This window comes from Candidatus Ancaeobacter aquaticus (genome assembly GCA_030765405.1).
In the GTDB taxonomy this organism is placed as follows: Bacteria; Auribacterota; Ancaeobacteria; order Ancaeobacterales; family Ancaeobacteraceae; genus Ancaeobacter; species Ancaeobacter aquaticus.
Genome location: JAVCCP010000028.1, coordinates 1 through 57,671, shown reverse-complemented (window position 1 = coordinate 57,671; position 57,671 = coordinate 1). Strand labels below are relative to the sequence as shown.

At 38.4% G+C, this 57,671-nt stretch carries 51 protein-coding genes and 1 tRNA gene (1 of these 52 running past the window's edge); 13 read left to right on the top strand and 39 right to left on the bottom strand.

From position 1 onward, the window contains the following. Positions 1-884, bottom strand: the 5' portion of a protein-coding gene (locus tag P9M13_03190; protein ID MDP8262291.1) for a CPBP family intramembrane metalloprotease. The gene continues 58 nt to the left of window position 1, outside the view; 884 of the gene's 942 nt are visible here — the first part of the coding sequence; it begins with the start codon at positions 882-884; its stop codon lies beyond the left edge, outside the window. Between the two features lie 215 nt (positions 885-1,099). Here P9M13_03190 and P9M13_03185 point away from each other — a divergent pair, with 215 nt between their 5' ends. From P9M13_03185 to P9M13_03165, 5 genes are all read left to right on the top strand, one after another. Then, positions 1,100-2,224, top strand: a complete 1,125-nt coding sequence (locus tag P9M13_03185) for an LptF/LptG family permease (GenBank protein ID MDP8262290.1) — start codon at positions 1,100-1,102, stop codon at positions 2,222-2,224. Positions 2,225-2,392: 168 nt separating this feature from the next. After that, positions 2,393-3,466, top strand: coding sequence for an LptF/LptG family permease (locus P9M13_03180; protein ID MDP8262289.1), 1,074 nt, complete (start codon positions 2,393-2,395; stop codon positions 3,464-3,466). 1 nt (position 3,467) lies between these two features. Then, positions 3,468-4,175: a glycosyltransferase family 2 protein gene (locus P9M13_03175; protein MDP8262288.1), complete on the top strand. Its 708-nt coding sequence runs from the start codon at positions 3,468-3,470 to the stop codon at positions 4,173-4,175. Between the two features lie 87 nt (positions 4,176-4,262). Next, positions 4,263-4,547, top strand: a complete 285-nt coding sequence (locus P9M13_03170) for a lipid-A-disaccharide synthase N-terminal domain-containing protein (protein ID MDP8262287.1) — start codon at positions 4,263-4,265, stop codon at positions 4,545-4,547. Next, the gene (locus P9M13_03165) at positions 4,531-6,129 is read left to right on the top strand and encodes a glycosyltransferase family 39 protein (protein MDP8262286.1); all 1,599 of its coding nucleotides are present in this window, start codon (positions 4,531-4,533) and stop codon (positions 6,127-6,129) included. The genes P9M13_03170 and P9M13_03165 overlap by 17 nt, the downstream gene beginning before the upstream one ends. Positions 6,130-6,189: 60 nt before the next feature. On the opposite strand, the gene ahcY is transcribed toward P9M13_03165, so the two are convergent. The 25 genes from ahcY to P9M13_03040 form a co-directional block, all read right to left on the bottom strand. Continuing rightward, positions 6,190-7,464 (bottom strand): adenosylhomocysteinase, encoded by a 1,275-nt coding sequence (gene ahcY, locus P9M13_03160; protein MDP8262285.1) that lies wholly within the window; start codon positions 7,462-7,464, stop codon positions 6,190-6,192. A gap of 48 nt (positions 7,465-7,512) precedes the next feature. Further along, a complete protein-coding gene (gene metK / locus P9M13_03155) occupies positions 7,513-8,688 on the bottom strand; it encodes a methionine adenosyltransferase (protein MDP8262284.1) in 1,176 nt (391 codons plus the stop codon). 38 nt (positions 8,689-8,726) lie between these two features. Then, complete coding sequence (locus P9M13_03150; GenBank protein MDP8262283.1) at positions 8,727-9,467, bottom strand: nucleotidyltransferase family protein; 741 nt, start codon at positions 9,465-9,467, stop codon at positions 8,727-8,729. 2 nt (positions 9,468-9,469) lie between these two features. Continuing rightward, entirely contained in the window at positions 9,470-11,227 is a 1,758-nt protein-coding gene (gene ptsP / locus P9M13_03145) for a phosphoenolpyruvate--protein phosphotransferase (protein ID MDP8262282.1), read from the bottom strand. A 2-nt stretch (positions 11,228-11,229) separates the two neighbouring features. Next, the gene (locus tag P9M13_03140; protein MDP8262281.1) at positions 11,230-11,517 is read right to left on the bottom strand and encodes an HPr family phosphocarrier protein; all 288 of its coding nucleotides are present in this window, start codon (positions 11,515-11,517) and stop codon (positions 11,230-11,232) included. A gap of 274 nt (positions 11,518-11,791) precedes the next feature. Then, positions 11,792-12,727 (bottom strand): HPr(Ser) kinase/phosphatase, encoded by a 936-nt coding sequence (gene hprK, locus P9M13_03135; GenBank protein MDP8262280.1) that lies wholly within the window; start codon positions 12,725-12,727, stop codon positions 11,792-11,794. A 40-nt stretch (positions 12,728-12,767) separates the two neighbouring features. After that, entirely contained in the window at positions 12,768-13,121 is a 354-nt protein-coding gene (raiA, locus tag P9M13_03130; protein ID MDP8262279.1) for a ribosome-associated translation inhibitor RaiA, read from the bottom strand. 19 nt (positions 13,122-13,140) lie between these two features. Then, on the bottom strand, positions 13,141-13,863 hold the full coding sequence (gene lptB / locus P9M13_03125) for an LPS export ABC transporter ATP-binding protein (GenBank protein MDP8262278.1): 723 nt from the start codon (positions 13,861-13,863) through the stop codon (positions 13,141-13,143). A gap of 36 nt (positions 13,864-13,899) precedes the next feature. Then, positions 13,900-14,397: an LptA/OstA family protein gene (locus P9M13_03120; protein MDP8262277.1), complete on the bottom strand. Its 498-nt coding sequence runs from the start codon at positions 14,395-14,397 to the stop codon at positions 13,900-13,902. Next, the gene (gene lptC / locus P9M13_03115; protein MDP8262276.1) at positions 14,388-14,825 is read right to left on the bottom strand and encodes an LPS export ABC transporter periplasmic protein LptC; all 438 of its coding nucleotides are present in this window, start codon (positions 14,823-14,825) and stop codon (positions 14,388-14,390) included. The genes P9M13_03120 and lptC overlap by 10 nt, the downstream gene beginning before the upstream one ends. A gap of 233 nt (positions 14,826-15,058) precedes the next feature. Beyond that, the gene (locus P9M13_03110) at positions 15,059-15,952 is read right to left on the bottom strand and encodes a lysophospholipid acyltransferase family protein (GenBank protein MDP8262275.1); all 894 of its coding nucleotides are present in this window, start codon (positions 15,950-15,952) and stop codon (positions 15,059-15,061) included. Between the two features lie 60 nt (positions 15,953-16,012). Next, positions 16,013-16,906 carry a hypothetical protein gene (locus tag P9M13_03105; GenBank protein ID MDP8262274.1) on the bottom strand — a complete coding sequence of 298 codons (894 nt, stop codon included), beginning with the start codon at positions 16,904-16,906 and terminating at the stop codon, positions 16,013-16,015. Between the two features lie 4 nt (positions 16,907-16,910). Continuing rightward, positions 16,911-17,426, bottom strand: coding sequence for an HAD hydrolase family protein (locus P9M13_03100; GenBank protein MDP8262273.1), 516 nt, complete (start codon positions 17,424-17,426; stop codon positions 16,911-16,913). A 150-nt stretch (positions 17,427-17,576) separates the two neighbouring features. Continuing rightward, on the bottom strand, positions 17,577-18,554 hold the full coding sequence (locus tag P9M13_03095) for a KpsF/GutQ family sugar-phosphate isomerase (GenBank protein MDP8262272.1): 978 nt from the start codon (positions 18,552-18,554) through the stop codon (positions 17,577-17,579). A gap of 152 nt (positions 18,555-18,706) precedes the next feature. After that, positions 18,707-19,537, bottom strand: a complete 831-nt coding sequence (gene kdsA / locus P9M13_03090) for a 3-deoxy-8-phosphooctulonate synthase (protein MDP8262271.1) — start codon at positions 19,535-19,537, stop codon at positions 18,707-18,709. Between the two features lie 20 nt (positions 19,538-19,557). After that, positions 19,558-21,207, bottom strand: a complete 1,650-nt coding sequence (locus P9M13_03085; GenBank protein ID MDP8262270.1) for a CTP synthase — start codon at positions 21,205-21,207, stop codon at positions 19,558-19,560. A gap of 48 nt (positions 21,208-21,255) precedes the next feature. Continuing rightward, positions 21,256-22,038, bottom strand: coding sequence for a 3-deoxy-manno-octulosonate cytidylyltransferase (gene kdsB, locus P9M13_03080; protein MDP8262269.1), 783 nt, complete (start codon positions 22,036-22,038; stop codon positions 21,256-21,258). After that, complete coding sequence (locus P9M13_03075) at positions 22,028-22,558, bottom strand: HAD family hydrolase (GenBank protein ID MDP8262268.1); 531 nt, start codon at positions 22,556-22,558, stop codon at positions 22,028-22,030. Before P9M13_03075 ends, kdsB begins: the two co-directional genes overlap by 11 nt. Positions 22,559-22,597: 39 nt before the next feature. Further along, positions 22,598-23,593 carry a D-glycero-beta-D-manno-heptose-7-phosphate kinase gene (gene rfaE1, locus P9M13_03070; protein MDP8262267.1) on the bottom strand — a complete coding sequence of 332 codons (996 nt, stop codon included), beginning with the start codon at positions 23,591-23,593 and terminating at the stop codon, positions 22,598-22,600. A 49-nt stretch (positions 23,594-23,642) separates the two neighbouring features. Then, the gene (locus tag P9M13_03065) at positions 23,643-24,590 is read right to left on the bottom strand and encodes a hypothetical protein (protein MDP8262266.1); all 948 of its coding nucleotides are present in this window, start codon (positions 24,588-24,590) and stop codon (positions 23,643-23,645) included. A gap of 205 nt (positions 24,591-24,795) precedes the next feature. Then, entirely contained in the window at positions 24,796-26,199 is a 1,404-nt protein-coding gene (locus tag P9M13_03060; protein MDP8262265.1) for an undecaprenyl-phosphate glucose phosphotransferase, read from the bottom strand. Between the two features lie 26 nt (positions 26,200-26,225). Continuing rightward, entirely contained in the window at positions 26,226-27,749 is a 1,524-nt protein-coding gene (locus tag P9M13_03055) for a glycosyltransferase family 39 protein (GenBank protein ID MDP8262264.1), read from the bottom strand. A 14-nt stretch (positions 27,750-27,763) separates the two neighbouring features. Further along, positions 27,764-29,191, bottom strand: a complete 1,428-nt coding sequence (locus P9M13_03050; protein MDP8262263.1) for a flippase — start codon at positions 29,189-29,191, stop codon at positions 27,764-27,766. A 27-nt stretch (positions 29,192-29,218) separates the two neighbouring features. Further along, the gene (locus tag P9M13_03045; GenBank protein MDP8262262.1) at positions 29,219-31,033 is read right to left on the bottom strand and encodes a hypothetical protein; all 1,815 of its coding nucleotides are present in this window, start codon (positions 31,031-31,033) and stop codon (positions 29,219-29,221) included. Then, positions 31,020-31,970: a hypothetical protein gene (locus P9M13_03040; GenBank protein MDP8262261.1), complete on the bottom strand. Its 951-nt coding sequence runs from the start codon at positions 31,968-31,970 to the stop codon at positions 31,020-31,022. The genes P9M13_03045 and P9M13_03040 overlap by 14 nt, the downstream gene beginning before the upstream one ends. A 292-nt stretch (positions 31,971-32,262) precedes the next feature. On the opposite strand from P9M13_03040, the gene rpoN reads away from it, so the two are divergent. Beyond that, positions 32,263-33,684, top strand: a complete 1,422-nt coding sequence (gene rpoN / locus P9M13_03035) for an RNA polymerase factor sigma-54 (GenBank protein ID MDP8262260.1) — start codon at positions 32,263-32,265, stop codon at positions 33,682-33,684. 78 nt (positions 33,685-33,762) lie between these two features. On the opposite strand, the gene P9M13_03030 is transcribed toward rpoN, so the two are convergent. From P9M13_03030 to eno, 9 genes are all read right to left on the bottom strand, one after another. Continuing rightward, a tRNA-Thr gene (locus tag P9M13_03030) sits at positions 33,763-33,835 on the bottom strand. 124 nt (positions 33,836-33,959) lie between these two features. Then, the gene (locus tag P9M13_03025; protein MDP8262259.1) at positions 33,960-35,402 is read right to left on the bottom strand and encodes an alkaline phosphatase; all 1,443 of its coding nucleotides are present in this window, start codon (positions 35,400-35,402) and stop codon (positions 33,960-33,962) included. A gap of 37 nt (positions 35,403-35,439) precedes the next feature. Beyond that, positions 35,440-38,790: a tetratricopeptide repeat protein gene (locus P9M13_03020; protein MDP8262258.1), complete on the bottom strand. Its 3,351-nt coding sequence runs from the start codon at positions 38,788-38,790 to the stop codon at positions 35,440-35,442. A 162-nt stretch (positions 38,791-38,952) separates the two neighbouring features. Beyond that, positions 38,953-40,050, bottom strand: a complete 1,098-nt coding sequence (locus tag P9M13_03015) for a 6-phosphofructokinase (protein MDP8262257.1) — start codon at positions 40,048-40,050, stop codon at positions 38,953-38,955. A 108-nt stretch (positions 40,051-40,158) separates the two neighbouring features. After that, positions 40,159-41,988, bottom strand: a complete 1,830-nt coding sequence (locus P9M13_03010) for a DUF3352 domain-containing protein (GenBank protein MDP8262256.1) — start codon at positions 41,986-41,988, stop codon at positions 40,159-40,161. Positions 41,989-42,082: 94 nt separating this feature from the next. Continuing rightward, positions 42,083-43,201 (bottom strand): carbohydrate ABC transporter permease, encoded by a 1,119-nt coding sequence (locus P9M13_03005; GenBank protein MDP8262255.1) that lies wholly within the window; start codon positions 43,199-43,201, stop codon positions 42,083-42,085. 104 nt (positions 43,202-43,305) lie between these two features. Beyond that, positions 43,306-44,235 (bottom strand): sugar ABC transporter permease, encoded by a 930-nt coding sequence (locus P9M13_03000; GenBank protein MDP8262254.1) that lies wholly within the window; start codon positions 44,233-44,235, stop codon positions 43,306-43,308. 9 nt (positions 44,236-44,244) lie between these two features. Continuing rightward, on the bottom strand, positions 44,245-44,547 hold the full coding sequence (locus P9M13_02995; GenBank protein MDP8262253.1) for a septum formation initiator family protein: 303 nt from the start codon (positions 44,545-44,547) through the stop codon (positions 44,245-44,247). A 208-nt stretch (positions 44,548-44,755) separates the two neighbouring features. Beyond that, positions 44,756-46,030, bottom strand: a complete 1,275-nt coding sequence (gene eno, locus P9M13_02990) for a phosphopyruvate hydratase (protein ID MDP8262252.1) — start codon at positions 46,028-46,030, stop codon at positions 44,756-44,758. Positions 46,031-46,307: 277 nt separating this feature from the next. Between eno and P9M13_02985 the strand changes: the two genes are divergently transcribed. The 7 genes from P9M13_02985 (at position 46,308) to corA (ending at position 52,137) form a co-directional block, all read left to right on the top strand. After that, positions 46,308-46,658 carry a hypothetical protein gene (locus P9M13_02985; protein MDP8262251.1) on the top strand — a complete coding sequence of 117 codons (351 nt, stop codon included), beginning with the start codon at positions 46,308-46,310 and terminating at the stop codon, positions 46,656-46,658. Positions 46,659-46,929: 271 nt separating this feature from the next. Continuing rightward, on the top strand, positions 46,930-47,370 hold the full coding sequence (locus tag P9M13_02980) for a hypothetical protein (GenBank protein MDP8262250.1): 441 nt from the start codon (positions 46,930-46,932) through the stop codon (positions 47,368-47,370). Positions 47,371-47,415: 45 nt separating this feature from the next. Then, positions 47,416-48,471, top strand: coding sequence for an ATP-grasp domain-containing protein (locus P9M13_02975; protein ID MDP8262249.1), 1,056 nt, complete (start codon positions 47,416-47,418; stop codon positions 48,469-48,471). A gap of 94 nt (positions 48,472-48,565) precedes the next feature. After that, complete coding sequence (locus P9M13_02970; GenBank protein MDP8262248.1) at positions 48,566-49,048, top strand: GNAT family N-acetyltransferase; 483 nt, start codon at positions 48,566-48,568, stop codon at positions 49,046-49,048. 33 nt (positions 49,049-49,081) lie between these two features. Then, positions 49,082-50,257 carry a KamA family radical SAM protein gene (locus P9M13_02965; protein ID MDP8262247.1) on the top strand — a complete coding sequence of 392 codons (1,176 nt, stop codon included), beginning with the start codon at positions 49,082-49,084 and terminating at the stop codon, positions 50,255-50,257. Beyond that, positions 50,254-51,153 carry a hypothetical protein gene (locus P9M13_02960; GenBank protein ID MDP8262246.1) on the top strand — a complete coding sequence of 300 codons (900 nt, stop codon included), beginning with the start codon at positions 50,254-50,256 and terminating at the stop codon, positions 51,151-51,153. Before P9M13_02965 ends, P9M13_02960 begins: the two co-directional genes overlap by 4 nt. Positions 51,154-51,168: 15 nt before the next feature. Further along, on the top strand, positions 51,169-52,137 hold the full coding sequence (corA, locus tag P9M13_02955; GenBank protein MDP8262245.1) for a magnesium/cobalt transporter CorA: 969 nt from the start codon (positions 51,169-51,171) through the stop codon (positions 52,135-52,137). A 239-nt stretch (positions 52,138-52,376) separates the two neighbouring features. Here the strand turns inward: corA and folE are convergent, their stop codons facing one another. From folE to P9M13_02935, 4 genes are all read right to left on the bottom strand, one after another. Continuing rightward, positions 52,377-52,919 (bottom strand): GTP cyclohydrolase I FolE, encoded by a 543-nt coding sequence (folE, locus tag P9M13_02950; GenBank protein ID MDP8262244.1) that lies wholly within the window; start codon positions 52,917-52,919, stop codon positions 52,377-52,379. Positions 52,920-53,019: 100 nt separating this feature from the next. Continuing rightward, complete coding sequence (locus P9M13_02945; GenBank protein MDP8262243.1) at positions 53,020-53,235, bottom strand: DUF2180 family protein; 216 nt, start codon at positions 53,233-53,235, stop codon at positions 53,020-53,022. A gap of 61 nt (positions 53,236-53,296) precedes the next feature. Further along, positions 53,297-56,524 (bottom strand): cyclic nucleotide-binding domain-containing protein, encoded by a 3,228-nt coding sequence (locus tag P9M13_02940; GenBank protein ID MDP8262242.1) that lies wholly within the window; start codon positions 56,522-56,524, stop codon positions 53,297-53,299. A gap of 19 nt (positions 56,525-56,543) precedes the next feature. Beyond that, positions 56,544-57,671, bottom strand: a 1,128-nt coding sequence (locus P9M13_02935; protein ID MDP8262241.1) for a pitrilysin family protein, incomplete at its 5' end; no start/stop codon positions are given.

The window sequence follows — 57,671 nt, the reverse complement described above, 5'->3', positions numbered from 1 at the left end:
ATATACACTAGTGTGACAACAATAAATACGACACCCAGAATAATCCAGCTTAAATACCCATCAACCATTTTATCAGTGCCATAAAACTTATAATTCCATCCTTGATTGACAGTGACAAATAACCCATCTATTTTCAGGATAAATATCCAGCCTACATGAAGTCCGATTGAAAGGTACAGGCTTCTTGTCCAAAGCGCGCAATACGCTAATATAATGCCCACAAAAAAGAGACCGATACATTCAGGAACAAACTGTGCCGGATGACTTAACGGCTCAACCATAAGTAAAAGGGATTTGAATCCCGAGAGCATATCCATAAACTCAAAATGGGGATGATCCTCAATCTTTGTAAAATGGACAATTGCGTAGAAAAAACTTGTTACTAATACAGCAAAAAATTTCTTCATATCATTTAATAGTGTTTGCAGGACAAACCCCCTAAAAAACACTTCCTCAATTAATGAAACCACTAATGCGCTCATTATAGCCTGCACAAAAACCTTTATACATTTAATATAAGTAAAACTGGAAATATCAATCTTTCGAAATCCGATAGCTAGGGTAAGGGCAATAAGAACAATCAGTGAGAGGGCAGCGATTACTACTCCCACAAAGAAATCCCGCTTCCCGTGAACATTTTTTGGAAACCAACGGCTCCATATATCCGGAGAAAATAGCCGTTTTCTATACACAACAAAGAGTATCACCGCAATAACAAGCATAATACGGCTCATCACTCTATCGTAATCAAATTCTGAGAGCGAATATAATGAGGGAAACAGATCTAAGATAAGTTCAATACCTGCATGGATAAACGGAGTGATGATAGCACTTATAAAAAGGACTGCGCCAAGTATAAATACTATTAATAAAGATGGTCTCATTTTTTTAAATTATCCTTTTAGATACTTTATGTCAATATACTTTTAAAGATTAGCTGATAGTTTTTGATTTTCTTTTAACTATACGCTACCCGCTAAACGCTAAACGCTGAATAAACAATGGATTAATCTCATTTATCGTATATAATAGAAGCCTGACAACAATACTCGAATACAAAAATGGTAGATTTTAAAACTGACATAGGTATTATATATCAATGAGAATACTTCATAATTATGTCACAAAAGAAATACTTACTTCATTTTTCTTTGCGCTCATTGTTTTTACTTTAGTGCTTTTTCTCGGCAATATTCTCCGTTTAGTCGAATTTATTGTTCGTGGTGTCGGCCTCATCGTCATTTTTAAGTTCATGCTATATATTATTCCCTCAATTCTCACACATTCGATTGCCATGGCACTTTTGACATCTGTTCTCATTACCTTTGGTAAACTATCCGTTGATAACGAACTTACCGCAATGCGTTCAAGCGGCATCAGAATGGCAAGAATCGTTTTTCCTGTCATATCAATCGCAATACTCTTGAGTATCGCCTGTATATACCTTAATAATTATGCGCAGCCATACTGTCACTTTAACCTCAAAAAGCTCAAAGCACAGATTGGGGTAAAAAACCCCGCTAATTTAATAAAATCAGGTACATTTATCGATGAGTTTCCTCCATACCTCATTTATATCGGAGAAAAAGAGAGAAATAAGTTCACCGACATAGTTATCCACGAAATCAAACCAAATAACACCATTAATTTTATTAAAGCAAACAGCGGTGAACTCGTAACAGATCTGGAAACCCACGAACTTACGCTGAAACTCTATAATGGCGCTCTTGAAGAACCGGACTCGTCATCCGGACACACTATCCATGGAAATTTCTCCGCATATATCGTTTCCCTTGGCAATTCTGAGATGACAGACATATCCCGGCTTAAAAAATCAACGAAAGATAAAACCACTAAAGAGCTCGTCGGAGAGAAAATGCTGTTTAAAGAAAAACTCAAGAAGGCAACACCAGATGAAAAAAAAATCATACGTAAAAGAATATCATTTCTTGAAACAAGAATACAAGAGCGGTTATCCTTTGCACTTGCATGTCTTGCCTTTACCTTAATAGGAATACCGCTGGGAATAAAATCTCATCGTAAAGAAAAGTCTATTGGTGTGGCTATCGCACTTTTACTTGTATTAGTTCACTATGGGTTCACTCTTCTTGCAAATGCGTTAGAAGAACTCCCTCAGTTTTATCCAGCCGTTATCATGCAATCACCGAATATTATTCTGTCTATTGTCGGCATCTATCTCATATACAGAGTGTCACGGACATAGTCTCCTAGCATATAGCGTTTAGCACGTAGCGTATAGTAAAAAAATAAAGCAAAAACTAAGCGCTAAATTCTAAACGCTATGCGCTATACGCTAGAAATAATGCTTTCATTGTCCTCATAAACTCACTATAATGAATTTTTTTACGCATATTAATATCGGAACATATTTATGAAAATAATTGATAAATACCTTATTAAAAATTTCTTATTACCTTTTATATACTGCTTAGTAACATTCTTTATATTAAGCGTTATTTATGATCTTTCTATAAACCTCGAAACATTTATCCAAAAAGAAATAAGTTTTTCTACCCTTTTTGCTTATTATGGACATTTATTTCCTATTATGGTAGTCAACACCATGCCTATAGCTACATTAATGGCTATATTGTATGAACTGGGAAACCTTCAGCGCTCAAACGAAATAACAGGAATGCGTGCATGCGGCATCAGCAACCTGAGGCTCATAACTCCCTTTATCATATGTGCACTGTTTATATCTCTTACTTCATTTGTTATTGGTGAAATGTTTGTACCTCAATCAATGTACAAAATATATCGTATTGAAACTGAGAAGTTCAAAAAGACATCCGAAGAGGATGCCCCTAAAATTGTTGCATTTTACAACGTAAAGACGAAACGATCATGGGTAGGAACTATCGATCTTAACACTGATAAAATGACAGATTTTGAGATCAGGTTATTTGACGATAACGGTACCGTAACAACAAAAATTACAGTAAAAGAACTTTTTTATGATAATGGATGGCAATTTATTGGCCCACGTGTTGAGCACTACAGACCGCTTCTGGATGGTCCCCGAGAAAAAGAGAAACCCGAAGATATTTCCTTTGAATTTTCTGAGATGCCCGAAGACCTGAAAAACAGTCTCAAGGAAACGATGTTTATGAATATACTCGAATTATACAACCACTTGCAAGTCGTCCCGAAAGATTCAAAAATATACATAGAAGAAGAGGTAGATTTCTATCATAAACTGGCCGTACCGTTTGTTAGTCTGATAGTCATGGTAATTGGCCTTGCATTCGGGTTAAGAACAGTCAAGGGCGGCCTTTTAATCGGCGTGGGTACATGCATGGTAATATTTGTCTCATATTATGGGCTCTCGATCGTAAGCCTCGCCCTAGGAAAACAAGATCTTCTACCAACATGGCTTGGCGCATGGCTCCCGAACCTGTTTTTTCTTTCTTTAGGATTAGTGTTTATGAGGAAATTAAATTAATATGGATATCTCTGTTGTTATCCCTATATATAATGAAGAAGAAAGCATTCCGGTTTTGTATCATGACCTCACACACGTACTCACTGCAATGCATTCTGATTATGAACTTATTTTTATTGATGACGGCTCGACTGACAACTCACAAAAAATCATCTGTGAACTGAAAAAAAAAGACCCTAAAGCACGCATCATAACCCTGAAAGAAAATTGCGGGCAAAGTGCCGCATTTGATTGCGGCATTAAAAATGCGCACGGATCACTCATTATCACTATTGATGGAGACAATCAAAATGATCCACAGGACATCCCGCGTATGCTCAATGCCTTAGAAGATAATGACGCGGTAATAGGGTGGCGCACTCAAAGAAAAGATCCTCTGTCGAAAAGAATATCATCACGTATCGCTAACTATGTCCGAAACAAAATCAGCTGTGAAAATGTCCACGATACGGGATGCTCGCTTAAGCTCTTTCGCAAGGAAGCGCTTGAAAACATAACGCTTTATCATGGCATGCACCGCTTTCTTCCCACTCTAGTAAAAATTGAGGGGAAAAAAGTTGTAGAGATTCCGGTCAATCACCGGCCCCGTACGCGCGGCCAGTCAAAATACAATACAAGAAAAAGAGCGATAAAACCTTTCATTGATCTTTTGGCTGTAACATGGATGAAAAAGTATTCGTTGCATTATACTGCAAAAGAGATACAATAACCTGACATAAATGCCTCCGGCAAGCCTATAAAGGCACCCATAACATTTCGCGGAAGTCATTTTTGCACTCACACAAAATGGAGAACTATGACAATAAACTATTGGATTATACTTGGATTTTTTGCACAATTTTGCTTTTTTATGCGTTTCTTTACCCAATGGATCTATTCCGAGAAAAAAAAGCAAAGCGTTATACCGATTTATTTCTGGTATCTCAGCCTTATTGGCGGCACATTGCTTCTTGTTTATGCTATACATAGAAAAGATCCGGTATTCATTATCGGGCAAGGCATGGGACTTATAGTCTACACAAGAAACCTTGTTCTTATACACCAACACAAAAGATCTGCTAACGATGACGAAACTCAATAAAAAAGATATTCTTTTTCTCGTTCTTCTCGTTGCAATAACCGGTTTTCTGTTTTTTTATAAGCTCGGATCAAGCAACCTGATAGACATGGATGAATCACGGTACGCTGAATCCGCACGCGAAATGATCGAAAGAAACGACTACATTGTCCCTCATCTTAACGATACCGTACGCCTCAACAAGCCCATTTTATTTTACTGGTTTATCGTGTTATCATATAAAAGCATGGGAATTAATGAGTTCGGGGCTCGTTTTCCTTCAGCGCTGTGTGCTCTACTCGGCATTCTTTTTGTCTACTTTTTTGCCCGACACATATATAACCGCACTGTTGGTTTTCTTGCAGGATTGATTCTTGCTTCAGCCCCCCAATACCTTATTCTTTCACGACTGGCCATCATAGATATGAGCTTTGCATTCTTTGTTACTTTAGCACTTGGAACTTTTTGGCTGGGATATTCATCAACAACACGAAAAATGTTCTTTTACTATATTGCTTACTTTGCAGCATCATGTGCATTTCTCCTAAAAGGTCCTGTGGGGATAATTCTCTTTATCGCACCCCCCACTCTCTACCTTATATTGATTAAAAACACGTCTGAGCTAAAAAAATTACTCTCTTGGAAATTTCTACTTGTATTTGTTCTTATCAATATTCCCTGGTATTATGCCGCATATGCTCGCTTTGGTTTTGACAATTCTCTAGATCTTCTCTACCGGGAAACTATCGGACGTTATATGGGAGGAGGAATACATGTGCATAAGGAACCCTGGTATTTCTTTTTTCTCGTTATTGCAACCGGCTTTGCTCCCTGGGCACTCTATCTTCCATTTGCATTAATGACATACATAAAAAAAGAACATACTGCACATAAAAAGTTTCTTATTGTATGGGTATCGACTGTATTTGTTTTCTTTTCCTTATGCTCAGCTAAAGTCGCTACCTATGTCCTCCCGTTATACCCGATCCTTGCTATCATCATGGCATATTTTTGGTGGGACATATTTGGCAACAAACAAAAAAGGCAGCATATTGCACTCGGTATCCCTGCCGCATTGTTAGTCATAAGCACTGTTGTCTCTTTATTTTTATTACCATCACTCTTACAAAAATATCCTAATTATCATATACAGCTGATTTTTTATAATTGTTCAGCTATTATTTTATCATTAGCGGCGACCCTATTGTATATCATAAAGAAACCGCGGGTATTGTTTCTCTCAGTATGTGCTATTACGTGCATCATTGTACTGTCACTGCAACATCTTGTTCTTCCCATTATCGAGAAGCGAAGAAGCGCAAAACCTCTTGCCATGAAATTGGCACAGAAATTAGACGAGAAAGATACCGTTATCAGTTATGGCCCTAAACGATACAGCACCGTTTTCTATACGAAACACCCTATCGTCTTAATGCACGAGGCTAACAAGCTGATAGAGCACCTCAACACCCGTAAGAATTGCTACCTATTGATAGACATTGATCACTTTAAGGATCTGCCAAAAGAAACACGGAAAACACTTTCTCTAATCGATCAATACGGAGATACACTGCTTGTTACAAACAAAAAGAAACCGGAAAGATAAATTCTTTCCGGTTTCTTTTTGTTTTCTATCCGCTAAACGCTACACGCTATGCGCTATAAACTATGTTCCCATATCCCAAGAAGCGAGATATTTGACTTGTTCCGGAGTAAGCTTCTCAATAGTAATACCCATGGTCTTTAACTTTAATGAAGCGACCCACTCATCGATTTCACGAGGAACATAGTACACTTTTGGTGATAGTTTTCCTTTATTCTGCACAACATATTCTGAAGCAAGGGCCTGTGTTGCAAAACTCATGTCCATCACACATGCAGGATGCCCTTCTGCCGCCGCAAGATTGATCAATCTTCCTTCAGCAAGAACAAAGATTGAATTACCATTTTTTAACACATATTCATCAACAAAGTTACGTACATCCTTTTTCACTTCGACTGCTATTTGGGCTAACCCTTCCAGATCAATTTCAACATTAAAATGTCCGGAATTTGCTACCATTGCACCGTTTTTCATAAGTTCAAAATGCTCTTTACGGATAACATGCATATTACCAGTTATTGTACAAACAAGATCAGCTTCTTTAGATGCTTCTTTCATATCCATAACCCTAAAACCATCCATTACCGCTTCTAAGCATTTGATAGGATCTATTTCAGTAACAATAACATTTGCACCCATACCACGGGCCCTCATTGCAAAACCTTTACCGCACCATCCGTATCCAGCGACAACAACAGCTTTACCGGCAATAAGCATATCAGTTGCACGAATAATGCCGTCAAGTGTAGACTGTCCTGTTCCGTAACGATTATCAAAAAGATGTTTTGTGTCAGCGTCATTTACCGCAATCACAGGAATTTTTAGCGCATTATCCTTTTCCATTGCTTTAAGACGAATAATACCAGTCGTTGTTTCTTCCATACTTCCCATAACTTCTGATACAAGATCCTTATATTTTTCTCCATGAAGAGCAGAAACAAGATCAGCACCGTCATCCATTGTAATATTCGGTCTGCGATCAAGCACCGCTTTAAGATGACTGTAATATACATCATTATCTTCACCCTTAATCGCAAATACAGAGATACCGTAATCTTTCACTAATGACGCTGCTACATCATCCTGTGTAGAAAGAGGATTTGATGCGCATAACGCTAAATCAGCACCACCTGCTGTTAATGTTCTGGCAAGATTAGCCGTTTCAGCAGTAACATGAAGACATGCACTCATCTTTAAACCTTTAAAAGGTTGTTCGGCTGAGAATCTTTTTCTGGTTTCACGCAAAACAGGCATATCCCTATCAGCCCATTCAATCCTTTTCTTGCCCCCAGCTGCTAAATCAATGTTTTTAATATCATACTTCGTTGTCGTTTCCATTATTTCCCTTTCTTTATAAAACGATACATGCTCTCGCTGTGTACTCCACTAACATTTTACTGCTAATGCCTTTTTAAGGATGTCAGCTTTATCTGTTTTTTCCCATTTATATTTACTGTCATCTTTTTTACCAAAATGACCAGAACGAGCGGTATCCGTATAAATTGGTCTTCTTAAATCCAACCCATCAATAATTCCCTTAGGCGTTAAGTCAAAATTCTTTTCTATGAGTTCAACAATTTCACTTTCAGTAATTTTTGCTGTACCAAACGTATCAACCTCAATTGATGTTGGTTTTGCTACGCCAATTGCATATGAAAGCTGTACCTCACATCTGTCTGCGAGTCCCGCGGCAACAATATTTTTTGCTACATATCGGCCGGCATATGACGCGCTTCTGTCAACTTTCGATGGATCCTTACCTGAAAATGCTCCGCCACCGTGACGCCCCATACCCCCATAGGTATCAACAATAATTTTTCTTCCCGTTACCCCTGTATCTCCTTTAGGCCCGCCAACAACAAATCGACCGGTAGGATTAATATGATATATTGTGTTATCGTCAAGATATTCGGAAGGAATAATTTCTTTAATAACCAGTTCAAGAATATCTTTTTGTAACGTCTCATGACTTACATTCTCAGCATGCTGAGTAGAAACAACAACGGTGTTTACATGCACCGGTTTCCCATCTTCATACTCAACGGTTACCTGAGTCTTTGCATCTGGGCAAAGATACGGCAACGTTTTACTTTCTCTTAATTCCACAAGCCTTTCAAGCAGATGTCGGCTCATCATTAGAGGAAACGGCATAAGTTCCGGAGTTTCATTACACGCATACCCGAACATCATTCCCTGATCTCCTGCACCTTGTTCTGCATGCAATCCGCTGCCTTCTGTCACACCTTGCGATATATCAGGAGATTGCTTATTCAAACTCACCATGACCCCGCACGTTTCATAATCAAAACCTTTTTCACAACTGTCGTATCCAATTTCTTTTACTGTTTGTCTTGCGACATCACTATAGTCCACAATAGCATTTGTTGTAATTTCTCCTGCAATAACTATTAATCCTGTGCAAATAAGCGTTTCACATGCAACACGTGCATATGGATCTTTAGCAAGAATCGCATCTAATATTGCATCAGATATTTGATCGCACATTTTATCAGGATGCCCCATTGAAACACATTCTGATGTGAACATTTTTCGTTTACTCATTTAATCCTCCTCTTATAGATTTTTTATCTGTTTGTCTTTTAACTGTTACGTTTTTGCCAATATGCATTCGCTTCCTGATAGCTCTCAAAAGATCCTATATCAAACCATATCCCGCTATAGGTGTACGCATACACTGACTCACTTTTCGTCAACCATGCGATATATTTCCCCGGCTGATCTGGGCTATTTCCCTCTTTAATATATGTAAAAATAGACTGCAATTTATCTTTTGGAATAAAATACAAACACATTGCCGCTAAAGTAGAACCGGGATTATATGGTTTTTCCTCAAAATTATCAATTATATTTTCATTATTTATTGTGACAATGCCAAACTTTCGTGCAGCCTCAATGCTTCCTACATCGTACACAGAAATAGTGATTCCTCGGGGACAGGCAAACGAAAGAAAATCTCCGAGATCAAGATCAAACAGGTTATCCCCACCTATAATTAAAAGGTCATCATCAAGTTTTTCTTCCTGCAAGAGAAAGTTAATATCTCCCACGGCACCCTTTTTATTACTATCATCGGTTGTGCCGTCATTTATTATGCGAATATCCTTTTGTGAAGAATATTCACTTTTCCACTCAACAAAATCATTATGGAATTTTTCGTTGGTAATAACATATATTGCATCAATCGCGGCAATATCCTGCATTCTGTCCGTAATATACTCTATCATCTTCTTTTCAGCGATCGGTAGTAGCGGTTTTGCGGTATTATCGGTTAATGGTTTTAGCCGTGTAGCGAAACCCGCTGCAAGTATAACTGCTTTCATTATCAAGTCCCCATGGCCACAAGCTCTGGTGCTACCTTATACAGCAACTTTGTTGCTTCTTCCAGAACCTCTTCAGCCGTCCTGTATTTCTGTACTTTTCGAATAAGTTGTTTTGTCTGCTCTAAAGTAACAGACCTGATTACTTTCTTGATTTCTGGAACCATCACCGCACTCGTTGAAAATTCTTGGAGCCCTAAACCTAAAAGGAGCAAAACCGTCGCGGGATCACCTGCCATTTCTCCGCATATGCCAACCCAAATGTCATTTTTTTTCGACGCTTGCACAACAGTATCAATTAATCGCAATACTGCCGGATGTGTCGGCTCATACAGATAGGCAATTCTTTCGTTTACACGATCTACGGCTAAAGAATACTGTATAAGGTCATTGGTGCCAATGCTGAAAAAATCAACTTCTTCTGCGAGAATATCCGAAATAACGGCAGCTGAAGGGATCTCAATCATAGCGCCAATTTCCAAGTTTTCATCAAATGCTTTTTTTTCTTTTCGCAGCTCTTTTTTCGCTTCTTCTACCGCTGCATTTGCATCCTTAAGTTCATTTACTCCTGATATCATTGGATACATCATCTTAATCTTACCGAAAGCACTTGCCCTTAATATTGCACGGAGCTGTACTTTAAAAATATCTAAACGGGCCAAACAAAAACGAATAGCACGCCATCCCAAAAACGGATTCATTTCTCGAGGAATCTGTAGATGGCTTAAAAATTTATCTCCTCCTAGATCCATTGTTCGTATAATCACGGTGTGCGGGGAAACTTTTTCGGCGACCTGTTTGTATGATTGGAACTGTTCCTCTTCCTTCGGTAAATCTGAACGGTTCATGTATAAGAATTCTGTGCGATACAGCCCTACCCCCTGAGCACCATGAGCAATTACGCTGGGAACATCTTCAGGGAGCTCTATGTTTGCCGCAAGGGTAATTTTAAAACCATCTTTTGTCTCAGCAGGTAAGTTTTTGAGGCTTGCAAGTTTTTCTTCGAATATTTCAAATTTTGTTTGTTGCTCAGCATAGCGTTCCAGCGTCGTTTTTGAAGGGTTAACTATCACAATGCCACGATTACCATCAATGATCAGCATTGCATCAGGCTTAATCTTCCTGCTAACATCCCTAAGCCCAACAACAGCAGGGATACCAAGAGATCGAGCCATAATCGCCGTATGAGAGGTTTTTCCGCCAATGTCTGTGACAAATCCAATGACTTTTTCTTTATGCATAAGTGCTGTATCAGAGGGGGAAAGATCATACGCTGCAATAATCACTTCTTCTTTTAAGACTGCAAGGTCCTGTCGTTTCTTTCCTATAAGCTTATGGAGAACTCTTCTGGCAACATCACGTATGTCACTTGCTCTTTCTTTTAGATAATCATCCTCCATCCGGGAAAATATTTTCGAGTATTTTTTCGCAACCTGAATAAATATATATTCAACGTTATACCGTTGTTTTTCTAAATTCTTGATAACTTCTTCAATGAGCGCTCTGTCTTCAACAACGAGAAGATGAGCATTAAAAATCTCTGCATGTTCAGTGCCCATCGCCTTAGCGATTTTCTTCTGAATATCAAGTATTTCCCTTCGTGCCTGAATAAGGGCGCCCTCAAAACGGGTAATTTCATTGGGAATATCCTTGGGAGATAGCTTCCTTTTTACAATAACATCTTCTTCGCTATCAAAAAGAAACACCTTTCCTATTGCGACACCAGGAGATACAGGTATTCCCTTAAATTCTCTCTCGCCCATTGCTATTCCTCTCCAAATTTATCCGTTATGAGCTTTTCAATAGCATCTACAGCACTATCCGCATCTTCGCCTTCCGCACGAATAATAATCTTGGTGCCTTTTCCTGCAGCAAGCATCATAATACCCATAATACTTTTTCCATTAACCTGTTCCTTATCTTTTTCAATAAAGATCTCAGATGTGAATGTATTCGCTAACTTAACAAACATAGCGGCAGGCCGGGCATGTATCCCAAGCTCATTAACTATGCTCACTTCTTTTTCGCATTTCACTGCAACACTCTTTTTCATCACTATGCACACTCTTTTTTTGTCGTTTTACTCGTTTTTATTTCGCGCTTAAGAACACTTGTTCTCGATCATAAAGACCACAACCCTTAGTACTTATAACATCTTCTTTAATAAAAATCAAATCCTTAGTTGTCTTAGTAGCGTAGGAATAGCATTCACACAAAGGTCATATTTATTCTAAAGGCATGGTATTAGCACATTTAAATACGTCAATAGCTTTAACGACCGACTGATAGCAGAAGGAGGTAAAAATATATGCAATAATACAGAACGGTTAATTTCCTTTTTTAATCTGATCAAGCAATTTCTTATTCAAATCCTGTGCAGAATGATACCCCATCCACTTTAATCTCTGGTTAAGTGATGCTGTTTCAATCAAAAGAGCAATATCTCTTCCTGGCCTGACAGGAATAACCACATGGGGCAGTGAAACACTGAGAATATTGACCACTTTATCAATAAGACCTAATCGTTCATACTCTTTTTTACTGTCCCATTCCTCAAGTGTAATCATAAGATCTATTCTCTTTTCATCTCGCACACATCCTACACCGAAAAGGGTTTGCACATTTATAATACCCAATCCTCTGATTTCCATATGATGACGCGTAAGCTCAGCACCCTTGCCAATAAGTTGTTTCCCATCTTCAATTCTGATTCTTACCACATCATCAGTAATAAGACGATGCCCCCTCTTTATTAATGCAAGAGCGCATTCACTCTTCCCGACACCGCTTTTCCCTCGCAAAAGCACACCCACACCGTATACTTCCATTAGATCACCGCTAATAGTAGTGCTTTCGGCAAATTCATCATCTAAAAACGCCGTTGCTTTATTTATGAGATTCATTGTAACAAGTCTACTCCTGAATATTGGAGTATTTGTTTCTTCAGCTAATTGGAATAACTCCGGCAAGGGAATAAAATTTCTCGCAATGATAATACAGGGAATATTCTGATCAAACAGTTTTACTATTCTTTTCTTACGTTCCTTCACACTCAACGATTTGAGATAGGTCATTTCGACTTTTCCCATAACTTGTACTCTCTTAGACGCAAAATAATCAAAATACCCTGCAAGCGCAAGGCCAGGGCGATTAAGTTCGGGGACTTTTATGACGCGATTAAGCCCGTTTTTACCGGAAACAAGATTAATCCGCAATTTGTCTTTAAAATCGCGATAGAAAGCACTTACTTTTATTCCCTGCATAGTATTTCCTCTCTCTCTATGCAAAATCAAATACATCTACCTACATATCTTCTTCTTCAACCTCTTGGGAAATCTGTATTTCTTCATCCTTGATAGAGTTCATGCCCTTATGATCCCGGGTAATATCTTTATGTTTTTTCAATTGATGATCAATCTTATCCATGACACTATCAATCGCCGCAAACATGTCCTTGTCTTCAGCTTTTGCATTGAACGTATGGTTTTTCCCCAATACAGCCACATCAACAAAATGCAAATAGCCATGAATGCTCATGGTAATGCGCACATCAATAATTTTAATAGGAACCCTCTCTATCTTTGTAATCTTTTCTTCCATGTACTGCTTCATCTCAGGGGTCACATCATCTGTTCTTTTTATAAAATGTACTTCCATAATAACCTCCATTCTCCATTTACATAGTAAACTTCTCGCCTAAATATATCTCTCGAGCTTTTGGATTGTTCACTAATTCATCAGCCGTTCCCGATATAAGTATCCTACTGTCATTCATAATATATGCCCTATCAGTTATTGATAGAGTTTCTCTCACACTATGATCCGTAAGTAAGATGCCGAGCCCTTTATCCCTTAATTCAAGAATCATTTGCTGCACATCAAACACCGCAATAGGATCAACCCCTGAGAAGGGTTCATCTAACAGTATAAATGTCGGACGAGTAACCATAGCACGTGTAATTTCAAGCCTGCGTCGTTCACCTCCGGATAGGGTATATGCGATACTTTTTGCAAGATGCGCAATTTTAAGCTCTTCTAAAAGTTGCTTGAGACGCTTTCTCCTCTCCACAGGCGTGATATTGAGCGTCTCCAAGATAGCCATAATGTTCTCTTCAACGGTAAGCTTTCTAAATATTGAGGGCTCTTGCGACAAATAACCAATCCCAAGCTGTGCCCTACGGCTCATCGGCAACTTCGTAATGTCCACCTTCTTAAAAAACACATTACCTTTATTAGGCTTTACCAAGCCCACAATCATATAAAACGTTGTCGTTTTGCCTGCGCCATTAGGCCCTAAAAGCCCAACAATCTCACCTTTATTTACAGTAATTTCTACCCCGTTAACCACCTTGCGGGATTTATACTGTTTTATCAAATTTTCCGTTCTTAACAATTCCATTGCTTGTATTATACCACTCTATCTATTTTTTATCAATTAAAATATTTGATCTTTCTTCTGCTGAAATATCATCAGCTTAGCTTTCGGCTCAAAAATTATTCTGTTTGATTTTTTTAGAATGGTGATCTTTTGGGCGCTATAGGTGTCTACCCCCTGTTTGATTCGTGGATTCCCAGTGAGAATAATTTTTCCTGAGGGAACCAACATAAGCAATTTTTGGCTTTCTGCTTGCCTTCCACCCTGATCAATAAAGACATGACCAAATGCTTCAATCCTTTTCATTGACGATCCTTTTGCATCGAAGAACACCTTCATTTTGTCAGCCTTCAAAACGCCCTGATCATCTTTCACAACAACATTATCGGTAAAGATTGCAATGTTTTTTGTATAATCAAACACAACACCGCCATCAGAGGTAATTACCGTAGGATTTTCAAAACGCTCGTGCGGCAATTCCTCCCCAAAAACAGAATGCACACCTATACTCATACATATCAGACATAAACAACCGAAAAGTATTCTTTTTATTCCCACAGTTGACCATCCTTTTTATCAAACACACATTCAACTTTTACATTTTCTTTTATTTCAATCAATTGCTTATTAGATCTCCAAAGCATTCCAGTCCCTGTTATAACAACCCCTTCGGACACGATTTTCACCGGCACTTCTGTCGAAACCTCTCCATTGTTCTTATCAAAAAGAGCCGTGTCAGATGTAACAAATACCTCTCTGCCATCTTCACAAAATATACGGGTAAAAACCTTGTCTATCTCAATAAAACCACCCGGTAAAACAGTCGCCGTTTCTCCTTTTACGAGCGCTGCACGCGCACCTTCCTGATTAGGTAATTCAAATACAAAACCCTTTAACACACCTTTTAGGTCGCTTGCCTCGGAAAAACAATGCATCGCAGAGATTATAAGGCAAAACACAATAAATATCGATCGATATTTACTCATTGTCCTATTTTTGCTTTTTCTGCTATTTTTATACATTATGTTATGCTTTCTTGCGCCGATCGTAAGTAACGCCCACACCTGGAAGAGATATTACTATACCTTTTCCAGATATACCCTTCTACTCATGTGCTATAAAACTCATCTGTCATTATATAGACTGATTTTCTTTAACAATTGTTCCCTATGCCCTTATCATCTTTCCATCAGGCCAATATACGCTTTGCTTCATTTTATTACACATTTTTCCATCTATCGTGCATCCATACCCATTGATCGGGATATTTTAAAATATATTCTTCAAATATGCTGTTCCATTTGATCGTATTTTCACGTATATCATTCTTTTTATCGTCTGTACAAACAAGATCTATTTCATCCTCTATATAAATAGTATATTTATTATCTTTTTGCCTGATCAAAAATGCCGGAACAACACCCGCTCCACTTGCCCGTGCCAAAGCAACAGGTCCAACAAGCGTATGAGACTTTCTTCCAAAGAAATCTATTGAAACACCATTAAGATGGCGCACATTCTGATCCGGCAACATTCCAACCACACGGTTGTTTTTTAATGCCCGAAGAATATTCTTTGGAGAATCAGTAGTATAGATAGTCTCTACTTTATTGTTTTTACGCAACCCAACGATCAGATCATCATATTTTTTATAATATATCTCCCTTGCAACTATATCTACTCCGGCATGCTGGATGAACTGAGCAAAATACAACGCAAGATACTCCCAATTACCAATATGCGCCGTAATAGCAACAACGCCCTTACCCCGCGCAAGCACACGCTCTATTTTCTCTCTCCCTTCAATACTGATAAGACTGCCGAATTTTTCCTTGCTCATTCGTTCTATCAGTATCCAATCAACCAAGTTTTTTGCAAGGTTAACAAATACATGGCGCGCAATTGTCCTAATCTCTTTGGAAGATTTCTTCCCTAAATAGACGTACTGCAAGTGGTGTACAGTTTTGGCACTCTCTTTTCTCAAAAGAACAAACAATCCATTTCCACATACTGTTGCAAAACCTAACAGCAAAGTGCGCGGGACGACTTGTGCGCACTTCATGAGTGCACGCAAACAATAATAAAGTATATGCCTATGAAATCTATTTTTCATATTACAGACTGATCCTCTTTAACAATTTTTCGATCAGCCAAGGCACTCTGCTTCATTTTTTCACGCTTTCTTCCATCTATCGTGCATCCACACCCATTGGTCTGGATATCTCAAAATATATTTTTCAAACACGCTGTTCCACCTGATCGTATTTTCCCGCATATCACTTTTTTTATCGGCTGTACGAACAAGATCTATTTCGTCTTCCACATAAATAGTATAACTATTATCTTTTTGCCTGATCAAAAATGCCGGAACGATCCCTGCCCCGCATGTCCGTGCAAGAGCTACAGGCCCAACCGGCGTATAAGACTTTTTTCCAAAGAAATCTATTGAAACACCGTTCAGATACCGCACATTCTGATCTGGCAGCATTCCGATCGCATAGTTGTTTTTTAGTGCACGAAGAATAGTTCTCGGAGAATCAGTACTATACATGGTTTCCACTTTATTTTTTTTTCTGACACCAACAATCAGATCGTTATATTTCTCATAATATATTTTCCGGGCAACAACACCTACACCACCGTGAGAAATATACTGAGCAACATACCACGCGAGGTACTCCCAATTACCGATATGCGCTGTAATAACAATGGCTCCCTTACCGCGTGCGAGTACACGCTCCATCTTATGGCGCCCTTCAATACTAACAAGCTTCCCAAGTTCTTCCTTACTCATTCGTTCCATCAGTATCCAATCAACCAAGTTTTTTGCAAGATTGACAAATACATGACGTGCAATGGTATTAATTTCTTTCGGCGATTTCTTCTCTGAATAGACATACTGCAAATGACGTTTAGTTTTGGAGCGTTCTTTTTTCAAAAGAACATACAATACATTTCCGCATACTGTTGCAAAACCTAACAGCAAAGTGCGCGGGACGACTTGTGCGCATTTTATAAGTATACGCAAACAATAGTAAAGTATATGTCTATGAAATTTGTGGTTCATGCTATCAACTTATTTTCTTTAGCAATTCTTTCCAATGTCCCTGTGATTTTAAAACAAGTTCAACCACTTCTCTAAACGCCCCGTCTCCGCCGCTTTTTTCAGTAACATAGTCAGCAACTTCTTTTACCTCGCTCACCGCATTCTTCACCGCAACAGAAAAACCAACTCTTTTTAAAACCGCTATATCCGGCAAATCATCCCCAATAAAACACATTTGGTCAGCCGTAACACTCTCATCTGTAATAATCTTTTCTAACACGGCGGCCTTATCACTGATACCTTGATACGCCTTATATATCCCAATCTCTTTGGCGCGTTTCGTCACCGCTCCAGAATCTCTTCCTGATATCATAATCGTTCTAAACCCGACAAGTGCGGCATACTTTACTGCAGCACCATCATGCACATTGAATTTCTTTAGTTCTTTTCCCTCGGCATCAAGAATTATTTTTCCATCGGTAAAAACCCCGTCAACATCTGTAACAAATAGCTTAATATTCTTAAGAGCATCTGTATTCATATTTCACCATTTCATTAAAAAACTGAAAAACATAAGAGTTCTTCAGGCTATCGCGCAATAGACCACTGTCAGATATTCTAATGTCTTTCAGTCCACAGTAATGTGTTGTTATACTATAACTATCCTCTAAATCCACACCCTCTACGGGTGTTACCCAAGGCCTAATAAGTCTTTTTCGTCAACGATACCGATTGGATGTCCGTCCTTATCGACAACAATAAGCTCATCTATACGTCGTTCCTTAATAATGCGCAGTGCTTCCATTGCAAGCTTATCCTGTGTTATGGTAATAGGACGTTTGGTCATAAACGATGACACCTTCATTGCAGTAACATTCGGCTCTTTTTCAATCGAACGGCGCAAATCTCCATCAGTAAAAATACCCACCAACTGTTTGTTTGCATCAATTACAATTGCAGCACCTGCGCGCGCGTCCGTTATAGCGAAAAGCACCTCTTTTATTCGCATCTCATCAGAGACTAGTGGGATGGCTGTTCCCGTTCTCATAATATCTTCAACTTTTAAAAGCATTCTCTTCCCTAGTGTTCCGCCCGGATGGTAGAACGCATATTCTTCAACCCTAAACCCGCGTTTTTGCATCAAAACGATTGCTATTGCATCACCAAGCGCTAATGCCACAACCGTTGAGGCTGTTGGAACAAGATCGTACGGACAGGCTTCTTTCTCTACACCTGCATAAATCGCAACATCACTGTATTCAGCAAGCGTCGATTTCAGATTGCCGGTAAAAGAAATCAGACGGGTGCCAATCTTTTTAATTGTCGGCAACAGCTTTCTAATTTCTTCGGTTTCTCCACTATTTGAAATAGCGATTATGATATCATCCTTCATCACCATTCCAAGATCACCATGTATTGCTTCTGCTGGATGCAGCCATAATGACGGCGTACCGGTACTGGCTAATGTCGCAGATATTTTCCTCCCGATAATACCCGGCTTTCCCATTCCTGTGACAATAACACGACCCCGGCAACTCAGCAAAAGCTCAATCGCTTTTTCAAAATCACCATTGATGTGTTTCATCAAAGATTCTATTGCTTGGGCTTCAACTTCTAGAACATTTAGTGCAATATCTATTGATGCATGTGTTTGCATTGCTTTTGACATATATCCCTCCGACGTTAAGCTATAAGCTGTAAGCTTTAAGCTATAAAACAATATTATATATTTATAATCATTTTGCTAGCGTACAGCGTTTAGCGGATAGTAAAAGAAGAAAAAGAGCCCGTCCTTAAATTCTATACGCTAAACGCTATACGCTATATTTGACCTCTAACTATTCCATCTATATTAACGACATCTTTCAAAAGTTTTTTAACCATATTTAATGGGAGTGAATTCGGCCCATCACATAATGCTTTTTCTGGTTTATCATGCACTTCTAAAAACAATCCGTCACACCCTACTGCGATAGCAGCTCTACTAAGATATGGCACGAAGCGTCTATCACCACCTGAACAGTTTCCGTTGCCGCCGGGCTGCTGAACACTGTGCGTTGCATCAAAAATAACCGGATACCCAAAATCACGCATTATAACAAGTGATCGCATATCCGTAACAAGTGTATTATAACCAAAACTCACACCTCTTTCAGTAAGAGTAATATTCTTGTTGCCGGTCGTTTCAGCTTTTTCTATAACATTTTTCATATCCCAAGGGGCAAGAAACTGTCCTTTTTTAATATTGATCGGCTTACCGGTAGCTGCAGCCGCAATAATAAGATCTGTTTGACGAGATAAAAAAGCTGGTATTTGAATAATATCAGCAACGCGAGCAACCTGAGACAGCTCTTCCTTACAATGAATATCTGTGAGAACCGGCACATCTACTTTTTCTTTTATTTTAGATAAAATAGCAAGTCCCTTTGTCATTCCCGGGCCGCGATACGAAGAAACAGAAGATCTATTGGCCTTGTCATAAGACGCCTTAAAAACATATGATATATTGAGCTCTCGCGTAATATCTTTTAAGGCTTGTGCTATTTTTAGACAATGTGACTGACTCTCAATAACACACGGCCCTGCTATCAGTGTGAGAGGCGCGCCCTGACCAATAACAACGTTTCCTATTTTTACTCTTTTGGGTTTCATCATTATCTCTTTTACTGTTATTAAATGTTATGCCTGTTTTTTTTGTATTTCATTGCAGCTTCTATAAATCCTTTAAATAAAGGATGTACTTGTATCGGCCGGGACTTAAATTCCGGGTGAAACTGTGTCGCAATAAAGTAAGGATGTGAAGCAAGCTCAATAATCTCCGCAAGAGTGTCCTTCGAATATACACCGCTTAACCTACATCCAGCCGATTTTAATTTTTCTTTATAATGATTATTAAATTCATATCGGTGCCTATGTCGTTCATGAACAATCTTTTTCCTATATATTTTATATGCAAGCGTACCTTTTTCAATCATGCACGGAGTAGCACCCAGCCTCATGGTCCCTCCCATATTCTTAATATTCTTTTGTTCCGAAAGCAAAGAAATTACGGGATATGGCGTACCTTTGTCAAATTCCGTAGAATTTGCTTTCTTCATCCCGCATACATTTCTAGCAATTTCAACAATAGCACATTGCATCCCAAGACAAATGCCAAAAAACGGTATATTGTTCGTGCGAGCATAAGTGATTGCGGCTATTTTACCTTCAACGCCTCTTTGTCCAAAACCGCCCGGAATAAGTATTCCTGAAACTTTGCTCAGGTATTTTTCCGCACCATGTTTTTCTATTTTTTCAGCATCAACTCTTTTAATATCCACCTTACAATCATTTGCTATCCCTCCGTGAAGAATAGCTTCATATAAACTCTTATATGCATCATTTAATTCAATATATTTCCCGATGACCGCTATAGATACTTCACTTTTGGGTGATTTAAGACGTGAACACATGTCTATCCACAGCTTAATGTTTTTGCCATTGTTCTTTTTCTGTTTTTTTCTTAATTGTATTTTTTCTTTCAAACCAAGCATTCCGATTATTAATTTATCCAGGCCTTCTTCCTGAAACTTCATCGGCACTTCATATATGTTGTCGACATCTTGGGCCGGTATGACCGCATCTTTCGAGCAATTGCAAAATAACGCGATTTTCTCTTTGATATCTTTAGAAAGTGTTTTCATTGTTCTGCAAAGCAAGATATCCGGCTGAATACCAATTTCGCGCAATTTCCCGACACTATGTTGCGTCGGCTTTGTCTTTAACTCTCCTGCCGCAGCCATATAAGGCACCAGCGTCAAATGAATAAAAAGCACATTCGACTTCCCGACATCTTGAGCAAACTGACGTATCGATTCAAGAAAGGGCAAACTTTCAATATCCCCGACAGTCCCGCCAATTTCTGTAATAACGACATCTACTTTTGTTTTGCGTGCAACTTCTTTAATCCTGCCTTTTATTTCATCAGTAATGTGGGGGACAACCTGCACCGTCCTACCCAAATAATCTCCCCTTCTTTCTTTCGTGATCACATTATTATATATTTTTCCCGTCGTTACATTATTGAGTTGAGACATCTGCGCTGATGTAAACCGCTCATAGTGCCCAAGATCAAGATCAGTTTCAGCTCCATCTTCGGTCACATAGACCTCGCCGTGCTGAAACGGACTCATTGTCCCCGGATCAACATTGATATACGGATCAAATTTCTGCAGCGTTATCTTCAACCCATCATTTTCAAGAAGCATACCAATAGATGCAGATGCTATTCCTTTACCTAAAGAAGAAACCACTCCGCCTGTTACAAAAATATATTTTGTCACGCCCCCCCCTATTAAGACCAGAAACTAAAGGCTAAAAACTTTTCATTTTTAGTCTGTGGTCTGTTGTCTGTTGTCTCTGGTCTGTGATGACCTTTTATCTAAATTTTTATGATGCTCTCTTGCCTTCTCTAAATCTGAAGGCGTATCAATACCAATTGACTCGTGATCAACAACAATCACTTTAATCCGCTCTCCCGCCTCTAAAAACCGTAACTGCTCTAGTTTCTCTACATCTTCCAGCATTGAATACGGTAACGTTGCGAGTTTTTCAAGAAAACTCCTTCTGTAACAATAAATACCTATATGCTTATAGTAGTGCGCTTTTTCTTTATCGGCTACATCTCTCACAAAAGGTATCGGGCTCCGTGAAAAATAGAGAGCATACCTTTGGCTATCTAACACTACTTTAACATTGTTACTGTTTGCAATATCTTCGGGATTAGAGATTCTCACCGCAGCGGTAGCTATATTTACCGTATCGGTCTTTACCAGCGGGGCAACAACTGCATCAACAATATACGGATCAATAAACGGCTCGTCACCCTGCACATTAACAATGATATCACTTTTTGTTTTACTGAGAGTCTCAATTATTCTGTCTGTTCCGCTCTTATGTTCAGAGCGGGTCATCACTGCGACACCCCCACAATTTTTTACAACATCATATATCCTCTGGTCGTCAGTAGCAACAATAACCTCATTTACAGACTGGGCACATTTTACCGCTTCATAGACATGCTGGATAATACTTTTTTCTCCTATTTTTTCTAAGAGCTTTCCTTCAAATCGAGAAGATTTATACCGTGCCGGTATTATTGCGCTAATCATCATGTTCCTGGCCTATCCATTGAGCGGCATCATACAAGTGTTTTGCTCTGTAATCAGTTTTAACGGAACATTTTTCACCCATAATAAATATTGTTTTTGTCCCTGCGTTTTTTCCTGTCAATACATCCGTTTCTTTATCACCTATAAAATATGACTGTGACAGATCAACATTATACCGCGTGGCCATATCAAAGACAGTTTTTGGTAAAGGTTTTCTGCAATCGCATTGTTCTTGAGGTGTATGTGGACAATAATAACAATCTGTAATGGCAATATCATGCGCGCCAATAAGAGACATCATTTTCTCATGGACCTTCCCAACATCAATCTCCGTATAATAGCCTCTGTTTACACCGGATTGATTACTTATAATAAACAACAAAAAACCCTGCTCTTCAAGCAATTTTAATGCGTCAATTACGTATGGAAGCAGTACAAATTCATCAACATTACCAACATATCCAGAATCAATATTGATAGTACCATCCCGATCTAAAAATATTGCTTTTTGTTTTTCTCCCATATTTGAAATCCAATATATACATAGTCGCCATGCAGACTATTATGAACGCCACGTCTTCATTGCTGCGGTAATTTCTTCACGGTTTGTCGTAGCGGTACCCAATTTACCGACGACAATACCCGCGGCATAATTTGATATAATTGCTGATTCCCTTATAGTTGCGCCGCTTGCAAGACTTGTTGTAAGTGCCGCAATCACTGTATCACCCGCTCCGGAAACGTCAAACACTTCACGCGCTACAGTCTGTATCTTAAAAGGTTCCTTTTCTCCCTCAAATATTATCATGCCATCTTCACCGCACGTTATAAGAATATTGCCGCAATTCCACTTACGCAGGAGCTGTCTACCGACTTCATCTAAACCATTTTGCTCCGTCACATTACGGCGAATACATGAAAGCGCTTCATGATGATTTGGTGTCACTACGGTTGCCCCGCTATAATCTAAAAAATGACCATCTTTCGGATCAACAGACGTGACTTTACCGTGTTTCTTAGCCAGTAATACGATTGCATCTATGCATTCCTGAGTAATAACACCTTTGCCGTAATCTTCAATTATAATTGCATCAATTTTTTTAATGATACTTCCTACGTACTTAATAATCCTTTCCATGTACTCATTATCAAGGAATAATTTTCCATCCCTATCAACGCGTACAACCTGCTGATGTGACGCTATAATACGAGTTTTTAAAATTGTCGGCCGATCTTTATCTACAATTAAGCCATCAGTATTTACCCCTTCGGTGCGTAACCCCTCCTTAAGAGTAACTCCTGCCGCATCATTACCTATCGCACCGGCAACATATACTGATGCCCCCAAAGCCGATACATTGTTCACTACGTTTGCGGAACCACCCGGCATAAATGACTCTCGGACAACATTTACCACAGGAACAGGAGCCTCGGGAGATATCTTAGTTACCTTCCCCCATATATACTGATCAAGCATAACATCACCAACGACAAGAACCTTTACTTTTGAAAATGCATCAAATATTTTCTTCATTCGTTTGATTGGAACAGCTTTCATGTTTTTATCTCACCTTTTCACAATGTAACATTTCACTTGCTGTTTGAAGTTACAATTCGTATTTTTCAAGAAGAGCTTGGGCAAACAATGGAATCATAATCTCATGTTTTCCAATAATTGAAAACCCTTGTCCTTCTTCCCCATGAGGCCTCTTTACAACGTTCTCTCTGCTTCGATAAGGAAGCGACATATCAAAATTTGCAGTTACAAAATTCTTTACCGGATATCCAAGATTTCTCGCAATTGAAAGTGCTTTCAAAAACACTTCCGGCATAATCACCGCTGAACCAATATTAATATAGACACCCCCACCACCGAGCTCGCTTACAGCAGAGGTAAACATCTGAAAGTCTTTATACGTCGCCTCTCCAGTAACCGCACCATCCGCAGATGGATGCTGATGAATAATATCTGTCCCAATTGCAATATGAACCGTCGAGGAAATGCCCATTTCAATAGCTTTTGACAGTACACTCAAATCATTATATTGAAAATCACCTTTTATTATTCTTTCACCAAATGATTGCCCGGCACCCAATCCTTGTTTGACCCCTTGGCGCAATGATTCATTCATTAACTTACCAGTTTCCTCCGCCATACCAAAGGTCCCGTCTTGAATGCTTACCGATACATCTTCTGATGTTTGTCCGATCATCGCAATTTCAAAATCATGGATAGCTGCAGAACCATTCATTGCAAGGTGCGTAATAATGCCACGGGACATAAGATTTATTAATATCGGATTCAAACCGCACTTAATCACGTGCCCGCCAAGCGCAACAATAACCGGCTTATTGTATTTTCGCGCATTTAAAACCGCAGTTACAACTGACCTTAAGTTATTTGCGTCAAGAACGTTAGGTAAGGAATCAAAAAAATCAATAAAACTGCATCCTTTATCGAGAGGGGTGGCAAAATCTTCTTTGCGCACCTTGTTTTCTCTCTCACGAATAGGATATGTCCTAATCTTGCTAAAATCTAATTTCTTTTTGTCCATAATAGCATCCACCCCCAAAGGCTATAACTGTATCAAAACAGGGCACTTTTGTCAAATACGTTGATTAGCGCATAGCGGGTGGCGTTTAGCGTTTAGATTTTGCTTTTTATACGCTATACGCTAAATGCTAAACGCTAGATAAGTTATTAGAATTTAGGATTTCAAGTTCTTATAGCATATAACTTATAGCTTACAGCCGTGCGTATTAGTATGCATTTTTCCGCGCAAATATGGTGAAAAATAAGATTTTTATATCAAAAAATAATGACCAATTTTCAATATAAAATAGATCGTATTTGATTCGTTCTTCAATAGAGGTATCCCCACGAAACCCATTGACTTGCGCCCATCCGGTAATCCCTGATTTTATAAGATGTCGAGACATATAGCGGGGAACATTTTCTTTAAACTGATTTACAAAATGAGGTCTTTCAGGGCGAGGACCAACAAGACTCATGTCACCTCTTACCACATTAATTAACTGAGGAAGCTCATCCATATTCGTTTCACGCAACACACGCCCGAGGCGTGTTCTCCTTTGATCATCCTTTTTTGCCCATACAGGACCCGTCTCGTTTTCGGCATTAACAATCATTGTTCTAAATTTTAATATATTGAACAACCTTCCATCTTCACCGCAGCGTTCTTGCTTATACAGTACCGGCCCTTTTGAATCAATCTTGAGCACACATGCTACAAGGAACATAATCGGTGAAAAAATAATAAGAAATAGTAATGAAATTACAAAATCAAAAGAACGTTTAACGCATCGCGACCATAAACTCTGCAACGGAAAGCGATGTATATTGAGAAGTGATACCCCGTCAACATGAGTAATATCAACATTACTTGTCATCATTTCTAAAATATCGGGAACTAATTTACACGTTACAAGATTCTTTTCACAGGTAATGATAGCTGAAATAATTCTATCGTGCGTAAAACCTTTCTCCGCTAATATCGCTTCATCTATATCCCCATCTTTAAAAACACTATCTAAAGAATCAAAGCTTCCTAAAACGGGATATTGTATACCATCAAAAACAATATTATTCTTTTCATCAGATATAAAACCTTTTATATTGTACCCCAATGTTCTTCTTTTCGTAAAGGCCCTTACCAGTTTAGCGGCATCTTCACCACTCCCAATAATGAGCACTTTGGTATATATCCCCTTCGATAACCTTACGCCATGTTCAATCCAATCGACTATCATCCTTTCAATAAATATTCCGCTTACAAGAAGCGGTAATGCTACTAAAGCCATTCCCCGTGAATACGAGAACTCACGGTACAGAAAACTAAACGCCATCATGATAAATATACCTAAGAGAACACTTTTTATAATTTTAAAAAAATCTTCAGCAATGGTTCCTCTCCAAAAACCTTTATACAACCCTTGATTTCTGAAAAGAACTACTATAAGAACCGTACCAAAAAGAAATACCGGTTGGTAATAGGAAATCAGAGGAACTCCTAAATCAACTAAAAACAAACCGAGGTGAAATCGTACATAATAAGAAATATTAAATACCACGTACAGCATGGTAATATCACACAACAGTCTGAGAGCAACAAAACCAAATATAAACCGGTCTTTTCTAGACATAGATTACCTTTTGTAACAGAGAGAATTTATTTTTCATACACTAATAATTCCATCTTATAAGCATATGGTTTTCTTTTCAACAACAACTTCTTCACTTTTTTATAGAAGTCATCTATCTTCACATAAGCTTTGGTCCTTTTTAATACATATTCACGAGCTATCCAGTCTCTAAATTGTAAAGACAAGCCTGATGGCTGTTGATCTCTACCGGTTTTTATATAGTACAATCGCGCTTCCGGATGCAATAACAGATACTCTGTTATTTCTTTTTCATCAACAAGGAAATGAAACGGATAATCACGCGCAGCATAATAATAATTCAGCTCTCGCGTTTCTTCTCCAACAACTAAATCATATTCTCTGGCATCGCTAGCAGCATCATGCAACACCTCTTTCCATGGAGCAAGATATGTGGGCATTATAAACTCACGATACGTGTAATAATTTACCAGCGAAACAGTCCATATACTGAGAAGAAAAAGAATAATGAATATTTTAAGTCGCTTGTCGCGTATATATTCAATACCAACTGCGAGGGCAAGACAAAAATAAGGGATAACAAACAGCGTTCTTGACGGGGCATACACAAAAGATGATAATTTCTTTACCGTACTCAAAAGAATAACGGTAAAAACAAGAGGTATGGCCAGTTGAAGCAATAAGAAGAAATAATGTTTATTATGCATAGCTAAGCTTTTTCTTATCCCATACATAAATATACAAAATATAACAATGCATCCCGGAACAACAAGAGCTACATGCCATGGGTACAGTGTTTCTCCAAAACAAAATGCATATATAGAATACATAAACTTTACAGCTACACCAGAGGCTCCGGCACTCAAATCTGATAGCGGATTATTCTCACTCGACATACGCGAAATCATCATAAAAAAAAGAATGGTACCCGGAATGTATAATAAAAAGGCAATACATTGAGCGGATATCCACTTAAAAATCGCTTGTCTTTCCTGTTTTATCCAAAAAAGCAGGATACAACCGTGAGCAATAATAAGTGATACCGTCGTATAGGTTGTATAGAGGAGCAAAGTGACGCTACAGGCATAAAGAAAAACATATTTCCACTGTGCTTTTTTGAGCAATTTAAAAAAGAAATAGGTAGCCATAAGTCCAAAGAGAAGCGCTAATGTATAATAACGCACCATTCTGCCAAAAAGCACTATCTCGGGAGACATAACAAACATCAACGCGCTTAAAAGACCAACTTTTTCGCTGAAAAAATCTTTTCCAATACGGTAAACAAACACGATACTTATAATGACAGGAATAACTGAAAGAAAACGAAGCGCAAATTCACTTTCACCCCACAAATCAATCCACCAATGAAGAATCATGTAGTAGAGTGGCGGATGGACATCTTCAGCAATTAACATATCTATCATTTGAAAAAAACCACACCGCGAATACATGATGCTTCCAACTTCATCACCCCAATAACTCAGTGCATCGAGCCGAAAAGTAAGCAGTATTGCGCTCACAACGATGAGAACAAACACAACAGTATACGAAAATATTTTTTTATGCGTCATACATACCACACATTTTATTTATTTTTAGATCTCATAAAGCCTTTAATGAGAGCAAACTCTTCGTGAGTAAGCAGCTTCATGAAGAATGCTATCACAAAAAATACCAAGACAGAAAGACTGCATTTAACGAGAATATTACACGGCACGAAAATAACTGCAAGCATACCTAAAAAGGCACATCCTGCTTTAAAAAACACGGCAAGAGAAAACTCCTTCACATACCTTTTAACACATATAAGCGCCAATATAAATCCGATTATCTCGGTCAAAAGCAGTGTAATAGAGGCCCCCACATAACTCCATTTTTGTATCAAAATAATATTGAGAATAACATTCATTGTGAGCATTACTCCTGATATAAAAAGTGCGAGAACTTGTTTATTCATTGAGATCAATGTGTAGAAAAACACTATCGTTATAAACAAAAAAACAACTGCCCAGATCATATAGACAAGTGACGTTGCAGACTCTATAAAGGATTTACCCGAAACAAGCACAACAATCTGTTCGGAAAAAAGTGTAACGATAACACCCATTGGCAATGCTATTAGGAGAATATATTTTACTGCCGCATTAAAATATTTAAGAAACTTACCTCTATCATGCGCATAGTATTCGCTTAAAAGCGGAAACAATGAAATCATAAGTGCAAAAGGAATAATCTTAAGAGACACACTCACTCGATACGCAACAGAATAATACCCCACCGCTTCACTTCCCTTAAACACCTGCAATAACACGCCGCCAATTTTGTCATATACACTTGTCAACGCAACTGCCATGCCGAGAGGAAAGCACAATTTGATTATTTCTTTCATAACAGTTTTATTAAGGGAAAAAACAGGTCTCATGCATTTATTAGCATAGACAATAATACAGATAAAACCGGGCACATACCCTAACACATATACGCATATCAGTGTACCGAGGCTTCCCTTAAGCATAATGACAGCCAGACAAGAAAAAACCACAAGGATTTCATTGAGGGCATTAATGATTGTCGGATATTCCATTTTAAGATTTACTTGAAACACAGACTCATATATCTGTCTAAATGTTAGATCTCTAAATGAAAAAACCAGACTGAGCGATGCAAGCGCTATAAGTGCTTTAACATTTGATGTATACCCTGCAACAAATGAAATCGCAATCGACAGGCAAAGAGCGGCAACCGTTCCCGTAATGGCCAGAATGATTGAATTTCCCAGATACAGTTCTTTGCGCTGGCGTGGACGAGCTAACTCCCTCACAAGCGTTGTTTTAACGCCTAAATCAGTAAGACTTCCAAATAAACCGACATAAAAGAAGATAAATGAGTATAGCCCAAAACCTGTCGCACCAAGATATCGGGAGAAAAAGAAAAGAAGTATTATGCTGCTTATCTTGTTTACAACATTTCCCAGCAGTATACATGTAGTGTTTTTTACAATTTTTTTCAGCACCGTATATCCCTTATAATATCAAAACGATTAGTCCTTTAACCTATATACATCAGTATCGGGAAACCTTTTTTCCAGCACCAACTCATTATCAGAAGTCGGATCAGGGATCTTTCCCGACATATACCCGATCGGAAATATTTTATCTTCAGGCACCTTCGTTATCCAGTCAAGCGCTACATATTTGTTTCCCGTAGAATATTTATTGCGGTGAATAATAACGTATTTTACCCCTGACATCTTAAGTATCTTTTTTGCTTTATCAGTAGTTATATCCCTGACATCACTTTTAAACTTCTCTCTTCCTCGTGCCGAGGCCGTACCATTTACAAGTTTCTTTCCGTGATAGCGTCCATAAAAAACATACTCTTGTGTAGTGTATGAATCACTGTCATCTCCAAATGGATATTCAACAACAACTGCTTCATCTTCTTGATTCTTAAGCCATATATATTCCGGAGGAATATTCTCTGTATCAATATACATAACAGGCGGAATACTACTAAACTCTATGACGACAACAAGAAGACACCCTATTAACAGCACTACCTTACGTTTTACCGATTTAATTTTGTTATTTATATGAGCATACCCTATACCTGCGGCAATTGTCACTCCTAACATAACAAGCAAACCAAATCGCGCATAGCACCTGAAAAAAGGAATGATCTTATTTAAGTAATATGAAGGAAGGTATACTGTATGCGCTGCAATAATTTCTTTTTTCAACGGATCAAACGAAAATTCTCCGAGAGGAAGTATTGGCGGCAACGACAAGAGCCCAGCTACAACACAAAGAATCATAGAAAACCACAGCATTGATTTTTGTAATGGGGATAACGTGCATGTGCGTCTCAAAGCGCACCATACGCTGAAAAAGAATAACAACAGAGGCATAACACCCAAATAAAGTGTATGTTCAGTCAATCGATGTCCTTTAAATGGAGATAAGCCAAAATCGGGCAGATATGATCCAATAAACGGATTGTGATACGGGGGAAGTAGATAATCAAAAGGTTTTGCTGAAAATGTTAATAGCTCTATTATACTGCGGTTATACTGTGGCGCAACGATGCTTGGCCCTTTCACGCTAAAGACCCCTTTCATTTCTGCAAAAAGAAATGGAATAACAATAATTGCCGAAATAACGCATACCCCGAACAGCACACCAAACATGTGAGACAGGCTATAGCGCGTATTGCGAGCTACACTTTTTATCACTATAAAAATAGCGGTAATAAATATAGTAAAATAGACATAATAATAGTCAGTAAAAACAATAATAGAAAGAGTCGCTGCGGCAAACAATATGTTTCTCGCATTAGTATTTTCGTAGAGATGTATCAACGCAAATATATAAAGAGGAAACCATTGAATCTGCGACAAACTAAGATGCTGCAAAGAATGCGCTGTATGATAAGGACAAAACGCGTAGATCGCAGCGCATAAAATCGCTGCATACGTATCAACAGTAATCTTTTTAACCAGTAGATACATCGTACAAAATGACAACGGAAAAGAAAGCAATACAAGTATATTATGAGCGGCTATTTCATTAAGCCACCGTGCGCATGTTCGTGAAAGAAAATCAAAAACCGGATACTGGGGCGAAGCGGTAAAATCAAGCCCAAAAGGAAATGACACATATGCTGAATGTGTCCAATCCAGTGCGTTCACGTCTGCATAATTAATCCACCATATATACCACGAGACCCAACATGGATCCCCGCCAAACCCATATAGATATCGTTTTAAGATAGGAATGAAAAAATAGAACAAACTGGCAAAACATACTACGAAAACTATTCCAAATAAATATTTTGTTCTTAAACTATTTTTGAGCAAACGAACCCTCCCGTTTTCTCTCAATGGCTATTATTATGACACTTATTGCAAAAAAGACATATGCTATGTTAGCGCAAAATCGCGCCCAACTTACCATATCAGTGAGCATGAACAAGACAAAAGTAACGAAAAGCCCTATAAAAACGGTAAAAAATCGCATACCCCAGGATCCCTTAAAATACATGAATGATATAAAAACAAATTTTAGTGATTGCATGCATACATACACTGAAAAATATTTATATAATGGAACTAAAATAACCGTATACGGAGAAATATGGATTGATAGCAACAGCGCAATAGTTATAAGAATAAAAATACTGTTGATCACTATATCAAGTTTTTGAAGAACCGTACTCGATACATATGTTACCCTTAAAAGTGTATGATCAACTATCCCAGCTGATAAAAGGACCAAAAGGGCAAAATACAGAATGAGCATCATACCATTTTTTACTGTACATCCTTTACGCAACAATTTGCCGTATGACAGCACAGAACTATAAACAATATACATATCTAGATCGAATATATTCTTCTTAAAATTTCGTAACGTAAATTTATTTACATATCCATCAGGTTCAAACATTTTTTTTCTAAATTCTATTTGATTCTTACCAGAGATAAAATACTTTCCGTGAATATCGCTTTTAAATGTCTTATGTTCTCCTCTTACAATAGTTTTTATATTAGGGATTGTTTTGCTATTCACATAAAAGGCTATCGCAGTGTCATCCATAGTAGGATGTGTAACATATTTCATTGTATACACCCATTCACCAGGCAATACATACATTACATTTTCTTCTGATGAAGGAATCGTAATATATTTATTAAATGCTCTGAAATCCAGTGCCTTAAGAGGAAAATATACCATTGAAAAAAACACAAAACATATAAGCAGTACAATACTGTTTGATATACATAACTTTTTCATTATAACATCCTTGTATAAGTAACATTATGATACCAAAAATCACTCCTAATACATACTTAAAACATTACGTTTCCAATGTGACAGCACTTCCATGCAAATGTATTCTTTTCAGCTTTAATATAAACCGATTAAATGCTATCCTTATATAGTAAGTGATGTCAAATTAGGCAGATATAAATACATCACATAAAAGATCGGTGTTTTGCTCATTTGGTAGAAACTAAATTGAAATGGTGAAGAAGCGCCTCGATTTATCGGAGGAGGGCTTGTCCGCCATTTGGGGATGTAGAAAATGGCATTTAGGTTGGAACAAGTACAAAAACAGGTACAAAAACTGATTTTATCTCCTCAGATGAAACAGGCCATCCACCTTTTACAGGTTCCCCTATTTGAACTTCAGACACTTGCACAGGAAGAGCTCACTAAAAATCCTTTACTTGAAGAAGATATTGATGATCCGCAGGACCGTGAGGATTATTTAAAAACTGATGAAGAAATAGATGATGATCTTGGATTCAAAAAAGAATTTGATAAACTTGCGGAGCTTGATGACGAATGGAAAGAATACTACAAGCAAACCCTCACCGTAAAAAAACATTCTGATGAAGATGAAGAAAAGAGAAGATATCTTGAAAGTTCTATTACAAAAGAAGAGACGTTACCTGATCATCTCGAAAGCCAATTGTTGCTTTTAGACTTATCTGATGACGAAAAACACTTGGGTAATGTGCTTATTGGAAACATTGATGAAAACGGCTATTTACAAGAGACTGTTGAAAATATTGCTTCTCAAAACAACTCATCAATAGAAACTATAGAGAGGATACTGGCACTCATACAAAGTTTTCATCCCCTGGGAGTGGGCGCTCGTGATATCCAAGAATGCCTGCTTATACAAATCAACAAATTAGGGACTTCAACACCGTTACTGCAAGAGATAATCTCTTTCCACCTTGACGCAATAAGCAAAAAACACTATCAACAGATTGCAAAAGAACTTGATGTGTCCGTTGAGGAAGTGCAGAACATTGCATCAATCATTTCGTTTTTAGAACCTAAACCAGGCAGAATGTTCAGCGAAGAACGGACAGAATATGTAATACCTGATGTCATTGTGAAGGAATTTGAAGGTAAATATATTATTCTTTTAAACGATGACAGAATCCCCCATTTAAGAATAAGCAAATTATACCGTAATCTTATGCAGAAAGATGAAGGTAATACCCAGACAAAGGAATATGTAAAAGAAAAAGTAAAAGCTGGAATGTGGTTCATTAAAAACATCCAACAAAGACAACAAACCATTTACAACATTGCGACTGAAATTGTAAATACACAGCTTGAGTTCATTACTAACGGCATTAATCACCTGAAGCCTCTCACAATGAAGGATGTTGCGAAAAAACTCGGAATACACGAGTCCACAGTCTCGAGAGCTATCTCAAGCAAATATATTGAGACACCTCAAGGTGTTTTTCAAATTAAGTTTTTCTTTTCAAGAGGCATTGAAATGGATACTGGCGAAAATATATCATCAACAAATGTCAAAAACCGGATCGAAGAACTCATAAAAAGTGAAGATCCCGCACATCCCCTGAGCGACCAGAAAATCATAGAGATTTTAACCAACGACGGTATTCCCATTGCACGAAGAACGATCGCAAAATATCGCGCTGAATTAAAGATCCAACCCTCTAACCTCAGAAAACGTTAATTCGTGAATATTTACTAGCGTAGATCGCATAGCGTTTAAAACTTAAACACTAAACGCTATACGCTAAGCGCTAATAACAGCTGGTGATCGGAATCGAACCGATGACCTGCGGTTTACGAAACCGCTGCTCTACCAACTGAGCTACACCAGCTTAAGAATAAGCAATGTGACCCGGATCTCGCATCGAATATTGTAGCGAAGTCCAGATTAGGAAAATGTCCGACTTAAATGGATCTTCTTTTTAAGCCGGACATAAAAGTTACGTTATACAGGATTTATTTTATCGCATCTTTCATTATGTGAAAGATATCAGTAGTAGTTTTAATTCCTTTAACACGTTGTGAACCAGGTCCCATGCCAAAAATAGGTGTCATAAGCGCAGTATTATATTGGCTGACCCATACAATACCGGTTTTCTTCCCAAGAATTTTCCCAAGTGCTCCATAAGGATACCCCATATATTTAGGGAAAAATTCATCTGCGGGAAACACTCTGACCCACATTGCTTCTTCACCTGATAAATCATATGCAGTTGACTCAGAAATAACTTTCTTTATCTTTGCACTTGAAGGTTCTTTTCCCATATCCTTAAATAATGCATTGGATGATTTCTTCTGCAGCTCCAACTTTGCAAAATCATTAGGGATCCCAAAATCATTCTCTATAAGCAAACTTTTGTCTTCGTGCGCAGAAAATGCGACACCACCCACGTCACGTGGTGACGCAACAAGTATGAGTGTATCAGGATTAGTGCGCGCAAAATCAACCGCTTCTTTAACCGCATTATCCACCTCAACAAGTTGTGCTAATGTTCCCGCGGGATCATTTTCATGGAGAAGCTGTGAAAGCAGTCCGTCAGAAACAATGAGTAAGAATCCCGCATCATCTTGTTTCAATACTTCTATCGCTTTTTTTGTCATCTGACTCAAACTGGGACTAGATAGACCCTCTTGTGAACGCCCATCAATAGAAAAAGGAAGTGCACTTGCAGAAAAAAGCCCTATGAGTTTATCCCCTCGGGCACTGGCCATATCTTCTGCAGTAAACACAACTTCGTAACCCTTTTCTTTCACTTGATCTATCAAATTTTTATCATCTTCTCGTTTTGACAGAGTGTCCGCTCCAAGTTTTTTTGATATAGTAGCAATATCACTTACTTTTTTACCCTGCGGAATCCAATGCCTTAGGCCGCCGCCAAGAAGCACATCTACACCTGAAAGTGTTTCCTGTTCGGCAATCTCATTTTCTACTTTTCTATTTTTAGCATGGGCAAGAAATGCGCTGCTTGCATAATGTGACACACGGCCCGTTGTAACTACACCGGTTTTCATTCCTCTTTCCTTTGCATACTCTACTATTGTCTGAAGCCTTTCTCCGTTTGGACTGACTGATAATCTTACCGGTGTTGTTTTTTCTCCTGTGGCAACACCAGTTACACCCGCGCAACCTTCAGGAACCACATACTTCAATAAACTGGTAACGCAATACCCTGTGTTACCCTTTTCCATAACAGTATTAATTGACAGCGGCTTTTTCTTATACAGATATGAATAATCAATAAGTAACGAGAGAGAACCAAATCCCATACCATCAGGCATAACAAGAATTATGTTCTTTGCTTTTGTTGTTTCTTCCGCACATGCCTTCTGGTGAGAGGGAGCAGCAACTATAGCCAAACACAGACTAATAAAAACACCAACTACCATTATTCTCTTCATTTTAGCCTCCATATAACTCTTAATTTATTGTTTTATATCAATCCATGGGAATAACTTCATCACTACCAGTAATACTTCCCAGTGTCTCCTCTAAATAGCTCTCATCAAGAAACGCATCTCTCTTTTTAGCAAGATGATGTTTTTTTCTTGAGCCTCTTTTCTTAGCCTGCCTATGTCCTGAATCTTTCTTTCTCTTTGCCTGTGCCTCTTTTATTCTCAAAAGCGCACGTTTTTTTGCAAATTCTTTTGCTTCCAGCTCTTTACGTTTTCTATTATCCTGAGCTATTTTTAGTTCTTTTGCTTCAAATATTTTCTTTTTTGCAATCTGGTTTACCGGATCTATCTCAAGTATCCCGGTCCATATATCTATTGCAGCTCTGAACTCTCCTCTGTTAAATTTAACCTCTCCTTCAGTTAATAGTCCAGCTACCTTCTTCTCTATATTCTGTTTCTGTGCGGCTTTCTCCTCTTCGAAACGTCTCATTTCGTCCTGTTTTTCTTTCTTCTCACGAGCAAGCCCGCCACCACTTTGAGCATCTGCAATTTTCTTTAAAGCTATTTCATTAGCAGGCTCGATCTCTAAAACTTTATTATATAACTTAACTGCTTCATCAAAATCGCCTACCTGCACAAAAACATCACCGGTTGAAAGATAATCTTTTATCCGCTGTTTGTTTAACTTAGCTCTGAGAGGAGAAATAACAGCAACAGATTCTTCTTCCTTGGGAGCTTTTTCTTCCTCAAGAGAGGGTCGTGTCTCGTCTTTAGCCGTTTTCGCGGATGCCATTTTTGCACGTGCTTCCTCAATGCCGCTTTTTGCCTCAGCATTTTCAGGATCAGCCTGAAGCACTTGTTCCCACGTTTGAATTGCCTCATCAAAGTATCCTTCTTCTAAATATATACGGGCAGTAGATAGGTAATTATCAACCTCTTGCCCTTTTAATGCACTTTGTCGCTCATCTTCCTGACGGCGCTCATCTTCAAGCTGTGCTTCTTCGGATACTCGCGCTTTTTCCTCTACCACTACAACTTCTTTTGCGTTTTGTATCGAATTTAGAGCAATTTCATTCGCAGGGTCTATAGCAAGCGCTTTTTCCCACTCACTAATAGCGCCTTCAAAGTCACCGCTACCACTTTTTGCTTGTCCTGATTCTAGATACGACGCTATTTGTTGCTTTTGTTCAGCTTCTTTGAGCGCTTGCTCCTCAGCCATCATACGCGCTTGCTTTTCCTCTTGGACCTTTTCCTCGTCTCTCCTCTTCAACTGGTCGACCATAGCAATCTTATCTTTTACCACCTGATTGTCAGGTTCAAGGGCTAATGCTTTATTCCACTCATAGAGTGCGCTGTCCAACTCACCTTTATCGAAATATATCTCACCTAATACAACATGTTCCTTTGCACGTGAGACAGATTCATCCTCAACCTCTTTCTCCTCTTCAGGTGTAGTTTTAGCTACAGGTATTTTTTCTTCTTCAACAAGTGTGGGAGCTGCTTTAGCAATTTGGACCTCCGCAGGCTTCCCCATCTTCTTTCTCACCGACTCTAAGTTCGTTACCGCCTCAGTAAAATCGGGCTTAGACTCAATTGCTTTCTGCAGAGCTTCTTCAGCTTTGGCCATGTCACCATTTTTAAAATATAACATGCCCATACTATTGTAGATCACTTCCGGGGATGCCAGGTTTGGCACAGCGAGAATTGCATCATATTGAGCAATCGCATCGTCGATCATACCCTTACCCTCAAATAGCACGGCAAGATTATCGCGGGCATCAATGTTTTGGGAATCTATTTCTAAAACCTTTTTAAATGTATCGATCGCATTATCAGCATTGTTTGCTTTCGCGTATAGAATACCGAGATTATAGAGAGTAGGAACATCATTTGGGCGCAATTTTAATAGTTTCTCAAATCCTTTTACCGCCTTATCTGATTTGCCGCTCTTTGCATACAAAAGGGCCAAATTGTATAAAGCATCAATAAGTTGAGGATCAATCTCAAGTGCTTTTTTATATTCTTTTTCTGCCGCATCTGTGTCTCCTAACTGCGCATACGCCAAACCTAAATTAAGATGACTCAAAGAATGACCAGGGTTTGACTCTAACTCCAGCTTAAATTCTTCTACAGCAACATCACCAAACCCACCATTCAAAAAACCTAACCCAACATAATAATGGAGAAGTTTTTCCTGAGGACTTATTTCTAACGCTTTTTGTAATTCCTGTATCCCTTCATAAAACATCCCCGCACTTAAATATGCTTTTCCCCATTCAACATATATCTTACTATCTTTAGGTTTCATAGTCGCGGCACTTTTGAACTCATTAATAGCACCCTCAACATTACCCTGCTTAAAATATGTTTTACCTCTTCCGATATATCCTTCTATACTATCCTTGTTTATTTCACTCACTTTTGTAAAACGTGCTAAGGCATTATCATAATCCCCTTTTGCAAGGTATACATCACCTAACGCTAATAAGAGAGAAACATTATCCGGATGTGCATCTAATGTTTTCTGTAGTTTTTCAATAGGTTCCTCGTAGTTTTTCTGATCACTTTGTATTGAAGCTATCTTTATTATCAATGGCACATCATTCGGATTTTCCTTTGCTCTATCTTGAAATATTGTTAGCGCCCGATCAGTATCTCCCAGCTTATAAAGAACGTTCCCTAACCCCATTAACGCTAATGATGATTGGGGTTCTATGGTTAATGCTTTTTCAAATACTTCTTTGGCCTCAGATAATTTTCCTGTTCTCTCAAGCAATTCGCCGTACCCCATAAGCAATCCACTATCATCTGGCTTAGCCTCAATTGAAATCTTAAATAGTTCTTGTGCTTCAGCGATTTTACCTGTTTTCGATAGCGCTTCGGCTTTACCGGTCATTGCGGTAATATTTGTATCATCTACTGACAGCGCTTCATTAAACTTCTCAAGGGCTTTTTCTGTATCACCTTGCGACAGATAGACGCTTCCAACCCCACTCATTGCTTCAACATTTTGGGGGTTCTTCTCAAGCACCTTTTGGTAAGAAGCTATCGCGTCATCGAATTTATTCTGCATCATTGACAAAGTGCCGATTCTCACTTGTGCCTGTTCATTTTCAGGGTCAAGTTCAATTATCTTGTTGTACTGAACAAGAGCATTTTCCCCATCACCCTTTTTATCTAGTATAAGTGCATACGCACTAAGATAATCAATATCCCGGGAATTTTTTTCAACGAGAGGAGAAATAAGGGTGTGCGCTTTCTCATACTGCCCTGATTGAATCAGGCTTTGGCATTCTTCCAATGAACCTTGAGAGGCAACGCTCATTAAATATTTTGATATAAAAATCGAACAAACAAAAACACCTAAAGATACAAAGAAGATCTTCTTATACATGTGTAACCTCTTGTCTTAAAGGTTAGGATAGAATCTTTATGTTTATTTACAAAATAAAAATACGTATACGTAACAACTTTTTCGTATTGATTGTCGCTCTAAAATAGGACATTTGTAAAGGGTTATTTCTCAGTTTTTCAACGAAAAAAAAGCACATTTCCCCTATCTATCGCCAAAAGTTGTGCCAACAGCTCGTGCAGCTTTAATAATGGAAGAGCTTTTAGGCACCACTTTTAGTTTGGATACTACCTTATGTATAGGCACTGAAATAATATCATCATTTTTATAGGCAACCATGCGACCATATGAACCTTTGGCAATAAGCTGCACGGCTTCAACACCAAAACGTGTAGCTAACACTCGATCAAAAGGAGTAGGCGTTCCTCCTCTTTGCAAATGCCCTAAAACGGTAACGCGAGTTTCAATCCTAATCTTCTTTTCAATATCATCAGCAATTTTTTGCCCTATGCCACCTAAACGTAACGGATCGGGACTTCCCTTAATAACCTTTTTTACCGTAAGTGACTTACCTTTTGGATGAGCTCCTTCTGAAACAACGATTAAACTAAATCGTTTACCGTGTTTTCTTCTCTCTTTAATTTTATTGCACACAGCATCAAGATTAAAAGGTATTTCCGGTAAAAGAATTATATCAGCACCACCCGCTATGCCGCTTTCAAGCGCAATCCAGCCGGCATATCTTCCCATTACTTCCAATACCATAACACGGTGATGTGATTCAGCGGTTGTATGTAATCTATCGACACCATCAGTAGCCACTGAAACCGCAGAATTAAAACCAAACGTTATGTCAGTACCGTACACATCATTATCAATCGTTTTTGGCACACCGACAACTTTTACCCCAAGTTGGGCCATTTTATGTGCAACAGCATGTGTCCCATCACCACCAATACAGATCAAGGCATCAATTGAATGTCTTTTCAACGTTTTAACTGCACGGTCACTATGGTCTTCTTTAACAATTTTATTGCCTTTTTTACACGGAACAGAAAAAGGATTTGCAGTATTTGACGTGCCAAGTATAGTTCCCCCGGCCAGTAATATTCCTGATACATCATCGTTATTAAGTATTCGCGTACGATCCTCTAACAAACCCAAAAATCCATCTTCTATACCAATAACCGTATAATCATGGTCAGTAATTGCTGATTTTGTTACTGCACGTATTACTGCATTAAGCCCGGGACAATCGCCGCCTCCCGTTAAAACTCCTATCCTTCTCTTATTATTGTTCATAGCTACCCCTAATCTTGTTTTTTGTACGCAGACACAAAGCGCCCCGATGTATCGGGGCGCTTTTCATTGTTACACTTATGTATCACTTTGTATAATCATCAGTGTATATTAAATATCATCTATGCGTGTTGAAATATTTTGTTCGATACCATCCTCAGTATATATAGTGCTTATTCCAACGACTTTTACTGCTTTTAAACATCTCAAAACCGGAATTACTGTTTCGCTTAACATGCTTCTGGTAGCATTAATCTGATCCGGCGTTACGCCTGTTCCGGGAATGTTTAACTGCTGGAATGAAATAACCCAGTTACATATATCAATTGCGGTATCAAATATCTTTTCAGTATTAATGTATCCCATTTGATTCACTTTTCCGGACACAACAGAACTGACTTTTTTAAAATTAACATCATTCGTAAGCGAAGTGCCTTTTTTCTGACTTATATCAATCATTTTCTCTAATGTTGCTGCACTGGTACTAATCACGAGAAATCCATCAATAACCGCATAACCAGGGGAAAGTCCTTTTCCCACAAGAGGAACCATTATTGAATCAATTTCAACGCCAGAGTAACTTGTTTTTTCAAGGTTAAGTTGAAACGGTGGCGCAGTAGCTGTAGTTGCAGCAGCAGTAGCTGCGGGTGCTAATGCACGCTCATTAACAAGATCAACTAGTTTTCTTAAAAATGTTCGCGCCTTTTCTTCATCTTTTACTTTAACTATGAGTGACATCTTCGGAATAGGAAATACACCTTCAACATTCACTTCATTAAAGGTATAAGCGATTTCATCGCCTATCCAGGCAAGAATATCATTTTCGATACTCATTCCCATAGTTTGTTCAGCATTTGCTAATGCATCGGTAATAGCTTTTGATTGATCAGGTGCTTGTTTTGCTATGTTGCTTTTCCACATTTTCCACATACCTGCTACATCAAGTGAGTTTGATACACTGTACAAAACAGTTCCCTCAGGGACAAATGCTAATGACTCAGCCTTTTTCGGCTTTACATCCCATAAGGTTCTTGTAGTTTCATCCATGTTTGCTTTATTAGGCGTAACAATAATTTTTGTCTTAATCCCTTGATCAATCCATGTAACGCCACCGATATTCTTCAATATAGATAGTGGAGCACCGAGGTTTGCCGGTACAGCACCACCCGGTATAGGTAGATTGATTTTACCGACAGTTTGTGAAATCTTCTCAAAATCCATATAGAATGTACCAATAATATTTCTACCGGCACCGGCTGCAAGCTTATTAACTATTGCGTAACCTTTGCTATGAGCAATTGAATCCTTTGACTTCCCTGTAACAAGATCAGCAACTTTCTCAACAGCTGATTTTGTTTTACCAACTCCAAGAACGAGGGTGTTATTGATAAGCGCATAGTTAAGCTCTGGAGCAGTTGGATCGGTGCTTTTCACGTTCGTAAACTCAACCGAAGAGTATTTCCAGTTTGAAACAGATGTGCCCGCAGTGCTTTTCGCTTTACTGATAAGTGAATTTACGGTATTCGACGCAGTTTTTTGAGATCCGATATTTGCCAAAACAATGACTTTTGGTTCTGGGTCATTGCGGGCCCCAACAACGATAGCGATGGCAAGGTCTTTTCCAATCAGATCCATTACCGTCTTCTCATTTATATCCACACCAAGATTTGCTTTCAATGCAGAGGTAAGCGCATTAATACTTTGTCCGGCATTCAAATTCTGTACAGCAGGTATCAATTGAAGCTGCTTCCAGAAATCTGAGTTTTTAATATCTTTCCATGAACTTTCCAAGTTCTTTATGCTATAAAAGGCTACCGCCTCTTTCGGGACATAGTTTTCGAGCCCTTTACCGGCTACCACTACACCACCCTTTGGAATGATCATATAAATCACAACTGCTAAAACGAGAACGCCGATAACTATACCAACTATCTTTTTCATAATTCTCTCCTTTAATTATTGTTATTTTACACAAAAGATAGTGTCACAATACTTCAATATTGTCAAGCGCAATATATTACACACAACATATTGCTTATCCTTTGAGCGCACCTAATTGTATTCCTTCAACAAAATATTTCTGACATGACACAAAAACTATGATCATGGGCAAAAGAACTATAATACCGCCCGCCATCAAAAGAGACCAATCAGTGCTGTACAGCCCCTTAAATGACGCTAAAAGTACCGGCAGGGGCATCATTTCCTGGCTGTTAGCAACAATAAGCGGCCACATAAAATTTTTCCACTGCCCCATAAATGTAAAGGTAACCAGTGTTGCGAGAGCCGGTTTTGATAAGGGAAGTATAATTCTCAGATAAATTCCGAAAAGACTGCACCCATCAATTTTTGCAGCATCTTCTAGATCAACAGGTATCCCCATAAAAAACTGTCTCAGCATAAAAGTGCCGTATGCAGTAAAGAGCCCCGGCATAATTAACGCAAAATATGAATCGATCCCTATTGGTTTTCCTACATAAAACTTACCGATATACAAATCACTTGTCCAAAACGTTGTATGAAATATTGAATTCAACGCATCAGGCATCACTTTGAAAAGGATAAAAACAGGTATAAGTGTTACAACACCGGGAATCATTAAAGTCGATAGATACGCTAAAAAAAGCTTATCACGACCAGGAAACTGCAACCGAGCAAACGCATAAGCAGCCATAGAACTTGTCAAAACCTGTCCGATAGTAACCGTCAAAGTTAATATCAAAGAATTAATATATCCCCGTCCAAACGGTATAGCTTTCCAAGCACGAACATAATTACCCCATAAAATATTTAACTTCCATTCTTTAATAAGTGATTTTTTTGGAATAATTATAATTTCATTTACCCTATCACCTTCAACTATTTTTATCTTAACACTATCTTTATCAACTTTACCTAATGGCCTTACACGAATAGTCTCGTCACCCTCTTTTAAAAAATATCGTGTGTCAGAAGGTATCCATTTCGGCGGAAACGAAAATATCGCACCGGTATCTTTAAGCGATGTAGATACCATCCACAAAAATGGAATGAGCATTGTCATACCAAACAGCGATAAGAGAACATAGGTCACGATATTTTTTAACATGGCTGAGGTCGCATCTTTTTTCAGATACGCTTCAACATTTATCGCTTTTATTTTAACTGTTTCCATGCATTAAACCCCAAATTCCGATAATCAAACTAAATGTTTTTTCTTATAGCATATAGCTTAAAGCTGAATTCGTGATTCACGATAACCGAACCACGGATCACTAATTAATAATGTACAACTTTACCACCATATTTCCAGATAAATAAATTTATCACAAAAATTATTACAAACAATATCCACGCAATACTTGCCGCATAACCCATATGCTGCCATACATATACATTATTAAATATATAGTATTCAATGGTGGTTGTTGACCCTGCAGGTCCGCCACCGGTCATAATGTACGCTTGTTCAAAACCGCCTTGAAATCCCGCGATCATACTCATAATAAATATAAAGAATGTCGTCGGCGTCAGCATAGGCCAGGTAACGTGCCGGAATTTCTGCCACGGGCTTGCTCCATCTATCGCTGCCGCTTCATATAGTTCCGGAGGAATTCCCTGTAGACCCGCAAGATACAAAATCATATTGTAGCCACCCATTGTTGTCCACACGCCCATTAAAATAAGAGCGGGTTTTGCCCACGCAGTACTTGTTAACCACTCAGGCCCATTAAATATGCCAAAAGATAGCTTTCTAATGAGGGTATTAAGCAATCCAAAATCAGGGTTATATATCCATTGCCACAACATATAAATTGCAACGCCCGCACATATCGAAGGAAGAAAATATACCGTTCGAAATATAACGATACCCTTGAGCTTTTTATTCATAATTACGGCGAGAATAAGAGATGCTGCCATATTGAGAGGAATACCTAACATCAAAAAGAAGGTATTACCAAGAAACTTCCAAAAATCAGGATCATTTGAGACTATAGCACCGTTTTCATGATGAAAACTCAACAAATTAATAAAATTCTCAAGCCCGACAAATTTTGGTTCGGTAATCAAATCCCACTGAAAAAAGGCAATAAAGAATGAGGCAACAACCGGCAGTGAAGTAAAGACCAAGAAACCAAGGAAATTCGGCATGACAAAGAGATAGCCCGCAACAGCTTCCTTTAGAGAGCTTTTTAAGGTACTCTTCATGCTTAAACCCTACTCTTTTGACGATTCACTTTTTTTCTGTGCATCAAACTTATAAATAATCTCATCTGGACGTGAAAGACCAAGCTTTTCACGAGCAATCTTTTCTATATACACAGGATTAGTCTGTAAATCCTTTATTTCTTTTTTGTATGCGACATTCTTTGTTTCTTCAGATTCAATTTGCCTCGATAATCTCTTGTCATCACCAAGAAAATTAAGGTACTGGGCTATTTCAGGAAACAAAAAATAGAGCACTGAAACCACCATGACAACAACAAGAAATATCCATACTGTATTTTTTAAAAACTTCATAAAGAACACCACCCTGCATTTCTCATCTAATATCTACTACAGAGGCATAAATACCTACGCTTGCGGTGTTATGCTCCGTTATTCTTCTCGACGTGCTAAAAGTACGCCTGCAAAGAACTCAGTCGCATGCCTTACACCCGCAGGCAGTTACGCCTCTTCGCTACGAAATTCGCTAAAAAATGCGGGCTTTATCATTAATACTGCTCGATTAAACCTTCAGCTTGCCGCCGAACTGGGCAACCAACCCCAGTTCTTCTTCAATCCGCAACAACTGGTTATATTTACAAATCCTGTCAGTTCGTGACAATGATCCGGTTTTTATTTGTCCCGCATTTGTTGCCACAACAATATCAGAGATCGTCGTATCTTCTGTTTCACCGGATCTATGCGATACAACAGCAGTATACCCGTTTTCTTTTGCCATTTCGATCGCGTCGAGCGTTTCTGTGAGTGTACCAATCTGGTTTACTTTAATCAAAATTGAGTTTCCGATACCTTCTTCAATACCCCTTTTGAGCCGTTTTGTATTTGTCACAAAAAGATCATCGCCAACAAGCTGAATCTTCTTTCCAAGTACATCGGTTAACCTCTTCCATCCTTCCCAATCATCTTCATACAAGCCGTCTTCAATAGAAACAATCGGATACTTGTTCACCCAATCAGCGTAATAGGCAATCATCTCATCAGCACTTTTTCGCGCTCCTTGTTCAGCTTTAAGGACATACGTACCCTTTTCATAAAAAGAGCTTGCTGCAGCATCAAGTGCCAAGAAGATGTCACTTCCTGCTTTATACCCCGCCTTATCAATTGCCTCTAAGATTACTTCAATTGCTTCTTCATTTGATTTTAAGTTAGGAGCAAATCCACCTTCGTCACCAACTGACGTATTAAGGCCTTTGGCGTGGAGCACTTTTTTTAATGAATGAAAAACTTCAGCACCCATTCTTAATGCCTCACTGAACCTTGAAGCGCCTTTTGGCATAATCATAAATTCTTGGATATCAACATTATTATCGGCATGAGCACCACCATTAATAATGTTCATCATTGGGACAGGAAGCACTTTAGCATTAACGCCACCGATGTATTTATACAGTGAAAGACCGTTCGTTGCGGCAGCAGCTTTTGCAGCGGCAAGAGAAACACCAAGCATTGCATTTGCACCTAAACGCGATTTATTTTCTGTGCCATCCAACTCTATAAGCTGTTTATCAAGCCCGGGCTGGTCAGCCGCATCAAATCCTTCGATTTTTGGAAAAATTTCATTCACAACATTTTCGACTGCTTTTTTTACCCCTTTACCACAATATCGTTTTTTATCACCGTCACGTAGCTCAACTGCTTCATGTTCACCGGTCGATGCCCCTGATGGAACAGCTGCTCTTCCCAAAACCCCGGATTCCAATAAAACATCAACCTCCACGGTAGGATTACCTCTTGAATCCAATATTTCACGCGCATTTACATCTACGATAAATGTCATTTCATAACCCCTTTCTTAATAAGCATTAATGACTGTAAGCAACTATTCTCAACCACTGAGTAAGCAGCATAATGTATAAAAACATACTCCGGTTTATTATATGTATTTATTTGTGATAGTCAATATATAACTCTTGGGTATTTTTTCAATGACAAAAATACTCACTCCTTATACAATTCTTTCTAACATTATGACATAAGGCTTGTAATCAAAAAAATGAGTCTCCGGAAAGCAGGTCTTTCAGATACTAGAATGGCTTTAGATCATTATTAAAACTATGAAAAATAATACATATTACAAAACCATATCATGTGCAGCATTCATTATAAGTATGTCGTTGCTTCTCTGGGGGTGCACAACAGAAACGGTATCCTATCAATCCGTCTTCGAAGTCCCTCCGGCCCCACCGATTAAAATTGTAGATAAAACTACCGCAACAATTAAAACAAAAAAACCCGGAATAATGACCAAACTAAAAATGGCGGCAACAACTACGTCAAACAGGACAAAAGATATTGCTAAAGGTATTGGCAGTGGTATTGGCACTGTAGGCAAAGAATTATGGCGCCCCATGGAAAGTATGCGCGAAAAACTTATTAACGCATATGGCGTTGAAGAAAAAGAGTGATACAAGGGGTTGTGAAATAATAATCAAATTCTGCATCCACCTGCCAAGAGGAAAAACAATTTTCCCTCCTACTTTTAACTGTTCAATAAGAGGCTGTGGAACTTTTGGTGCCGCAGCAGTAATAATATAACGACTAGACACATAACCTCTTAATTTATTTTCACATTTTTATTGCTTATTTTACGTGTGATGAGTATATTTTTAGAACAAATATGTGTTTAATGCGTCATATAGTTATATACAAACTTTTAACCTTAATAAGGAGGATTATATGTTTAGATTATCACGTAGCATTGTATCTATTGCGTTTCTTTGTGCGTTCTCGTTAATTACCATTGCATCTGTATGCGCACAAAATCCCGGGCCTCCAGCTCCTGCATCTGCCGATGAACTGATATCAATACAAGGAAATGTTGTAAGCATTGAACCGGCAAAAAATAACGTCTCAATTAAAAGTGAAGGAGATAAAGTAATTAAACTTCATATTGATCCTAAAACAACGACTATTTGGGGTGAATTCGATGAAATCCCTTTAGCTGAGCTCGAAGCAGGACAAAATGTTGCCGGGGAATACAAAATAAATCCTACAGGGACCATGACCGCAACATACCTTGAAATTGTTACGGAAGATGATTTACCTGATATCGAAGAAGTAGTTGAGGAAGAAACAGAAGTAGACGTTAAAAAAGAACCGGCTAAAACAAAAGAATAATTGCGATAGCCATCATATATTAATAACTCCATTAATATACCATTAATGGACTGGACGACATCTGTTATGCTTGTAGGACTTACGTATAACCTAAAAAAGTTGTCATTAGAAGATATGTCTTCTTACGATGATACAGAAGCTGAGTGGGACGATATTGAAACTATCGATGCACTTATTGAAGCTCTATCAAGAGATCATACCGTTGTTCCCATAGAAGCAGATGAAAATGCATTCTCGCAGCTGAGAAAAATTAATCCTGATATTGTTTTTAATGTTGCCGAAGGGAAAGGCGGACCAAACCGCGAATCATACATTCCTTCAATACTCGAAATGCTTGGTATCCCCTACACAGGAAGTGATCCAACAACTCTCGGAATCTGTTTGGATAAGAGCAGAACAAAAGAAATACTGTCTGCACACAACATATTAACTCCACAGTATATGATTGTTACGCAAAACACCGATATATACAGCCAGTGGACACATTTTCCTTCACTCGTTAAACCTGCATGGGAAGGATCATCGAAAGGTATCCGCAACTCATCTTTCGTTAACAACACAACCCAGATGCGCACAGAAATTGACAGAGTACATAATGAATACAGCCAACCCGCGCTTATAGAAGAATTTCTTCCGGGGAGAGAGTTTACGATAGCAGTTATTGGAAATGGTTCTGATACTACAACTCTCCCACTGGTAGAAATTATGTTTGATGCACTTCCTCGTGATGCGCATAAAATCTATTCTTATGAAGCTAAATGGATTTGGGACAAGCCCAATAAACCGCTTCCTGTTTTTGCCTGCCCGGCAGATGTTTCTTCTGAACTCGCTTCACGCATTCAAGGTACAGCTCTTCGCGCATTCCACTCTCTCCGATGCCGCGATTGGTGCAGAATTGATATTCGTCTTGATAAGAATAATGATCCGCATATTATCGAACTCAACCCACTCCCCGGCATTCTTCCAAACCCTGCACACAACTCTTGCTTTCCAAAAGCTGCACGTGCAGAAGGTATAAACTATCAGGATCTCATAAATAAAATTCTTGGTATCACTCTTTCAAGAATTTCACAAAAAAACCTAGCCCCCGTTAGTATATAAAATATTTTGTTCTGTGCTTATTTATTCTTTGCATAAATATTTTTTTTAATTTATACTTCCATTTAAAATACACATAAAGTGTCGGTATAAACACGTGAAAAAGATTAGAAAAGTCACATTAAAAGATCGCGAAGCAATTTGTAACGTTATTCAAAATGCGCGCGCATTTACGCCGGAAGAAGAACAATGCGCGATAGAACTCTTAGATATTTATTTAAAGGATCACTCTCAAAAAGATTATGAGTTTCTGTGTTACATAGATGATTGTGAGACACCTGTAGGATATGTTTGTTATGGCCACGCGCCGTTTACTCACGGTGTATATTATATCTACTGGATTGCAGTAGATCCATTGTGGCAAAGTAAAGGTGTCGGTCAGGTGCTCATGAAAGAGCTTGAAAGTCTGATCATAGAAAAAGATGGCCGCATGCTTTTAATTGAAACCGCGTCGAAACCATCATACGAAAAAACACGGACATTTTATTTAAAACAACACTACACTGAATTCTCTCGCATTAAAAATTTTTATTGTAAAAATGACGACAGAATTACATACGGAAAACTGTTCGCAAAGTAAAGTATATATAAGGGAAAGGAGCTTGAGAGGCAGATGTCACACACCAATTCAGATCATCGTGCAATCGATAATTCTGATCCTTCACAATGGAATGACTGGGAATGGCAGTTAAAGAATAGAATCACCAATTACAGCCAGATCGAAAAACTCCTACCGCTTACTCCTTCAGAAAAGCTCTGCATTAAAAGCCAGAAAAAAAGAATGCCTATGGCGATAACGCCATATTTCTTTTCACTTATCAATGCAAAAAACCCTAATTGCCCTATACGCAAACAAGTTATTCCTCGTATTGAAGAGCTCAATGTGTCAGAATTTGATATGGAAGATCCGTGCGGAGAAGACTCTCACTCCCCTGTTCCCGGCCTTGTCCATAGGTATCCTGATAGAGCATTGCTTTTAGTGACTGATGCCTGTGCCTGTTATTGCCGCTATTGTACCCGCGGTAGACTTGTTGGAAAAAAAGAAGACATTTTATCCGAACAAGGACTCGAACAAGCATATACATATATCGCTACAAATAAAAAAATCAGAGATGTCCTTATTTCCGGTGGTGACCCTTTCCTTTTGCCTGACGACAAGATTGAATCTATCATTAAAAAGTTAAGAGCTATCCCGCATATTGAAATAATAAGGATAGGAACACGTATCCCGGTAACTATGCCAATGCGTTTCACTGACAAACTTATTGATATATTAAAAAAATATCATCCGGTATGGGTATCAATCCATTTCACTCATCCGAAAGAAATAACTCCGGCTGTTAAAACCGCATGTGCAAAGCTTGCAAACGCCGGCATACCGCTTGGAAGTCAGACTGTCCTTTTAAAAGGTGTTAATGACACTGCATACATAATAAAAAAGCTTACGCACGAGCTCATAAAAATTCGTGTCCGGCCCTATTATCTTTACCAATGCGATCTCGCGGTAGGAACAGAACATTTTCGTACACCGCTTTCATCCGGTCTTCATATCATGGAGAAATTGAGAGGACACACCACAGGGTACGCAATCCCAACACTCGTTATAGACGCTCCCGGCGGCGGTGGAAAAATACCTTTGTCGCCAAACTATGTTGTTTCATACAAAAAAGGCGCTATGACATTACGTAATTTTCAAAATAAAGAATTTACCTACCACGAACCAAGCAACAAGAAAGATCAAGCTCTGACTTCTACCCCTGAGAACAATTCTGAAAAGGTTCTCATATGAATTCAGTGGATCTGCTTATCGCGTGGGAATGGGAATATGACAACGACTTTATACATCGTCTTAACGATACCTGCATAAAAAATAATATTTCTTCATACCTTGTTTCGCCTTCTAACAGAGAAGAGACGTTCGATAAATTACACAGCGGTGAGTTACAATTTAAAGTTTTGTATGATCGCGCGTCAGATGCCGATACACAGTTTTTACCTCTCATTTCTATTGCACAAAAATGTAATGCGAAAGTAATAAACGCATTTGGCAATACTCTTCGCGCGATGGACAAAGCAACTATGCACTTAGAATTTCTCACAAAAGGCATACATGTTCCCTACACGGTTATCCTTTCGCCATATGATAAGGACCCTCACCTAAATTTAACCGAACTGGAACATTTAGGCCGTCCATTCATCATAAAACCTGCAAATGGCGGGGGCGGGACAGGAGTCGTTATCGGCGCTGAGTCATTGCATGATATTATTGAAGCACGCAAACAGTTCGGCAATGATAAGTATCTTCTACAGGAACATATTAACCCTATCATCATGGGTGTGCACCGCGCATGGTTTAGAGTGTATTACTGCTGTGGAACATCAATCCTCTGCTGGTGGGATGATTGCACTCATATTTATGAAATGGTTACAACGACTGAAGAAGACAAGTATAAACTCAGTGGCATGCACGATATTGTTGATTCCATAGCTGAGGTATGTAAACTCGATTTCTTTTCAACCGAAATTTGCAAATCCACTAAGGACATGTTTGTCTGTGTAGATTATGTTAATGATCCTTGTGATATGCGTATAAAATCAATATACCCCGAAGGTGTCCCGGACGTAATTGTTACAACTGTCATACAAAGCATAACGCAACATGTAAAAAAATGTATAAAGGAATGAGGAGACAATAACATTATGATCACTACCATACTTTATAGCAGCGGAAAAATATCATTTAATTTACCAACGGATCAACTCTCACAAACTATTTCTCAACCAGAAAATATCACCTGGACAGACATTAAAGATCCTTCACCTGATGATTTGGCTGTTCTTGATGAAGTGTTTCATTTTCATCCTTTGGCAATCGAGTATTGCATTAAACCGCCTACATCACCTAAAATTGTGTTTTTTGGTGAATCTATTTTTATTATTTTTTTCTCTGTAAAGTATGATAGCCACAATAAAAGACTTATAACTGTTCCCCTCAACATATTTCTGGGAAAAAACCACCTTGTTACATTCCATAAAAAAGATGTTCGTGGTGTCAATGAAACGTTTGATGTTATAAAACAAAATCCCGCTGAAACACTTGCACTTGGCGCTGATTTTACGCTTTATATTCTTCTTGATTTAATATCAGAGAAGTATCTCGATATTCTGGACAGCTTAAATAATCGTATTGAAGTCGTAGAAGATAAAGTATTGCAGAATGAATCTGAAAATGTATCAAAAGAACTATTTAAATTAAAAAAAGAAATGCTGCATTTACGTAAAATCACTTCACCTCAACGAGATAGCATTTCACGACTTATCCGCGAAGCTACACCTATCATTAAAAGTAACGTGAAAATATATTTTCATGATGTGTACGATAAGCTTTTTAAGGTTAGTGAGACTATTACCACGTGCGTTGATATCCTCATCAGCACACAGGAACTGTTCTTTTCTGTTGTATCAAATAAGACTAACCAGGTTGTAAAAACTCTTGCGGTAATCGCTACCGTGTTTATGCCTCTTACATTAATTACCGGTATCTATGGTATGAATTTTAAACATATACCCGGGCTTGATTCACCGTATGGATATTATAGCACCCTGATATTGATGGTGCTTATTTGTGGAACAGCATTGTGGATATTCAAACGCAAAAATTGGTTCTGAGGCTTCGCCTCTCTTAATTTTACAAACTCTTTAACGTTCATTAAATACGTCTGCCGCGTGAAGGCCACGTTGCCGCGACCTAACGCGGCTCACGTGGCAAAAAAACTCAATCACATGCCTTGCATTCAAAGGTATTTATGCACCTTCGTAACGATACCTGACAAGAATGGTAGGCTGACACTTCGCCTCACTTATTTATTTCTCTAGCTAATAAGATTTTAAGTGAAAAACACGAAGTGTTATTTGCCGATGAGGCTGAGGAACTCCATACGTGTGCTGCGGTCATTTCTGAATGCACCGAGCATAGAGCTTGTTACCGCTGATGCATCTTTTTCCTCAACTCCTCGCATCGCCATGCATAAATGTAACGCTTCAACAACAACGCCAACACCAAGAGGATTTAACGCGTCCATCAAACAGTCAGCGATCTGCACCGTGAGCCGCTCCTGAACCTGCAATCTACGAGCATATATCTGAACTACCTCGGCAAGTTTACTTAATCCGATAAGTTTACCCTGTGGCAAATACGCAATGTGACATTTTCCGTAAAACGGAAGTAAATGATGTTCGCAAAGCGAGAACACGCGAATATCTCTTAACACAACCATTTCATCGTACGTCTCTTCAAAAACAGCGTCTTTAATAATATCTTTCGGGTTAATCTTGTACCCGCTCGTTAAATACTGCATTGATTCTTCTACCCGACGGGGCGTTTTTAACAAACCGTCCCTTTTTGGGTCTTCACCAAGTGCGCGTATTATTTCTTCAACATGTTTCTGCATAATTCACCTCTAATAATTACAATTACCATACCCAAAGAATCAAGAAATAACAATAAATAAGTTTTAGCTTATCACTTACAGCTTAAAGCTTAGAGCTTTTTTACTGCTCTATTTCACTCATATCTACGGGATCTTCTTTTGGTTTACAAACTCCGCAATACAAAGCATCAGGCACAACAAGCGCTTTAAGCTTGTTATCGCTGCCGCGATACATGGTTAATGGATTAGGCATAGATTGTATATGATCTTTACATATCCCTCGCCCGCAAAACACACACGCGCCTATTGCCGGTCGTTCACAATGCCAACAATTCATATTGTTCCTCCCCTTTAAAATTATTCTCTATCATTACGCACAACGCAAACCGTTCACCGATTTATGTCTTTTGCTTATTTACATTATATAATCTTCGTGTCGCAACTTGTTCAAGATTTTTATTCGCAAAAAGATGTTTCTTGATCATTTCATCAAAATCATTTTTTTCTAATTGAAATACCTTGGTTTTCTTTCTCGCTGTCACGCTTGCTGTACGAGCTACTTTCAGTATCAGCGCTATCTCACCGAAGTAATCACCGTCATATAAGGTTGATATATTTTTTATCTCTCCTGTTTCGTCCTGTACCGCGACATCAACTTCACCCTCTTGAATTATATAAAACTTATCACCTACTTCACCTTGTGAAACAATACATGCACCTTTATCAAATTCTGCTTCCTTCATCCGTAAAGAAATAAGAGCAAGCTGTTGATATGAAAACTCAGCAAAAAGCGGTATAACGCTTATTATATCAATTCGTTCTTTACGTGCGCCAATCCCCTTATGAATATTCTTGATCAATGAAAAATATTTTTTTACTAAATGGTTAAAATCACTTTTTGAAAGAGACAGCAGCGTTACCGGCGACGATGATCGGACTGTTGCTGTACGCGGCACATCTTTTAAAAGCGCGATCTCGCCAAAATAATCACCGCGTTTCAGTGTAGCTAATACTTTTTCTCCCTGCACAGAGTCGTTGTAGATCACATCAACCGTACCGGTCTTAACTACATAAAATTTATCGCCCTTATCTCCCTGTTTGATAACATCATAATTATCAGAATAGCGTTCAGCGCGGAACCTGTTCACTAAATACTGCAACTCCTCATGCGGCAAATTCTTAAATAATTCATTCTGTTTAAGGATTTCCTCAGGATCATCTTTCAAATACCGTTTCTCATAGGCAATCCCATGGGCATCTTTGACCAACCGTGTAAAATAGTGGTTTACCACTTCCCTGTCTTCCCAGTACATCGTTTCAAGAGTTCCATACAGCAGTTTTTTAACCAAAGTGTCCCCAACCAGCTTCGTACTGCTTTTCAGAAGCGCTTCCCCCTGCCCAACACACTGCTTACTGACCTGTGAGACTCCTTTAAGGGCTTGTACTTCTCCCTCATTATTTATTCTTTTATTATCAGCGATGATACTTTTCAAGTAACGCTCATTCGTTATTCCTGACATTTCACCTATACCTTTTATAACATTTCCAAGCAAAACCGAGAAACCCTGAGAAAACCTTTCCTCGTCATTTCCTGTTACCGGATCGTACTGCATAACAACATTTTTAACACCACACGCTGTCACATAATATATATATATCCCTACTGTTACAAAAAGTGATGTCAAGGGAATTGCAAAATGGTTGACTTGTTCATTGCACCCAGCTGCAAGCATAAGCAAAGCGCCAGAAAAAAGAAGATACACATAAAATATCTTCTTCCCAAAAACATTTAAGAGGAGCACTGCACCCACTATGCACAATATAATTGATCCATAAGATAAACAATCTGTCCCTAATAACAGCGGATTAAAACAACACATTTTATAGTATAAAACAACGCACAGTGAGCCCATAACAGCTACACAATAAAACACTCTAATAGTTATACCGTTTTTCGCAATAAACGCATTATAGAAAAACATACTCAGTGCAATAACAATTAGTAGAAGTGTCAGTAAATGTAACGGAGTTACCCATGTGACAGGCACATATACCATCAAGCCTTGCAATATAGGATACAGGCTGAGAAATACTAGCGGAAGACCCTGCAAAGGTTTGTGTAGATTCACACATGCCTTACAAGAAAAATAGAAAGAAATAAGACCCAATAGTATATACATTCCGCTCAAATACTGGGGCGTCGTATACCCATACAGTATTTCCGGCAAAAATATAACAAAACAACCCAAAGGCACACACGTTGCAATAATACTGAGAGGATTCTGAAGAACACCACGAGCAATAATAATACGCCACAACCTTCTCAATGAAAGAAGAACAAAACAGAGAAGTGATAATGCCAGGGGAACAACAATACACACAAAAAATATGAATGAGAATATTTTAATACCGATACTATCCCCGGTTACAAACTCACTTAAAATCTGAAAGAAACGCATTTTTAGGAACAATACAGCGATCGTGATCGCAATTGCTGTCCACACGATAGAGAAAATACCAAAAACAGTATATATTTTCTCTTCTCGTTCAAACGTTTCCTTATGTACCACTTTTTTAAAGAGATCCTTCTTTACGAAATCAATTGCTTTTTTCCTTAGTAGCGGTATTTCAAGCCAATCCATAAGCATAAAATATCCGTCAAACTCTAAAAGCGGATCAAGATTAAGTACAACGCCAAGATAACAGAATATTGTTGCCTTAAAAAGCACATCGCTTAATGGACTAGCTGGCCATAGAGACAGTATAATTGAAAGCGTGCTGGCAATAACCAATTCTGCGTACGGACCAGCCCATGATACCGCTATTCTTCTGGTTTTGCTTTCCATCCATATATCGCTTGTTTCAGCATAAAAACATGGCGCGCCGAAATAAAACAGGAACCCTCCCTTTGGCACACTCCTGCCATATGATTTTACGGTAAACGCATGAGCTCCTTCATGTATAAAAATAACAACAATACTGATCATTAAAAAAGTAAAAAAACCTACCGCGTATGAATCACCGGATTTCAGGATATGATACTGATCAGAGGGAACAATATTAGTAATAAACATTAAGGTGCCAACAATTGAAAGTATCACGTAGGAAACTTTTGCAAAGCGGGTAAAAAAGAGCCATACCCCGCCCTTGTACATTTTAGTTAATATGTTATCAATATTATTTATGGGAAATGTTTTTTGAAAGAACCATTCTTTGAGACCGTTCATCCAATGAATGAGCGTTTTCCGATCAAAATAATTCTTTAATTTTTTAAAAACATTAACGGGTTTAGCAGTTAAAAAATGGCTAGAGTAAAGCTCCTCAATAAGGCCCGCAACTCTTTCAAACGCGAGTGCTTTGTATTTCATAAAATACGCATACACGATCTCTGAAACAGTATTTTTCCCGTCAAGCTGTTCAAAAATAAAATGGTCTTTATCACTGAGACGAAGATATTTCACTTCTTTTGGATTTTTAATAATGTGATATTTTTCTCCTCGACGAGGAGTAAATGAAACTTCTTCAATCGTGGATTCTTTTAAAAACTTAAAGAGTGAAAAATCAACGTGTTCAGCGAGGATTGTCCAAAATGATTTTTTCTGATTATTGTTTTTTTCTTCCGTCATATTATTATTTCTCAACCCCTCAGCTGCCAACGGCAATCATAACCGCTTCTTCTATATGTAAGTATTTTTGTGCGACGCGGGTAATATCTTTATTTGTTATCGAAGCTACTTTACCGATTGCCTTATCAAAATCCTCAAACTCACCCCTTAATAATGTTTCTACTCCCAGTATGCGTGCCACTGAAAGATTTGTTTCAAAACGCTTCAGTATATTCCCCCGATACTGGGCTTTTGCATATACCAGCTCTTCTTTTCTTAAACCTTTTGCGCGAATCTGTTCTGTCTGGGAAAATATTTCATGAACAATCTTTTCAACATTACGGGACAATGCAGCAAAATAGGTCGCAAAATATCCCGTATCCTCAAAATTCGATGAAAATATATCTATCGAATATATTAACTGTCTTTTTTCGCGCAATTCCCGAAATAAACGCGAGTACCCGTCTCCGCCTAACGCTATCTCAATGAGGCGTAAAACATACCGATCCTCAGTGAACTGGTGACATGTTTCAAAACCGAGGATAACATGTGTTTGATGAATATTTTTCTTAAGATGCACCCCTCTACGCTTCCTTTTCGACTCTGCGGCACATTGAGGATGCACTTCCTTTCCTTTTTTTATTGTGGTAAAAATCTTTTTTATCTTTTTCTGTACAGTATTATCGGTCAAGCTTGATGCAACAGATATGACCATGTTAGATCCGCAGTAGCATGCATCATAAAATTTTCTTATATGTCGCGCGGAAATCTTCTTAATAGATTTTTCATCACCGAGAATTGGGTTGCGGAAGGGATGTTCTTTCCATAGGTTTTTATAGAAAAGATTCCACACTACGGAAAAACGATCTTTTTCTCTGCGTATCTCACCTAATACAGTCTTTTTTTCCTTTGCAATAGCATCCTTGTTAAAGATCGGTTTATGGACAATCTCCTTAATAACACGAAGCGCATTATCCATATACATTGTCGGTATTGTTACCTGCACCATAGAATATTCGCGTGTTGTCCCGGCATTGATCTTCCCGCCGCATGATTCTATCTCCCAGAATATTCCCTGCGAGGTCATGTTTTTGCATGATTTAAAAAGGATATGCTCAACAAAATGCGCTATACCTATAGGCAGATCAAACTCAGTATCATACCTGCT

Excerpts from the sequence above, each read along its gene's own strand:
- P9M13_03185 (MDP8262290.1), top strand. The coding sequence starts at position 1,100 with ATGAGAATACTTCATAATTATGTCACAAAAGAAATACTTACTTCATTT.
- P9M13_03180 (MDP8262289.1), top strand. The coding sequence starts at position 2,393 with ATGAAAATAATTGATAAATACCTTATTAAAAATTTCTTATTACCTTTT.
- P9M13_03175 (MDP8262288.1), top strand. The coding sequence starts at position 3,468 with ATGGATATCTCTGTTGTTATCCCTATATATAATGAAGAAGAAAGCATT.
- P9M13_03170 (MDP8262287.1), top strand. The coding sequence starts at position 4,263 with ATGACAATAAACTATTGGATTATACTTGGATTTTTTGCACAATTTTGC.
- P9M13_03165 (MDP8262286.1), top strand. The coding sequence starts at position 4,531 with ATGACGAAACTCAATAAAAAAGATATTCTTTTTCTCGTTCTTCTCGTT.
- ahcY (MDP8262285.1), bottom strand. The coding sequence starts at position 7,464 with ATGGAAACGACAACGAAGTATGATATTAAAAACATTGATTTAGCAGCT.
- metK (MDP8262284.1), bottom strand. The coding sequence starts at position 8,688 with ATGAGTAAACGAAAAATGTTCACATCAGAATGTGTTTCAATGGGGCAT.
- P9M13_03150 (MDP8262283.1), bottom strand. The coding sequence starts at position 9,467 with ATGAAAGCAGTTATACTTGCAGCGGGTTTCGCTACACGGCTAAAACCA.
- ptsP (MDP8262282.1), bottom strand. The coding sequence starts at position 11,227 with ATGGGCGAGAGAGAATTTAAGGGAATACCTGTATCTCCTGGTGTCGCA.
- P9M13_03140 (MDP8262281.1), bottom strand. The coding sequence starts at position 11,517 with ATGAAAAAGAGTGTTGCAGTGAAATGCGAAAAAGAAGTGAGCATAGTT.
- hprK (MDP8262280.1), bottom strand. The coding sequence starts at position 12,727 with ATGCAGGGAATAAAAGTAAGTGCTTTCTATCGCGATTTTAAAGACAAA.
- raiA (MDP8262279.1), bottom strand. The coding sequence starts at position 13,121 with ATGGAAGTACATTTTATAAAAAGAACAGATGATGTGACCCCTGAGATG.
- lptB (MDP8262278.1), bottom strand. The coding sequence starts at position 13,863 with ATGGAATTGTTAAGAACGGAAAATTTGATAAAACAGTATAAATCCCGC.
- lptC (MDP8262276.1), bottom strand. The coding sequence starts at position 14,825 with ATGAGTAAATATCGATCGATATTTATTGTGTTTTGCCTTATAATCTCT.
- P9M13_03110 (MDP8262275.1), bottom strand. The coding sequence starts at position 15,952 with ATGAAAAATAGATTTCATAGGCATATACTTTATTATTGTTTGCGTGCA.
- P9M13_03105 (MDP8262274.1), bottom strand. The coding sequence starts at position 16,906 with ATGAACCACAAATTTCATAGACATATACTTTACTATTGTTTGCGTATA.
- P9M13_03100 (MDP8262273.1), bottom strand. The coding sequence starts at position 17,426 with ATGAATACAGATGCTCTTAAGAATATTAAGCTATTTGTTACAGATGTT.
- P9M13_03095 (MDP8262272.1), bottom strand. The coding sequence starts at position 18,554 with ATGTCAAAAGCAATGCAAACACATGCATCAATAGATATTGCACTAAAT.
- kdsA (MDP8262271.1), bottom strand. The coding sequence starts at position 19,537 with ATGAAACCCAAAAGAGTAAAAATAGGAAACGTTGTTATTGGTCAGGGC.
- kdsB (MDP8262269.1), bottom strand. The coding sequence starts at position 22,038 with ATGATGATTAGCGCAATAATACCGGCACGGTATAAATCTTCTCGATTT.
- P9M13_03075 (MDP8262268.1), bottom strand. The coding sequence starts at position 22,558 with ATGGGAGAAAAACAAAAAGCAATATTTTTAGATCGGGATGGTACTATC.
- rfaE1 (MDP8262267.1), bottom strand. The coding sequence starts at position 23,593 with ATGAAAGCTGTTCCAATCAAACGAATGAAGAAAATATTTGATGCATTT.
- P9M13_03065 (MDP8262266.1), bottom strand. The coding sequence starts at position 24,590 with ATGGACAAAAAGAAATTAGATTTTAGCAAGATTAGGACATATCCTATT.
- P9M13_03060 (MDP8262265.1), bottom strand. The coding sequence starts at position 26,199 with ATGTCTAGAAAAGACCGGTTTATATTTGGTTTTGTTGCTCTCAGACTG.
- P9M13_03055 (MDP8262264.1), bottom strand. The coding sequence starts at position 27,749 with ATGACGCATAAAAAAATATTTTCGTATACTGTTGTGTTTGTTCTCATC.
- P9M13_03040 (MDP8262261.1), bottom strand. The coding sequence starts at position 31,970 with ATGAAAAAGTTATGTATATCAAACAGTATTGTACTGCTTATATGTTTT.
- rpoN (MDP8262260.1), top strand. The coding sequence starts at position 32,263 with ATGGCATTTAGGTTGGAACAAGTACAAAAACAGGTACAAAAACTGATT.
- P9M13_03025 (MDP8262259.1), bottom strand. The coding sequence starts at position 35,402 with ATGAAGAGAATAATGGTAGTTGGTGTTTTTATTAGTCTGTGTTTGGCT.
- P9M13_03020 (MDP8262258.1), bottom strand. The coding sequence starts at position 38,790 with ATGTATAAGAAGATCTTCTTTGTATCTTTAGGTGTTTTTGTTTGTTCG.
- P9M13_03015 (MDP8262257.1), bottom strand. The coding sequence starts at position 40,050 with ATGAACAATAATAAGAGAAGGATAGGAGTTTTAACGGGAGGCGGCGAT.
- P9M13_03010 (MDP8262256.1), bottom strand. The coding sequence starts at position 41,988 with ATGAAAAAGATAGTTGGTATAGTTATCGGCGTTCTCGTTTTAGCAGTT.
- P9M13_03005 (MDP8262255.1), bottom strand. The coding sequence starts at position 43,201 with ATGGAAACAGTTAAAATAAAAGCGATAAATGTTGAAGCGTATCTGAAA.
- P9M13_03000 (MDP8262254.1), bottom strand. The coding sequence starts at position 44,235 with ATGAAGAGTACCTTAAAAAGCTCTCTAAAGGAAGCTGTTGCGGGCTAT.
- P9M13_02995 (MDP8262253.1), bottom strand. The coding sequence starts at position 44,547 with ATGAAGTTTTTAAAAAATACAGTATGGATATTTCTTGTTGTTGTCATG.
- eno (MDP8262252.1), bottom strand. The coding sequence starts at position 46,030 with ATGACATTTATCGTAGATGTAAATGCGCGTGAAATATTGGATTCAAGA.
- P9M13_02985 (MDP8262251.1), top strand. The coding sequence starts at position 46,308 with ATGAAAAATAATACATATTACAAAACCATATCATGTGCAGCATTCATT.
- P9M13_02980 (MDP8262250.1), top strand. The coding sequence starts at position 46,930 with ATGTTTAGATTATCACGTAGCATTGTATCTATTGCGTTTCTTTGTGCG.
- P9M13_02975 (MDP8262249.1), top strand. The coding sequence starts at position 47,416 with ATGGACTGGACGACATCTGTTATGCTTGTAGGACTTACGTATAACCTA.
- P9M13_02965 (MDP8262247.1), top strand. The coding sequence starts at position 49,082 with ATGTCACACACCAATTCAGATCATCGTGCAATCGATAATTCTGATCCT.
- P9M13_02960 (MDP8262246.1), top strand. The coding sequence starts at position 50,254 with ATGAATTCAGTGGATCTGCTTATCGCGTGGGAATGGGAATATGACAAC.
- corA (MDP8262245.1), top strand. The coding sequence starts at position 51,169 with ATGATCACTACCATACTTTATAGCAGCGGAAAAATATCATTTAATTTA.
- folE (MDP8262244.1), bottom strand. The coding sequence starts at position 52,919 with ATGCAGAAACATGTTGAAGAAATAATACGCGCACTTGGTGAAGACCCA.
- P9M13_02945 (MDP8262243.1), bottom strand. The coding sequence starts at position 53,235 with ATGAATTGTTGGCATTGTGAACGACCGGCAATAGGCGCGTGTGTGTTT.
- P9M13_02940 (MDP8262242.1), bottom strand. The coding sequence starts at position 56,524 with ATGACGGAAGAAAAAAACAATAATCAGAAAAAATCATTTTGGACAATC.